The following is a 57,671-nucleotide window of genomic DNA, read 5'->3' as shown; positions in this document are numbered from 1 at the left end:
TACTGACTACGGCGCGTTCGTTGACCTTGGCGGTATTGATGGTCTTCTTCACATCACTGACATGGCTTGGAAACGTATCAAGCACCCTTCAGAAGTTGTTGAAGTTGGTCAAGAAGTTACTGTTAAAGTACTTAAATTCGACCGCGAACGTAACCGCGTATCTTTAGGCCTTAAACAATTAGGCGAAGATCCATGGTTAGCGATCATGAACCGTTACCCTAAAGGTTCTATCGTTAAAGCTCGTGTAACTAACTTAACTGACTACGGTTGCTTCGCTGAAATCGCTGAAGGCGTTGAAGGCTTAGTACACGTTTCAGAAATGGATCACACTAACAAAAACATCCACCCATCTAAAGTTGTTCAGATCGGTGACGAAGTTGACGTTATGGTTCTTGAAGTTGATGAAGAGCGTCGTCGTATTTCTCTTGGTATCAAACAAACTCGTGCTAACCCATGGGAAGAGTTTGCTAAAGAACACGACAAAGGTGAAAAAGTTTCAGGTACTATCAAGTCAATCACTGACTTCGGTATCTTCATCGGTTTACCAGGCGGTATCGATGGTCTAGTTCACTTGTCTGACATTTCTTGGAACGAACAAGGTGAAGAAGCTATCCGTCGTTACAAGAAAGGTGACACAGTTGAAGCGGTTATCCTTTCAGTAGACGCTGAAGGCAACCGTATCAGCCTTGGCATCAAACAAATGAACAGCGATCCGTTCAACGATTTCTTAGCTGCTAACGAACGCGGTGCGCTTGTTAAAGGTACTGTAACTGCAGTTGACGCTAAAGGCGCTACTGTTAAGTTAGCTGACGAAGTTGAAGCGACTCTTAAAGCATCTGAAATCAACCGCGACCGCGTTGAAGATGCAACTAAGTTCCTTGAAGTTGGTCAAGAAGTTGAAGCTAAAATCATCAACGTAGACCGCAAATCACGTTCTATCAACTTGTCTATCAAAGCGAAAGACGAAGCTGAAGAAAAAGAAGCAGTAGCTAACTTGAACAAGACAGCTACAGCAACTTCAGACAATGGTCCTAAGACTATTGGTGATTTGATCAAAGCTCAAATGAACCACTAAGTAAGTGTTTGAATTGTATTGTTAATGTAAATTAATTAATATATTTTACACAATTACTGTAACGGTAGCGTAGTAAGTGATTATTACGCTACCGTTTTGTATTTAAACAGGTTATTATCAGGAAACTGATCCTAGGTAGCTTGATAATTAAAGAGGTCGCAGATGACTACTGAAGCACTTAATAAGTCTGACTTAATAGAGCGTATTTCTCTTAAAAACCCACACTTAGCTGAACCCTTAGTGGAAGAGGCCGTTAAGATAATGATCGATCAAATGATCGAAGCTTTGTCTACAGACAACCGAATAGAAATCCGTGGTTTTGGTAGTTTTGCATTACATCACCGTGAACCACGTGTGGGTCGTAACCCAAAAACAGGTAAATCAGTTGAAGTTGCAGCAAAAGCTGTACCGCACTTTAAACCTGGTAAAGCTTTACGTGATGCGGTAAACGAATCTGCAAACTAATTCAAAACATTGTTAGGGGTGTTTATGCGTTACGTATTGGTCGTAATTCTACTGGTCCTATTTGGATACTCATTGGCTTTGGTTCTACAAAACGGAACTGAACTTTCGGTCGATTTGTTGTTTACACAAGTGCCTGCAATGCGTTTAGGGCTTTTATTGCTATTAACCTTGTCATTAGGTTTGGTGTTAGGTCTTTTATTGGCAGTGCAAGTATTTCGAGTATTTCAAAATAACTGGGAAATTAAACGTCTACGTAAAGATATTGACCGCCTACGTAAAGAGCAAATTCAAACTGCTCAACTGGCTGCTGCTGAAGCGGCTGCACATACGCGTCATGAAAAGACAGTTTTAGATATTGATGCAAATGAGCGTCCTTCTAACCCGTTATAATTGGGTTTTTGAAGTAAATGAACTACTTTTATGAGTAGATTTAAATTTTATATTTAACACTCTGGTGGATCATCGGAGTGTTTTTTTATGGGCTGAAAAAATAATACGCTTATCTCAAATAAAATAATGAGATAGCTCAATTCAAATTAATCATTTCAAATAACATGAGTTTTATGACTTTCTGATCAAGTTGAATACATCTATAATGCACTAATTTTGTCAAAATGAAGGGTAAGTCTCTTGAGTATCATCGTTGCACTAGATGCTAAAAGCCAATATGACGCACTTACAATTGCAGAGCAGTTAGATCCTGCATTATGTCGAGTTAAGGTTGGTAAAGAGTTATTTACCCATGAGGGTCCAAGTGTCGTTAAGGCCTTGCATGATAAAGGTTTTGAAGTATTTCTAGATCTAAAATTCCATGATATTCCAAACACCACAGCGCAAGCAGTTTGTGCAGCTGCGGATATGGGTGTGTGGATGGTCAACGTTCATGCATCAGGTGGTCGTAAAATGATGGAAACCTGTGTAGAGCGCCTAAAAGCAGGCAATTACAATACTCAGCTGATTGCTGTTACTGTTTTGACCTCGATGGGTCGTGAAGATCTTGCTGATTTAGGTTTAGATGTTGAACCCTTTGAACATGTGAAACGTCTTGCGACTTTAACGAAAGAAAGTGGTTTAGATGGTGTAGTGTGTTCGGCGCAAGAAGCGAAAATGTTACGTGAAACTTTGGGTGCAGAGTTTGCTTTAGTGACACCGGGTATCCGTCCTGCGGGTTCTGCTGCTGATGATCAAAAACGAATTGTGACACCTAAACAAGCCATGCTTGATGGTTCTACACATTTGGTGATTGGCCGTCCAATTACTAAATCGGAGAATATGCGTCAGACTTTAAAAGATATTTTGGCGACACTTTAATATTTACCCTCTCTCTAACTCTCTCCCAAAGGGAGAGAGAAAGTCCTCTCCCTTTGGGAGAGGATTTAGGTGAGGGGGTTAGATAGCCGCCAATATACTTACCAATATAGGTGCAAGTACAGAAAGGATAAAGCCGCTGACCATGGCATGTGGAATAAAATCATTACCACAAGCTTGTTTGACCATCGGTAGTGTGACGTCCATGGCTGTTGCGCCCGCAGATGAAATTGCAGAGCGTGGGTAACGCCAGCCAATAATATACATAAACACAATCGCAAAGATTTCTCTGAATAAATCATTCATCAACGCAATACTACCTAGATGCGCATTTTTTAATTCAGTTACGACGATACCTGTCATCGAATAGAAACCATAGCCTTGTGACAGCATAATCAAATCTTTCAAGCTGATTTGTGGCAATAGATAGGCAGCAGCAAAAGCGCCCAAAAGTGAACCGACGATACAACCGAGTGGAACAAGTAGAATTTTCCAATTTAACCAAGAGCGATCGAGCGGTGAGTAGGCGAGATCAAGCCCAATCAGAAACATGAAGACTAAAAGTAGATCCCAAGTACTCATATGTGGCTGAAGACTAAAATGTGCTGCCATTTCGGCAAAAGCATAACCTAAACCTAATGCAATAAAAGCATAGCTAATATTGATGAGCGAGCTTGTCACTAACTGCATGGACACTTTGCCATGACTGGGTTTATAGCCTAAAAGCTTAAATAAAATATAGCAGCAAATAAAAGCACCCACTGAGGTCAATAGTGCAATAAGTACTGATGAAGAAAGGATTTGCAGAGGTGCTGAAATAGTGTGTAATGTTTCAGAAAATTCGATCGCAATCGCAAATAACAAAATATAAGTAAAATACGGCAGCAGTTTAAAGGCGATTTTTTCAAGCCAAGTGGGTAGGCTACGTGCAAGAATAAAACCAAGCCCTAAACAGGTCAAGAGCTGGAAAATCAGCCAGAAAGATTGCATACAAAAATAGGCAGATAATGAATACCTGCCTATTATGACCTGTTATTGCTTAAGCTGCATGACTAGATTTTGTTTTACTGAGGAGTCGAAAATCGGCTGGATTTATTTTTCGAGTAGCGAGCCAATATTTCCATGTATAAGTTGGCCACAGTGCAAAATTTTTACCGCCATTTTGCTGATACCAACTCACGCAGCCTGATTGCCATACCGTACCATCAAGCATGTCTTGTACATGCGTGTTAAATTGATCTTGCACCTGATCTTTGACAGCGATGGCTTGAACATTAGATTTTGAAACCAATTGCATCATTTGTAAGATGTAATCGACTTGTGCCTCAATCATAAATACCACTGAATTATGGGCAAGTACGGTATTGGGGCCTAATAATTGGAACAGATTTGGAAAGCCTTTGGTGCAAATGCCATAAAAGCTTTCTGCGCCAGCTTGCCAAACTTGTTTGAGTTCTTGAGCATTTTCACCAATACATTCAAAGGACTTGAGATAAATACGTGGGTCAGTAATAAAGCCAGTCCCATAGATTAAGCAGTCAATTTCACGGGATTTTCTATCTTTGGTAATAATGGCATTTTCAGTGATTTCTTGTATTGCATCACTGACCAATTCCACATTCGGTCGATTAAACGTTGGAAAGTATTTATTAGAAATTAAAATGCGTTTACAGCCCATGATGTAGTTTGGGGTTAGTTTCTTGGCAAGTTCAGCATCTTTCACTTGATACTTAATATATAGTTCTGCCAGTTTTTGCGCATATTTCATGGTGGTTGGTTTAACAATTGGCACGACACGTGATTCATTGGTCCAATACAGGCGAGCGCGGTGAATTTTTCGAAACCAATCATATTTTTTAAATAATGATTTTTCTAAACCATGATAACTACGTTCATCTCGTGGAATGACCCAAGCTGCGGTACGTTGAAAAACATAAAGTTGCTGTGTTTGTGGTGCAATTTCTGGAATGTATTGGATGGCACTGCCGCCTGTACCAATAGATGCGACTTTTTTACCTTCTAATGGATATTGATGATCCCATTGCGAAGAATGGAACACTTTACCCTTAAATTTTTCAATGCCTGGAATATGTGGAATTTGTGGGACATGTAACGGGCCAGATGCAAAAATCACATATTGAGCGGTAATTTTAACGCCATCTTTGAGTTCTAAATGCCAGTCACAGGTTGATTCATTGTATTGGCTTGAAAGCACTTCACTGTTAAAGCGACAGAATTGTTTTAAATTATATTCACGGGTGACCTGTTGGATATAGTCAAATATTTCCGGCGCTTCGGCGTAACGCTTTGACCAATCTGTTTTGGGTGCAAAAGAAAGTGAATACATATGTGATTGCACATCGCAGGCAGCGCCAGGGTAGCGGTTTTCACGCCAGGTTCCACCAAAATCATTGGCTTTTTCGAGGATTAGAAAATTTTGATTACCTTGTTGTAAAAGTCGTATCGCCATAGCAATGCCACCAAAACCGCCGCCGATGATAGCGATTTGCGTATGAATTTCCGAATTGGCTTTTGGGGTTTGCACTGTTTTTGTTTGCGCTTCCTGCATCATTTTTTTAATTCCAAGCGAGATTACAAACTAAGCATACTTGAGTTCATAACCAGAACAATATGATTGAGGTGACAGAAAAATTGATCGAAACGGCAATGTTCATAATTGCAAATTTGTAGTAAAAAAGAAGAAATTTAATGTCATTTTACGATTTATGAAACGATCTATTCTAAGCCTGATGTATTTAGTACAAGGAATGCGTAAAGCAGGCGTAGATGTCGATCAACGTTTGCAAACTATTGGGCTGCGTGTCGATGCACTCGATCCTACTTCGGTGATCCATCCGAGTTTGGAGTGGGATGTACTGAAAGTCATTGGTAAAGATGTAGAACCTGAGCAAGGGTTATTTATTGGTCAGCATTATACATTGGCGGGTTATGGCCCGTTGCTGATGTTATTGGTCACCAGTGATACTTTACGCCAAGCTTTAAATCAGGGAATTCGCTTTCAACAGTTGACGCATCTAACTGGGCGTTTGAGTTTGCAAATCAGTCAGCATAAAGTGGCCTTATGTTATCAACCACAAGATGTGTATGCGACACTGGGTGCATTATTGGCGCATTCAGAGATTTCAGGAACTTATAAATTCATCCGTGATCTGTACAAAATGATGGGGCTATCTACGCCACAAGTTCAAATTGATTTGCCATTTGCTGAACCCAAAGATCCCGAAAAATTAAAAATGTTTACTGATTATTATGGCTCTCAAGTTCGCTTTGGTGCGCCATTTGCAGCATTTTGGTTTGATGAAGATGTTTTAGATATTCGTATTCCATCCGCCGATATTATTACTTTTCGATTATATGAGTCGAAATGTATCGCAGAGTTAGAACGTTTAAGTGCCGATGAAGATGCACCATCATTGGTTCAACGTGTGCAAGATTATTTGGAATTACAAAGTGGTGCGATGCCAAGTATGGCAGCAACTGCTCAAGCATTGAACTTGCCGGAAAGAACTTTACGTCATCAATTGCAACAGTTAAATACCAGTTATAAGCAAATTCGTGAAGATATTATTAAAGATAAAGCACTCCGTATGATTGAATATAATGAATATTCAATTGAAATGATTGCAGAATTGCTGGGTTATTCAGAACCTGCGGCGTTTAATCATGCGTTTAAACGTTGGTTTGGGCATAGTCCGAGACAATATAATAAATAGCCAATGCGCTTTACTGCCAAAGTGTTATATCTTCGAGTTTATTCTTCGTTATAATTCATTTAGCCCCAAAAAGTATTTAATGATATGTCAGATTTTCAGTCAACACACAACACCGCATTTACTCCGATTTCACCGGCTGAGCGTTATGCTCAAGCCTTAGCATCTGGTCAGTTTTTACCAGATCAGGAACAGGCGCAAGCAGTGCATGAGTTGGATCGAGTTTGGCAAGAATTAATCCAACGTTTTAAGGCTTCTAAAAAAGCGTTTCGTCGTTTCCGTCGTCAAACTGCACCTAAAGGGGTGTATATGTGGGGCGGTGTAGGGCGTGGTAAAACTTGGCTGATGGATCAGTTTTATGATTCTGTGCCATTTCGACGTAAAACACGTATGCATTTTCATCACTTTATGCAGTACGTACACCGTGAATTAAATAAGCTTTCAGGTCAGCGTAATCCACTCGACCTAGTTGCAGATCAAATTTATAAAGAAGCGGTTGTGATCTGCTTCGATGAATTCTTTGTATCCAATGTCACGGATGCGATGATTTTGAGCGATCTATTCCAAAAATTATTTACGCGTGGCATCACCCTTGTTGCAACATCTAACATTGCACCAGATGGTTTGTATAAAAACGGGATCCACCGTGACCGTTTTATCCCAACCATTGAAATGGTGAAAAAGAACTGTGTGATTTTAAATGTAGACTCAGGCGTAGATTATCGTTTACGTGTATTGAAACAAGCGCAGTTATTTAAGTCACCGTTAACACATGAACATAAGTTGTGGATGGCACAGCGTTTTACAGCATTAACGCAAACCCAAACGGTTTCACAAGAGCCAATTATTATTAATCAGCGTATTGTGGAAACCATTGGTCATACGGAAGATGTACTGTGGTGTGAATATTCTGAACTTTGCCTAAAACCACGTAGCCCAGCGGACTTTATTGAAATTGCCAATATTTATAATACGGTCTTGGTGAGTAATGTGCCGCACATGACGGATTATTTGTCTGAAGGGACACGTCGTTTTATCTACTTGGTTGATGAATTTTATGACCGTGGGGTGAAGTTGTTGCTTACTTCAGAAGATACGATTATTGAATTATATCAAGGTGAAAAATTGGCATTTGAAATTGAGCGTACACGTTCGCGCTTATTGGAAATGCAATCTGATGATTATCTACATACCTCTCACCGTCAAATCAATGCATCAGAATCTACGGCAGAAAATTAAGCGTTTCTGTTGGAATGAAAAAAGAACGTCTTGATGGCGTTCTTTTTTTTATTTTTAGTTTTAGATTACATATATAAATTAAGAAAAGCTGTGCAACGAAAAATAAAAATTAAAGAGATATCTCAAGATAAAAGCATCATTTAATAAGAAGAAGGGTTGTTTAATAATTCATTGATCAGAGCGTTAAATTTAAACTGATTGGTTGAAGTTGTAGCATCGACATTGGCAGCATTTCATGGCTTAATCGAGTGAGTTTGTTTGACGCTTAGGTCTATTTGTTCAGTTTTAGAACAAAATTCTGCACTTAAGTCTAATTTCGACATTTCAAAAACTTTATACACTGTAAAAAGGTATTCAGGCTGATGATGACGTCGTATTTCTGATCTTTATTATGTTGAATGATGAGGGTATTTCATTACATAGAAAATGATCATTATTTAGGAATGTGATAGTACTATTCAGCAAAGTATAAATGGGTATACTAGAATCTCTTGTTATAAAAAATAGCAATATCAGGAAAGACAATGACTGCACGTATTCAAAAAGGCAAGTTAGCGATTGCTAAAGAACTTTACGATTTCATCGAAAATGAAGCACTACCGGGTTCAGGTTTAGACAGTGAAACTTACTGGAAAAACTTTGAACAAGTCGTTGTCGATCTTAGCCCAAAGAACAAAGCACTATTGGCTAAGCGTGACGACATTCAAGCGAAAATTGATGAATGGCACCGCAACAACAAATTTGAACTCGAAGCTTACAAAGCTTTCCTTACTGAAATTGGCTACTTATTACCAGAAGTAGAAGATTTCCAAATCAGCACAGAAAATGTAGACGAAGAAATCGCATTATTGGCTGGTGCGCAATTAGTAGTGCCTGTACGTAATGCACGTTACTGCTTAAACGCTGCGAACGCACGTTGGGGTTCACTCTACGATGCTCTTTACGGTTTTGACGTGATCTCTGAAGAAGACGGCGCGGAAAAAGGTAAGGGCTATAACCCAGCTCGTGGCGCAAAAGTTATCGAATTTGCTAAAAACTTCTTAAATGAGACTTTCCCGCTAGCTAATGGTTCGCATGCAGATGCAACTAAATATGCGGTAGAAGGCAAAAAGTTAGTTGTAAGCCTAAAAGATGGCTCAACTGCAACTTTAGCGAAAGAAGCTCAGTTTGTTGGTTTTAATGGTGACGAAGCTGCACCAACTGAAATCGTACTTTTAAACAATGGTTTACATGTAATCATTGAAGTTGATGCGACGAGCCCAATTGGTTCAACAGATGCTGCTGGCGTGAAAGACTTAGTTCTTGAAGCTGCGGTAACGACAATTCAAGACTTGGAAGACTCAATTGCAGCAGTTGATGCTGAAGAGAAAGTTGAAGGCTACCGTAACTGGTTAGGCTTAATGAAAGGTACGCTTTCTGAATCTATCGAGAAAAATGGTAAAACCGTTACTCGTACATTAAATAAAGACCGTACGCACAAAAACTTGATCGGTGGTGAAACTACACTTCACGGTCGTTCATTGATGTTACTTCGTAACGTGGGTCATTTGATGACAAACCCTGCGATCCTTGTAGATGGTGCTGAAATCTACGAAGGTATTATGGATGCATTGATCACACCGTTATTGACGTTTGCAGACATTAAAGGCGAAAACGAAAACAAGAACTCTCGTAAAGGTTCTATGTACATCGTTAAGCCAAAAATGCACGGTCCAGAAGAAGTTGCATTTGCAGTTGAATTATTTGAGCGTGCTGAACAAGCGCTTGGTTTGCCTGCGAAGACTTTGAAAATCGGTATCATGGACGAAGAACGTCGTACCTCTGTGAACTTGAAAAACTGTATCGCGCAAGCGAAAGATCGCACGATTTTTATTAATACAGGTTTCATGGACCGTACGGGTGACGAAATTCATACGTTCATGGAAGCAGGTCCATTCGTTCGTAAAGGCGAAGTGAAGTCTCAAATCTGGTTCCCAGCGTATGAAAACCGTAACGTGATGATCGGTCTACAAGCAGGCTTACGTGGTAAAGCGCAAATCGGTAAAGGCATGTGGCCAAAACCAGATATGTTGCTTGATATGTACAAAACTAAGATTGAGCATCCAGAAGCTGGCGCAAGCTGTGCATGGGTTCCGTCTCCATCTGGCGCTGTAATTCACGCGATTCACTATCATCAGTGCAATGTTTCTGAACGTCAAAAAGAGTTGTTGAATACTCAACCGCTATCTTTAGATGACTTGTTAACACCGCCTTTAGCGACAGATACAAACTGGTCTGAAGAAGAGAAAACCAAAGAACTCGAAAATAACCTTCAAGGTATCTTGGGTTATGTGGTTCGTTGGGTTGATTTGGGTGTAGGTTGTTCAAAAGTTCTAGACATCAACAACGTTGGTTTGATGGAAGACCGTGCAACTTTACGTATTTCTTCTCAACACGTTGCGAACTGGTTACGTCACGGTATCGTAACTGCTGAGCAAGTTGAAGAAGTATTTAAGCGCATGGCGAAAGTTGTAGATGAGCAAAATGCTAACGATCCACTTTACACGCCAATGGCACCAAGCTTTGATGGCTATGCATATAAAGCTGCTTATGACTTGGTATTCAAAGGTGGCGAGCAGCCTTCTGGTTATACAGAGCCGCTTCTTCATGCTTACCGTTTAAAATTAAAAGGTTATACAGGTGACTAATCTGTAAATCAAAAAAAGCCTCTTCGGAGGCTTTTTTTATTGCTTGAGAAAGTTAGAATGTCGACATAAAAAATGAAAAGGAAAATCCATGTATTTATGGAATGTAAATCGGTTGGTGGATGATATAAGACTGAATAAAGTCTCAGAAACCCATTATAAAAACTACTATATTGCCAGTTCAATATTGATTTTCTTTAGCTACTTAGCACTGACCTTAACCCCAGAATCCAAACCTACAGAAGCTTGGGCTTCGTTTGTTTTACAAGTTGGTCTGCTGATTAGCTGGGTGAATGCCATATTTAAAGCCAATGGCGGCGAGCAAGGCCGAGATTTTTTAAAGCGCTTTATCGCATTGTATCTACCCGTGACCATTCAGAGTTTAGTCCTGTTTATCTTGATGGCTGTAGTTGTTGAAGGGCTGTTACCCATGTTGACCCTAAACATGGAGGAGGCTGCACTTGAGCAACTCACCACAGTTAAAGACCTGAGTTTTGAAGTTTTGGTTAGCTGTTATATTTATTGGCGAATCTATAAAGCGATGCAGCAGATTAATCATCCTGTTTAGGTTGTAGCGTTGTACAATAAATTATGGATAAAGTTTCTTCCTGTTTTTCTCATAGCTTTTCGATGCTGAAGCCTTTACATTGGAATGAATGATAAAAATGGGATGGAAACGATGTCAGCATATACCGCATTAGATTTGCAATATATTGGTGGACAGTGGCGAGCAGGGACTTCAACGCGTCACATCAAGAATATCAATCCCTTTAGCCAAGCAGAGATTTTTGAATTGCAGGCAGCCAGCAGTGTCGATGTAGACAGTGCTTATAGTGCGGCAGAAGCTGCCTTTAAATCAGAAGTGACCAAGCCCATTGAAGTACGTCAGCAAGTCATCACTAAATTAACTCAAACCATTCAGCAGCGCAGAGAAGAAATTATTCAATGGCTGATAGATGAATCTGGTAGTACACGTTTAAAAGCCAATATTGAAGTTGATGCAGCGCTCGGCATTATCCAAGAATCGTTGCGTTTTCCTGAAAAAATGCAAACTACGCAGCTAGAGAGTAAAGACCCGAGTCGAAAGAGTTTTGTATTGCGCAAACCTTTGGGTGTCATTGCGGTGATTAGCCCGTGGAATTTTCCATTTCATTTATCGATGCGTTCTGTGGTGACTGCGATTGCCTGCGGTAATAGTGTGGTGTTGAAGCCTGCAAGTGACACGCCAGTGACAGGTGGAACGTTGCTCGGAAAATTATTTGAAGAAGCGGGCTTGCCGCATGGCGTGTTAAATGTCGTTGCAGGCAGTGGCAGTGAAATTGGCGACTATTTTGTAGAGCATCCTGTGCCTAAAATGATTTCATTTACAGGTTCAACTGAAGTGGGTCAGCAGGTCGGGGTGAAAGCACTAGGAAGTTCACGGATTAAGCGTTTAGCGCTAGAACTTGGCGGTAATGCGCCTTTAGTGATTTTAGATGATGCCGATTTAGATTTAGCCGTTGAACTGACCGTGATGGGGCGTTTTTTGCATCAAGGACAAATCTGCATGAGTACCAATCGAGTGATTGTGGATGAATCCTTGCACGATGCTTATGTTGAAAAATTGATTCAGCGGGTAAAAAGTATTGTGGTCGGTGATCCAAATGCTGCTGAAACCCTGATAGGGCCTATTATCAATAAGTCGCAAATCGATAAATTAAAAACTATTATTCAAAATGCTATTCAGCAAGATGCAATTTTAGCCTATGCAGGCGGCATTGAAGGTCAATTGGTTGCACCGCATATTTTTACCCATGTGGATGCACACGCTGATATTGCATTGGAAGAAAGCTTTGGGCCAATCTTGCCGATTTTAAAAGCGCGAGATGAAGCACATGCACTAGAATTGGCGAATTCAACCCGATTTGGTTTATCGAGTGCGGTATGTACCTCAAATTTAGCACGCGGCGGAGAGTTTGCGGCCAAACTCGATATAGGCATGACGCATATCAATGGCATCAGTGTGGCGGATCATTCTAATGCACCCTTTGGTGGTGAACGTAATTCAGGCCTTGGTCGTTTTAACGGTGAGTGGATATTTGAGGAATTTACCCGCACCCATTGGCAAACGTTCCCTGCTTAAAATACTCAAAGTGAAGTCTATTTAATCTTGTGCAATAGACTTCACCGCAGCTAATGTTACGCAGGACATTTTTAGTTTATTTCCATGAAATATGCGGCAGAATATAGTCCCAAAAACGGCTCCAACGTGTTTTGTAATACAGAAAAGCGCCAAGATCTTGGCTTGAACAATTATCCTGATAGTGCATTTGCTGATTCATCAACAGCATGGGCTTACGTTGCAAAGCCGTCATGTACAGCTTGACCTGAACCTTATAATTGTAGATTGAATAATTAGAAGAAATAGTCTCGGTTTTCATTTTTTGGATATGGTGAATATAGACATCAAACTTCAAGCCATTTTTGTAATCCGTTGCCTCATGAATTGTTCGATCTTCGATTGGAATAAGCGGATTGTTATCACTAAACGCTAAGTATGCGTTATGTTTTTGGTTTCCTTGTTAATCATTAAACTGAAGAGCTGAATTTGCAGTGGTGAAATAGGGGAGCACATCCTGAGGGTTGATTTTAAACGTGCCTGTACAATCTGTCCTGACACGCCCTTCATCTGAGTTCACCGTAAACCAGCCAAATTGATCTTCTAATTCTGTCGTGTGGGCTTCATCTACGTCAGGAAGAATCACGCCAAATTGATCTCGTTGTCTTTGCTGATTTTGCATCAAGCGATAACTATTTTGAGCATGTTTTGCAAAACGGATTTCAGGAAACATTTCTGGAGATGTAATTTTAAAGTCAGAGACATTGATCATTTCACCATAGGGCAGGATGACTAATGAGAACTGCTGCTCTTGGGTGTTGGGAAGATTTTTGACCGTGACCCAATGATGTGTACTGATCATTTGCTGATTGCGAAAATGCTTATATTGAATGCGGTATTTGCCTGCAGGGATCTCGATTTCATTGATCAGGCTTTGTTTAAATGGATATTCATTGAGATAGAGCGCGTCGAGACTAAAAGGTAGAAATGAAACGGTATGTACAGAAACTTTTGCTGCTTTGCAGTTGGATATAGACTTAAACTGAGAATTAAAACGATAAAGCGACTTCGGTCTAGATTTTTCATTTATTATAAAGATTGAATTTTTGCGGATTATGGCAAATATGTGTGCCAATTTCAAACCGATTACCTTAGCGCAATTAAAGTCGCAAAACTTGCCTGAAATCAGTTTTGAATATCCTGAGGAAGTCTATCCAAATTATGATTTACCGCTGCTCTTTAAGTCTGAGCAAGGGCTAGAGTGGCGAAAAGTGGGTTTTGGCATGGTGCCTAAATGGGCCGAAGACAAATCTATTGCACTAAAAACCTATAATGCCCGAAATGAAACTTTGTATCAAAAGCCGTCTTTTATCAATGCGATCTCAAAATGTAAGTTTGGCGTAATTCCAGTGTCTGAATTTTATGAGTCAATGTATATCGATAATAAGCCGCAGCGTTGGAGTGTTAAGCGCAAAGATGGAGAAGCGTTTTATATCGCTGCCTTATATGACATTTGTCGGCAAGGTGACGAGATTGTACGTTCAAGTACCATGATTACGATGGACGCTATTCAGCATGAGATGATGAAACACTTTCATGAGCCGGGCAATGTAAAGCGCTCGGTCATTGTGATTCCGCATGCGCGATTAGAGGAATGGCTAAGTTGGAAATCACCCAACATCCAAAGTTTTGTACAAGGTTTTCCTGTTGATGAGTTTGAATGTGCACACGCACCCAAAATAAAAATCGAAAAAATCAGTCCCCAACTGAATATTTTCGATTGATATTTCGGTGATGCAGAATGCTTAGCGCGCTAAGTTTTTGAAAATATGCTTTAAGCTTTCCATAGTTTTTTCAATTTGTAGCGGTGTTAAGCCTTCAAAAGATTGCTCTAGAACGACATTCGTTAGATCGTTAATCTTCTGTGTCATTGCAGTGCCTTTATCGGTTAACACGACGCGGGTAATACGCGCATCATCTTCACAAGAATAGGTATCTACTAAGCCTTCATCTTTTAAACGATAAACGATCTTGGTTGTCGTCGACATTTTAGATACGACCATTTCAGATAAATCCGAAACACTCGCATGAGGTTTAGACTTGAGTGCGAGCAGGATACGACGACGTGAATTATCAACGCCATACTTTTTCAATGCATGGTCGACGTTTAAAACATATTGTGAATGCACCTGAGTAACCCAGTAGAAAGGAAAATTTTCTAAACTAAAGTCATCGGTGGATGGTAAAAATTTTGAATACTTTTTTGTCATAAAGGAGTCCCCTGAATATTTGTTTTAATTTTATTTAATGTTTTAACATTCTATTGAAAAATAGAGGGTAATAGCAAGAGTTCACAATAAAAAAATAGAAAGTAGAAGATATCTCATTTTTATATTATCTAAATAGATTATATTGATATTCTGTCTAAATGCTTAAAAGAAATTAAAACTAAGGTCAGTTATAGAGATAGTGTAGTGAAAATAAATAAGTTTTTAATTTTAATTGAATATTAATATTTTTTACCAAAAGGTAGAAATAAATAATTCATTAGATTTGTCATACAATCTCATACAACGTATTTAATTACATTTAATTAAAAGTCAGGTGAATTCATACTTTTTTTAAAGTGGAAGAGGAGATCACAAAAAGTAGGTTTTAACATCTAGATATGTATTTTATATCGCCCATTCGATTTGTAATACATTCAGGGTTTTTAACATTTTGTCAAATTGTTGATGCGAAAAAATATGCTTGAATACATTACAAATGCGCAAGATTATGCATAATGGAATGGTCTCTAGTTACACAGGTTAAATTTATGGATCCGTCGCCGTGCGTTGGTCTGATTGAAGATATTCTTACAATCCAGAATGAGGAAGAGAGCTAATGGAATTTTTGTTAGATCCCGGAATCTGGGTTGGTTTACTTACATTAATTATTTTAGAAATTGTACTAGGGATTGATAACCTAGTCTTTATTGCCATTTTGGCAGAAAAACTCCCTCCAGAACAACGTGATAAAGCCCGCGTACTTGGTCTTTCACTCGCATTATTTATGCGATTAGGATTGTTATTTGCAATCTCTTGGTTGGTCACATTAACAAAGCCCCTGATTACCGTTTTTGATTGGACATTCTCTGGTCGAGATCTCATATTATTGTTCGGTGGATTGTTCTTAGTCTATAAGGCGGTCACAGAGCTACATGAGAAATTAGAAGGAAAACCAGAAGTTCAAGTGACAACAAAAGTGGCATATGCCAGCTTTACAGCAGTTGTTGCGCAAATTGTTGTCTTAGATGCGGTTTTCTCTTTAGACTCTGTCATTACAGCGATCGGTATGGTCGACAACATTTATGTCATGATGGCTGCAATGATTGTGGCAATGGCAGTGATGTTACTTGCATCTAAACCGCTAACGGCTTTTGTAAACCGACATCCGACCGTCGTGATCCTATGTTTAAGCTTCTTATTGCTTATCGGTATTAGTTTGATAGCAGAAGGTTTTGGTTTCCATATTCCGAAAGGCTATATCTACTCAGGTATTGGTGTTGCGATTGTCATCGAAGCCTTTAACCAGTTTAGTCAACGCAATGCTCAAAAACATGAAGCGAAAATTCCATTACGTCATCGTACTGCGGACAGTATTTTAAAACTGATGGGTGGGCGCTTAGAATCCGATCAAGTTGGTAATCAGGCGCAAGAAACCTTTGCAGACGAAGAGCGTTACATGATTGGGGGGGTGTTGACGCTTGCAGAGCGTTCAGTTGCGTCGATCATGACTCCCCGTAATCAAATTTCTTGGGTGGATTTAAATGACACACCTGAACAAATTCGTGAGCAAGTCCTTTCAGTGCCGCACAGTTTATTCCCTGTGTGTCGTGGTAGCTTGGATAAAGTGATTAGTATTGTCCGCGCGAAAGAACTTATTGATGTTCTAGACAGTGAAGATGATCTAAAAGCATTGATTAAACGTCATCGTCCAATCTTTATTTTCCAAAAGATGAAGGTGATTGATGCGATTAATACCTTGCGTACCTCAAAAGGCTCTTTGGTGCTGGTTACGGATGAGTTTGGGGCGGTACAAGGTCTGATTTCACCACTCGATGTGTTTGAAGCGATTGCTGGTGAATTCCCTGATGCAGATGAACAACTTGATTTGATTAAAATCGATGATGAACATTGGAAAGCTTCAGGCATGCTCGATCTGTATCAGTTAGAACTTGAATTGGAAATGCTGGATTTGATCGAAGAAGATGATGGTTATATCAGTGTTTCAGGTCTTATTTTAGATCAGACCCACGGCAATGTAGAAGTCGGGACTGTGGTTGATTTTAAAGGCATCCAATTTAAAGTTACGGCAATGGATGAAAACCGCATTAAAACGGTTGATATCTATTACCAAGCTTAATGCTTAAATTTTAAAAATAACTCAAAGACAGCTTTTCGAAGCTGTCTTTTTTGTATGACTAGAAAGTATAAGAAATCCTATCCAAGGAGGCTGTAATTCACTATGTTAAAACGTATTATATTTACATGATGTAACAGTCAAAAAACGCTGCAACTTTTGGGCTTTTAGAGGGCTAAAACGATTCAAAAGTAAGAAATATTGATAGGGTTGATTTTAAAAAAGCATGAGGTTAAATAGCGATTCATTTTTAACTTGGGGCTTTAATCATCATTGATGATCTATGAATAATTTTATTTCATTTAAATACCGCTTCGGAAAACTTTATAACTAGGGACTTTGAAGAAATTCAAAGTTAATCCATTAAAAAAATGGGTGTTGGTATGGCGATCACTGAGAATATCATTGATTTTTGCAAACTCACGATTGAAGAAAAACATGAGTTGTTTCAACGGCTCTGGGAGTTTGATCAATGTATTTTTCCAACTTCTAGGATTGAGCAACTTTATCAATACATGCATGACCCAGATATTGTTGCCTTACCAATCATTCAGTATTTTGAGCAGGAAAAACTGATTGGGCAAAACATTGTGCGTATATTAAAAATTATGCATAACAATCGGCCGATTTTTATTTTTAATTCACGGGCAGGGGTATTGGTTGATTATCGTCGGAAAAACCTGACCTTAAACTCGGCGATTAAAGTGGCGATGCAACATCAGATACGATTTCCAGCGATTCCGATGTGGTTTGTGGCTACATTGGCACAACCAAAGGTATATACATTATTTGCCTCGCGCTCTGTTAAGTTTTATCCAAGGCATGGTGTCCCGATGCCCACCGAGTATGTGGATGTTTTAAATAGTTATAAAATCCGTCAGCATGATGTGCAGCATCGGGCTGAGGATATTTTTGTTCATCGTTGTGATTTACCGAAGGTGACGCCTGAGCAATTGGTTCGGCTACGGAAAAAATCTGATGAACATGTTCAATTTTTTATGCAGCACGTGCCAGATTATTTTGATGGCATGGGGTTAATGTGTATTTGTAAATTAAATGTTTCAACTATTTTTGAAGCAAGTATGAATCTGGCAGTTGGGCGGGCAGTTTAATGACGGACATGGATGTGTTATGCGACAAATGACGATATATCGATTATTCGGTTTCGGCGCGGCAATCTTTTTAACGGCTTGTCAGCCAGCAGAGCAAAAAGTACAGGAGCAATCGCAGAAATGTGTTGCCCCCGAAAAACTGGTCAAACAAATTTATGATCAAGAGTTGAAATTGCATGCTTTGAGTAAAGATCAACTTACTGCCTATTTTGAGCCATCGTTAGCGGAACGTATGCAAGCAGAAATTAACTGTAAGCAGTCGCAACAAGCGTGTAATGTGGATTTTGATATTTTCACGGATAGCCAAGATCCGCAGCAAGATTCGAAAAAAGGTGTTCAGCCTAAACTGAGTTTTGATGAAAATAAAAACGTCGTTCGTGCTGAGTTTAAAATTGGTGATGAAGCCAAAGTCTTAAATTATGAAATGAGTGATGGCGACTGTTCAAAAATCAAAAATATTGTTTATGCGGGGGACTATGACCTCGACATGATTTTGAGTAATCCAACAGAAATGATCGAAGATTCAGAAATGTTTGATTCCAATGCTGCAAGTGACAGTACGGCACAGTAAGTTTTTTGACGCGTTCTAATTATAAAAAACAGCATGAAACCCTGAACAGCTTGAGTCCTTTACTCAAGCTGTTTTTGTTTTTTTTCAAGCTATCGTAGCTTCATAGTGCATAAATTTGTATGTTAGCGAGTTGATTGAAATCATCTTCATTGAGATTATAAATTTCATCTAAAAATGCAACATTAAAACTGCCGACACTTGAGCTAATTTCATAGGCTTTTTGACCCGCAATCGCAAAGTGCAAATGTGCTGCGATCGTGCCAGCAGTTAGCGTTTCACTTACGGCGCAATACGCCGCTGTTAACGCACCTAAAGCGCAGCCTGAAGCCGTTACTTTGGGTTGTAAGTAAGACCCACCATTAATCTGTATCACTGCATTCATTTCTTTCGATAAGATGAAATCTGATTCGCCTGAAATTGCCACACATTCACAGTGTTCTAATAAGGGCACAGCATTTAAATAAATCTCGGCACTATTGAGCGTGCTATCGACACCGCGTGACTCACCTTGATTACCTGCAAGACCACTGATTTCTGATGCATTGCCACGGATAATACTTGGCTTGTACTGGAGTAATTGGTCAACCATTTCAGATCGCCACGGCAAAACGGGGCCATAACCGACAGGGTCAAGCACCCAAGGTTTATTTAAATTTTGTGCTGTTTGTGCAGCAATTTGCATGGCCTGCATTTGTTCAGACGTTGGCGTGCCTAAATTGATATTCAATGCACTGGCAATCGAGGCAAAGCTTTCAGCTTCAAAGGGATTGTCAATCATTGCAGGAGAAGCACCCGCAGCCAAAAGGACATTGGCCACATAATTGCTCGCAACTGCATTGGTGATGATATGCACCAAAGGTTGTTTGGATTGAAGTTCAATCCACGCATTGATGACGCTTTGTAAAAGCGGGCTATTTAAGTCAGTTAATTCACTGTTCATGGTCGTTTCAAAATTTTCAGATTGATTCATCGTTTTCTCCCTTAGCGGGTGAAGTAATGGTCTTGATGTTTACAATTACGGCAGAACAGGGTCACATAATCTGCGGCATCATAATCGACAGAGAGCTCTTGTGAACCACAGTACATGCAGCGCTTTGTGGAATAAAAATTTAAGCGAGGTTCGATTTTTTTCCAAGCATGGCGTATCGGTTGCACAAAGATACTTTCATCGAGTCCTAAAAAGTTAAAGAGCAAAATTTCACTCATTTTACTAAAGGGGAGTTGTGGCGGACGAGGTAGAGTAAAGGTTTCCCATTTTTCCTGTAAGCCACGTTCACGATATTGCTGTAAGGTCTTTTTTAACAGATTTGTATTAATGAAATTTTCATTACGCACTTGCAGAGCTTTTTGTTTATGTAGGTATTCGAGTGCTGACTGAATCATATAGTAAATCTGCCCAACCGCTAGATGGTCGAGTAGGCGATAACAGAACACTTGAAAGCTTTTATTCCCTGCAATTTGAATGCCCCATGTCTTACAGTAAAACTGCATGAATTGGACAATTTCTTGAAAAATTAGGAGATACAAACACTCTTTCACTTCGTCAGCACTTTTAAACGGAACACCCAAGGCTAAATTTTCATAAAACCAATGGCGAAGTTGCTGCGCGACACTAAAAAGACTGGGCTCCGAATATCCATCCAGACGGACATTGATATAATACTGTTCAGCTTGCAATGCATCATCTTTTACAATCAAAATTTGCTCATGTACGAGATGCTTTTTGAGCGACTGTTGAAAGAGATAATTCGGGCTGATGTTGTGATATTTAATAGCATCCCAGTCGATAAATTCTTGATGCGCCGTATGTTCTTGGACGTGATTATCCAATAAAGCCAGCAAAAAAAGTTTCTGTAAAAAACTCAGTTCACTTAATTCTCGTTCAACGATATCTTTATTTTTAAGTTTACGCTGTTCTTGTAAGCGGGTTTCTTTGAGTAGTTTTTTTCGTGCGGCCTGACAGTTTTCACAATGACAGTTGTATTGTTGTTCTGGAAATATTTGATGATGACAGTGGCTACACTGATAAAAATTAAATTCTTGCTCATCTAATTTTTCAGCATCTACCCAATACATAGATGCACGACACAACGGGCATTGCGTACTTTCATCCATTTGTTTGCGTAGAATATTGAACATGTTGCCAGCGTTTCTTGAAAGGTTAAATTGATTATACACATCTCTGTTTAAAGACGGGTTTGCAATTTCAGTTACAGCAGCTCAGGCGAGAAGTCGACAAATAAAAAAAGCTGCATAGTGATGATGCAGCTTTTAGTTAGAATGGATTATTAATAGGCGGCTGGGCATGGGATCGATTCGTCCTCCTCTCCAAGTTGTTTGGCTTGTATTAAAGCTTGCACTTTTTTAGACGCCACTTTTTTAGTGCCTAATGCACTATATGAGTTAAGTAATGAACTGACCTCAAAGGCTTTGAGTGGAATCCCTTCGCAAGTCATAAACATTGCAATTACTTGATGGTCGATATTTGCAGCATCAAGCGCTTGCAGGGTCTTCATATTTTCAATACGGATGATGTGTTCTTTAATAAACATAATGCACCTCTTTTTGTTTTAGCCTGATGATTTTGCTTTTGGCAATTAAGTAGATGCAAAACGCATGCTCAAATGTTTTGAGTAGACATTTTAAAGCAGATAAACGGCATATTGTTTTATTAAGATATTGAAAATAAATTATTAATTTAAAAGTAACAAAATAATATTGATGCGTATTACTATCTCAGATGAATTCTAAAACTGCTTAAACTGTTGAAAAAGAAACATCTTGGTGCAAGGTCTAAACAGAAGTATGCAATCAAATCTAAATCAGAATATTGATATGATTCGAGAGTTAAGGTGCTTTTTTGGAAGGAATCAGCTAAGCGATTGGATTTGAAAAGTATATTTGTATATATAGAGCTTATAATTCTAATGATCTGGGCTTCTCGAAATGAAACCAAGCGGAATCTACTGAAATTGATACATAGTATGATTCAGCTGGATTTCTAAAGGTTTTGATCTTTTTTTATCCTTTCTTTGTATGGAATACATATGTCAGACGCACTTAAAAACAGCAATATCACCCGTATGCAATTATATAAGCAGTCACAGGGTACGGTTGGTGCGCTGATTATTGGGCATGATCAAACACTGGAAAAGACGATCGAGTTACTTGGCCTGGCGCAGCAACATCAAGTATCTAAAATTTATGTGGCGGGTGCGACGGCAGAAATTCAGCAATTCCTCACTTCAAAAGTCACGGCATTTCAATTTTACTTTGCTGCAGACTATGACAGCGCACTCGATTTAATTTTTGCAAATCAATAATCCTCTAAGTCTTAAGCAGGTAAGTTTGAGCGCAATAATTTGAACGTACAGATGGATTAAGCACCTGTACTTTCTCTGTCTAGTATATAGGCGCTTTATTTATTTTAGGTAGATAAAAAATTTGCACATTGTCATAGCTGTACTCAACTCAGGCATTTATTTTGCTTAAACATGGCGAAAATATGTGCCAGCCTTTAAATTATTCTATAAAGATGATTGAAAACAACATGCGCTGAGCCCATATATAAATCATTGTAAATGCGAAGACAGCTTATGCATCTTGTCGTATGATCAAGTCATTCACAATGTGTTCAAAAAGCTGATGAAGCAATAACTAAGGAATAGGACGAGATATGAATATTGCGGCAAATCCAGTGGTCGAAGCAGACCAAACTGTTTATTTAAAAGATTATCAAAAACCATCATTTGTCGTAGATAGTATCGATCTTGATATTCAAGTCTTTGATAAGCATACCAATGTCAATGCAAAATTAGTGATGCAGCGTCAAACGGCTGGAGATTTGGTGTTATTGGGTCGTGATTTGGAACTCAAATCAATTCGCTTAAATGGTCAAGTTTTGCCAGCAGATGCCTATGTTGTAGATGCAGAACAACTGGTAATTTCAAATGCACCTGACCAAGCTTTCATTGAAACCGAAGTCGTGATTCATCCTGAAAGCAATACTCAACTCGAAGGTTTATACCAAGCGGCAGGCGATTTATTCGTTACCCAAAACGAGCCTGAAGGCTTCCGTAAAATGACCTATTATCCTGACCGTCCTGATGTGCTATCGGTATTTACCACACGTGTTGAAGCGGATAAAAAATTCCCTGTATTACTTGCCAATGGTAATTTGATTGAAGCGGGTGAAACCGATGAAGGTCGTCATTATACCGTTTGGCAAGATCCAACCAAAAAACCATCGTATCTATTTGCTTGTGTGATTGGTGATTTGGCAGTACTCAAAGACTCATACGTGACGTCTGAAGGTCGTAATGTTGCTTTAGAAATCTATGCAGAAGAAAAAGACATTCCAAAATGTCATATTGCCATGGAAGCTTTAAAGCACTCAATGCGTTGGGACGAAGAACATTATGGTCGTCCTTATGATTTAGACAATTATATGATCGTGGCAACCAGTGCATTTAACATGGGTGCAATGGAAAACAAAGGTTTGAATATTTTCAACACCTCTTGTGTGCTTGCTGATGAAGAATACACCACAGATGCAGCGATCATGCGTGTTCAGTCTGTGATTGCACATGAATACTTCCATAACTGGACAGGTAACCGTATTACATGTCGTGATTGGTTCCAACTTTGTTTAAAAGAAGGTTTGACGGTATTCCGTGATCAGTCGTTCTCAGAAGATTTACAATCTGCTGCGGTACAACGAATCGATGATGTTGCAGTATTAAAATCACATCAGTTCCCAGAAGATTCAGGCCCGCTTTCACATCCACCGCGTCCAGATCATTTTGTTGAAATTAATAACTTTTATACCGCAACAGTGTATGAAAAAGGTGCGGAAATCAACCGCATGATGGCAACACTCCTGGGCAAAGAAAAATTCCGCGCAGGTACAGACGAATATTTCAAACGCCATGATGGTCAAGCCGTGACTGTTGAAGATTGGGTAGCAGCACTGACAGCGGGTTCAGGTGTAGATTTGTCGAGTTTTTTGATTTGGTATAACCAACCGGGTACACCAAAACTTGAAGCAAAAGGTGAGTACGATGCTGCAAATCAAACTTATACTTTAAGCTTCAAACAAAGCTTAAAAGCTCATCCGAAATATCCAAATTTAAAAGCTGTGCCTATTCCTGTGGCTTTGGCATTGTTTGATGCGACGAGTGGTGAACAGTTAGTTCTCAGCTCAGATGCATTGGTTGAAAATGGCATCAAAGATGGCGTGTATTTATTTGATACCGATACTGCAACCATTACATTTAGCGGTGTAAAAACCCAGCCTGTTGTGTCTTTACTGCGTAATTTCTCTGCACCCGTTAATCTTGAATTTAACTATTCAGATAAAGAGCTTGCTTTCCTGATGCAGTACGAGCCGAATGGTTTTAACCAATGGCAAGCTAGCCAAACCTTGTTAGAACGCATTTTGTTAAATGGCCATGATGCCGACATCTATGTTCAAGCCATTCAAAATACATTACCGGCATTGGTTGAGCGTGATCCATTACTTGCTTCACGTTTATTCGATGTACCGACAGAGGGTTATTTAGGTAGCCGTATTGATACCGACTACAGTCCTGCTAAAGTGCAGGAACAGCGTGAAGCACTGTTAAGTCGTGTGGCACGTGAGTTAGGTTCATTCTTTAAAGAGACTTATGCAACTTTAGACCCAGATGCGCAGAAAGAGTTTTCACAAGCTATGGGTGTTCGTGCATTGAAAAACATTATGTTGAGCATGATGGCACGTCAAGGCGATGCATCTGTATTTGAATTGGCTTATGAACAATTCAGCTCAACAGGCAATATGTCTGAACGTCTTGGTGCTTTAAAAGTATTGGTTTGGAATGATGCACCACAAGCACAGCAAGCTTTAGAAACCTTTTATACACGCTTTAAAAATGAAGCTTTGTCGATGGACCAATGGTTTATGTTGCAAGCGGCACATCCGAAAGCAACTGCGGAAACCATTAAGGCACTGACTGCTCATCCTGATTATGACTTGAAAGTACCGAACCGTATTCGTGCGGTTACTGGTGGCTTAAATAGCAATCCTGTCAACACTTGGAGCTTTGGTGTGCAGCATATTGTTGAATTAGCAAAATTCCTCGATGAGAAAAATCCAATTGTCGGTTCACGGTTACTGCAAATTTTGTCCCGTTGGTACACGTTGGCAGAGCCGCAGCGTAGTGAAGTCAAAGCCGAACTTGAAGCGCTTAAACCTGTCGTGAAATCGAAGAATGTATCAGAAACCTTAAATAGCATGTTAAGTGTTTAATCATTCAACCTCTCTGTACGATTGATTTGAGTTAAATCACTCCTACTAAAATGAGCCTGTTGTCATGGGTATGGCAGCAGGCTTTTTTATATCCAGTCTTTTAATCCAATCTTTAGCTAGGATTGAAAATCAATCATGTTTAGAAGACATAAACTGAATGATATTCTCTAATTATTTATTTAAATTACATAATATTTGCAATACAAATCACATAATGGCGTTACAATGATGTGAGTTTATCGTATTTATCACTGTATGCGGTAAGTCATCCAAGTTTTTGAATGTTTAGATTTTTTATCTATTTCATTATGCAATATTTTTGAGGCGAGTCATGTTAGTTAAGGTTGATGATGGTTTTTATTTAAACTCACATCATATTATTGCAATTCGGATTAATAGAGATTTGCTTGATACCTTTGTTGTTTCTGTAGAATACACACCGAACAGTGTGCAAAATACGGGTGTATTTGAAAAAAAATTCAATGCGCGCCGCGATGCAGAACAATACTTACAGACTCTGAATCAAATCATTGGTAAATCGTAAAAGCTAAAGTGCATATCGTGGATATTGTCTAGATTGAAAGCGACATGATATGAATCAGACTTAGATTGACGTCTAGCAAAAGGGATGAAGCGCATCCCTTTTTTTGTGCTTATTTGAGCGAAACTAATGCGAAGAATTGAAAATTAATAATTCTATTGATACGACTCGATTTGCACGTCGGATATTTTCCTGACATGCTGTAGCCATCCAAAATGAGTTAAAACTATATGCGAATCAGTATTGTGGGTGCAGGTCGTGTTGCACACCATTTGCTCAATGTACTTCATCCACAACATCACATTGTGCAAGTTTATGCGCGAAATCTTGATAAGGCAGAAAAACTTGCAGCAACTGTAGGTGCAGAAGCTATTCATAACCCAGCTAAGTTGAATGCTGAGATTGATCTTTTGATCATTGCGGTGAGCGACCAGTCGATTGCAACCGTTATTCAGCAAGTTACAGCCTATCTGCCACAGGTTTTGATCGTGCATACTTCAGGTAGCACCAATATCACGGTACTGACCCAGCAGCATTTGCGAGCAGGGGTGTTTTATCCTTTACAAACCTTTAGTTTAGATCGAGATGTGGACTGGACGTCTACACCGATCTTTGTAGAAGCCGCGGATTCTAAAGATTTGAGGACACTAACAGATTTAGCAAACAGCATGAGTCAAAGGGTTTATCAATATGATTCGGCACAACGTTTAAGTCTGCATCTTGCTGCGGTGTTCGCATGTAATTTTAGTAATTATTGTTATGACATGGCAAAGCAGGTTGTCGATGCAAAATACGTCGATTTTAGCTTGCTTTATCCATTGATTTTAGAGACAGCCAATAAAGCGACTCAGGCTGAACCGCGTAACATGCAAACAGGCCCTGCAATGCGTGGGGATCAAAATATCATGCAGATGCATGCCAATATGCTTGGGCAAGCGGATCAAGTCGATCTGAAAGCGGTCTATGAAATGCTGAGTCAGCAGATTTTTGAGCATCATCAGAAATAAACAATCTATAAAGAACAATGAATATTTATTAGCATAGAAATACATGTCAATCAGGATGTTACATGGCAAAAGATTTTAATAACCCGCAAGTGGTCGAAAGTTATGATGCGCATATTCGAAAATTAATTCCCGGCTATGAACTTGTCCATCAGCAGATTCAGGCGGTGTTGAATTGCTATGTCACTGAAGATGCCCATGTACTGATCATTGGATGTGGGACGGGCTATGAACTGGGGTATCTCATGGCCTTGAATCCAACATGGTCATTTACCGTTACAGAATTGTCTGAAAATATGCTGAATCAAACACGGCAACGAGTTGAAGCCGCTGGACAGTTGCATCGCGTCAATTTTGTTTTGGGCAGTCATACCACTTTTGAGCAGATGAGTTGTTTTGATGCAGTTCTGAGTATTTTGGTGACGCATTTCATTCCGTTGCCAGAGAAAACGGTCTTTTTAGTAAAAGCATTTGAACTTCTTAAACCTCAGGGCATTTTTTTAAGTTTTGACTTGATGCAAGCTAATTCGAATTTTGAGCAACGTGTACTGCCTGAGTTTTGCCAAATGCAAGGTTTATCTGCTGCGCAAGCGACAAAAATGATGCAGCGTTTAGAGGATGACTTTGAACTGATTAGCCAGCAGCACTATCAAAGCTTACTGACGGAAATAGGCTTTGATCAAATTTATTGTTTCAGTCAAATCTTTAGCTATGCGGCTTACAGTGCATTTAAAACGGCTATGGATTAAAAGAATAAAGACCAAGTTTGAGTGTATTAAGTTTATCGATCATTTTCACCGATATAGTTACTACGTTGCATGAGTGACGCTTGCATCATAATTTTGATCAATAGTCTCATTTTTTCTTGCTCGGTATCGCGCTCATTATTTTAAGAAAGAAACTTTTCAGTCAGCGTTAAATCACTTATTGTGCATTTATAAAAAGAATCAATTGGATGAAAATAATGTCAAAAATGGAATTTGATTACATTGTGATTGGTGGCGGAAGTGCGGGGTGCGTACTGGCTGCACGCCTCAGTGAAGATCCGAATATATCTGTGTGCTTGTTAGAAGCAGGTGGGCAAGGTGATCAGTGGACGGTCAATATTCCAGCTGCATGCGTGGTGAGCTTGCCGACCAAGATCAATAATTGGGGCTTTGAAACTGTGCCGCAAGCTGGCTTGAATGGTCGTAAAGGCTATCAACCGCGTGGAAAATGCCTTGGCGGTTCATCCAGTATTAATGCCATGATTTATATTCGTGGACATAAAAATGATTATGATCAATGGGCAGCACAGGGCAATACTGGCTGGTCATATGATGAGGTCTTGCCATATTTTATTCGCTCAGAAAATAACAACCGAATACACAATGAATTCCACGGAAATGACGGCCCTCTATCCGTCACAGATGTACAAAGTGACAATATTTTCCATCAACGCTATACCGAAGCGGCTCGTGCACAAGGCCATAAAGTCCTCGATGATTTTAATGGTGCAGAACAAGAAGGCTTAGGGGTTTATCAAGTTACGCATATCAATGGAGAGCGTTGTAGTGTGGCGCGTGCGTACTTATTTCCACATTTAGATCGGCCAAATTTAACCGTATTGACCAAAGCAACAACGCATAAAATTACCATAGAGCATCAAGTTGCGACTGGTGTAGAAGTACAACATGCAGGGCAAATGAAACACCTAAAAGCCAGACGTGAAGTCTTGCTCAGTGCCGGAGCGATGCAGTCACCGCAGATTTTAATGTTGTCTGGAGTGGGAGATCAGGCCGAGCTACAAGCGCATGGCATTGAATTGAAGCACCATTTACCGGGTGTAGGAAAGAACTTCCACGATCATCCCGATTTCATTTTTGGTTATAAAGTCAAAGAATATCAAGGCACATTTGGGGTGTCCTTACCAGGCTCAATTGATATGTTTAAGCAGATCAGTCGCTATCGTAAGGAGCGACGGGGCATGATTGCTTCAAATTTTGCAGAATGTGGTGGTTTTCTAAAGTCTTCACCCGATTTAGCGATACCAAATTTGCAATTACACTTTGTCGTCGCGTTAGTAGATGATCATGCACGGAAATTTCACGCAAGCCATGGTTTGTCTTGTCATGTGTGTCTGCTCAATCCAAGAAGTCGCGGTACGATCAAATTGAGTGGTTCCAGTGTCAATGATCCATTATTGATTGATCCAAACTTTTTAGGGGATGAACAGGATTTAGAAGATTTGGTACAAGGCTTTAAGTTGACGCAGCAATTAATGATGTCGCCGTCTTTATCGATTCATTATCAGCAAGATTTATTTACCTCACTGGTCAAAACCGATGATGACATACGTGCAATCTACGTCAGCGTGTGGATACGGTTTATCACCCTGTCGGCAGTTGTAAGATGGGCGTAGATGAGATGTCTGTGGTTGACCCTGAATTGAAAGTCTACGGGATTCAAAACCTTCGTGTAGTCGATGCTTCTATTATGCCTTCTGTGGTGAATGGCAATACCAATGCGCCGACAGTGATGATTGCTGAAAAAGCCGTGGATATGATTCGACAAAGTCAGCTCCAAGCGCAAGTAGCCTAGTGGTTATTTGTTTTTATGTGATTTGAAACAACACAGAGAAATCTCAGATCAAAAATAGCAATAAAAAAACCACCGCTAACGGTGGTTTTTTGCTTCATTCAAAATTTAATTTACTTTTTTGAAGATGAAGTCATTAATTTTATGGCCTGCTTCAATTCCGCGACGTTCAAACTTAGTTTGTGGACGCCAGTCTGGACGAGGGTAGCTATTGCCTTTACCTGCAAGGTTTTCAAGACGTGGACGTTCTTCAAGCACTTCGATCATCCATTCAGCATACGGTTCCCAGTCAGTTGCTGAGTGGAATGTGCCGCCGATTTCTAATTTTTCTTCAACCAATGGCATACGGTCATGAGATACAAAACGACGTTTGAAATGACGTTTCTTCTGCCATGGATCTGGGAAGTATAATTGCACAGTATTAATACTGTTGTCTGGCATTTCACGTAGCACTTGGATGGCATCGGCATCCAATACTCGTAGGTTAGTTAAACCTGCAAGACCGGCTTCATACACACATTGAGCGATACCCGGAACATGCACTTCAATGCCGACAAAGTTGCGTTCTGGATTTGCTTTTGCCATTAGTACCAAAGAGCGGCCCATACCAAAACCGATTTCTACAGTTAGTGGGCGTTCAGGGTGTTCAAAATGCTGACGCAAATCACCAACAGGGTATTCCAAAATTAGATGACCATATTGTTCCAGCGCAGTACGTTGCGAAGTATTAAGTGGCGCAGAGCGGCGCATAAACGTCACGATTTCACGGTGTTCGTTTAGGTTATCCAGATCTACTGCGTGCTGGTCTAATTGATCGTTCGACATAACTTTGGCAAATGTAAAAAATTCGAATGCGGTATTTTAAGTCCTGAGATGCACAAGTCAAATTTTTTACCGTGAATAAATCCGCTTTTTGCTCAATCTCACCGACTGAAGCCGTGCTGAGCATTTGCAATGAGCAGTCAAATGCTCAGCTCAAAAGTGATGAAATAACATTAAGCTAGGCGTTTTTATCGTCAAGATCTTCATTATCAGCACCGTCAAGCTTAAACGGCAAAATGGCCTCAAGCACGGTACAACCCGGCTGTGACTGTATTTTAAATTCACCACCAATACGATGGATTCGCGTTTGCATACTGTGAAGGCCGACATGTAGGCCTTGCTCAACTTCGTCAGGGTTGAAGCCGATACCGTTATCTTCAATACGTAAGATCAGTTGAGTCTCTGTTTCGCACAAACTGAATTGAACTTTGCTTGCCTGACTGTGCTTTAAAATATTGGTTAGGGTTTCTTCAGCGACACGAGTCAAATTGAGACATTGGGTCGCAGTGGGTGAGTGAATCCATTCGGCAGCAAATTTCCAGCTTGAGCTCATGTCTAATTCTTCAAAGAGCTGTACAAAGCGATGGCGAATCGGCGCCGCCCATTCGATCGGGGTGTCTGGAACTTTCGTCCCTATACTTGAACCTGAATCGATGACTTGTCTTAAATCATTACGGAATAGTTTAAGCATCGACATGATTTGTGGTTTTTCAATTTTGTCATTTTGTTCTAACAATAAAATTGAACGGACAATTGATCCGCCTAAACCATCATGTAAGTCATGAGATAAATGAATTCGTTCTTGAAGTCGTGCATTTTCAAGCGCGAGTTGATGTTGTTGACCAAGTGAGGTCGCGAGTTTCAGTTCAGCTCGTTGTACATTTTCAGTTAAGGTCTTATTAAAACGTTCAATTTGACGGGTGTGTCGAGCTAAACGCAAAGCCAGTACGCCACCCAAAACGAGGGTCGTTAGTGGGCCAGTATATGGTGAGAGCGCATGGCCTTCCATGGTCATCATAAAGTGCGCATCATGTACCGCAATCGGTAAATAAATCAGATACAGCGTTGCAAGCAAATAGGTTTCGGCCATTTTGGCTTTATACGCCAAGTACGGATAGCTAATACATTTGGCCACAAAGACTAAAACAAAGAAGCTAAAACAAATTTGGATGACGGTTTTTAAATAAGCCTCTGGCGCAAAACCGATACAGAGCGCTGCGATAGTCGCAAGGCTTAATAATAGTTTTTGAATTCTCGGGAAGGGATGGTTTGCAAAATACCACGCACCAATACAGCCAAATACCGTATAAAAACAGAAAATAATATTTTGTAGGCGGTCGACCTGTACGGTGGTTAGAAATGCAATTGGCCCATTAAAAATGATACACAGGCTATAAAATACCCAAGCCATGCCTGTAATGGTTAACCATAAGTAAGCTCTTTCATTACGATTGGCGAGCCATGCTAAAAAAAAGAACACAGCCACGACGAAATTAATCATCGTATTCAGTTCGACTAATTGTCGTTGTTCGAGTAACCAAATTTTAAAGGTGTCGTAGACTTGCTGGTATTCCCCAATTTGAACTGAACTGAGTCCTGATTTTTGGGTCACCGAACCATACACTTGTACCCAAATGGTATTTACACCTTGCTTTAAACTCGAGCTAGGCAAGTTCAATAGTCTTGGTTGGTGTTGGCTTCGTGAAAAATGTTCTGCTGAAATATAGTCTTGCCAAAGTAGGGCATCGTTGATGTAAACCCGTCCACTTTGGGTAATGCCTTGTATGGCGATAGCAATGGGCTGATTTAACTGATGGAGGTCACAGTTCAACTTAAATTGGATTTTGTACCAAGCGATACCATGATAATCCGGCCAACGCTTATTCCAAGTGTCTGGAAGCTTTTGCAGATTTTGCCAACCTGTACGTGGGCGCTCTTGCTCGACAGCGCTTTTAGCTGTGGCAATATGGGTGATTTCAACAGGACAATGACTGCTTGAGATCTGTGGGGTGGCATTGGCAAAACTGGGTATAGCGATACAACATAGCAGGCAAAATAGACTCGCTAAGACCAGCAGCCGATTTGCTTGAATGCAGTGTCGTGACCAAAACCAAACCATCAAAATTCCCCCAATTTTGTGTATCCACAATTTAAAAAAATATATAGAAAGTCACATCAAATCTTTGTTTTATTATTGATAGTTATAATTTTATGAGATGAATTATACAGTTAAATCGAATGAATGGTGAATTTTTCTCTTTTTATAGGCTTAGTATTATATGTAATGTCATTACACATCAGAGCTTCGATCTTTGAAACCCTTTGCTATATACATCCTGCATAGGGTTTCAATAGGTCACACTTTATTGAAAATTGATTTGATTCAAAGTGAATATTCAAAAATCCATTAGTCACTGACACGGTCAAGTAAAGTGCTACTTGCTTCATTTAAGCCAAAGACCTCTACTTGAATGTGTTTTGACTCAAATTTTTGCACGACATTTTTTAAAATATTGACTGAGGTAATATCCCAAATATGGGCATGGCTCAGATCAATTCGTACATGACTAACAATCTCCTGAAAATCAAAAAATTGATAAAAACTCTCAGAGCTACTAAAGAAAATTTGCCCATAGACCGTGTAACTACGGACGTTGTCTTTAAGTTCTGATATGACTTTTACCGAACTTTCTAATTGATTGATAATAAACAACGCAGAGAGGAGCACACCAACCAATACGCCAAGCGCCAAGTTATGTGTTGCAAGCACCACGATCACCACAGTAATCATCACGACATTAAAAGACATCGGATGCTTTGAAAATTGCTTGACTGAATTCCATTGGAAAGTGGTGAACGATACCATGACCATAATCGCGACTAAGGCCGCCATTGGGACATAGGCCAACCAGTCTTTTAGGAACACCACTAAGCACAACAAAAATACACCTGCAACCAAAGTGGAGAGACGAGTTCGCGCGCCAGAGCTAACATTAATAATCGACTGACCAATCATGGCGCAACCTGCCATGCCGCCCATAAAGCCACTGACAATATTGGCAATCCCTTGACCACGACATTCCTGATGACGATCTCCTTCGGTTCCAGTGACTTCATTGATCACTGTCGTGGTCATCATGGTTTCTAATAGGCCAACTGTTGCTAGGGTGATGGAATAAGGGAAAATAATCGTGAAGGTTTCAAGATTGAAAGGAATTTCAGGAATCAAGAAAATAGGTAGAGTCTCTGGAAACTTACCCAAATCACTCACAGTACGCAGGTCTGCACCTAAAAATAATGCCAAGCCACTGAGGACAATAATGCAAATCAGCGGTGATGGAATAGCTTTGCCAATTTTTGGTAGATATGGAAACAGATAAATAATCGCAAGCCCTAAAAGCATAAACACATAGCCCAAACTATCCATCTTTGACATTTCAGGTAGCTGTGCGACAAAAATTAAAATCGCGAGAGCATTTAAAAAACCATACACCACTGACTGCGAGACGAAGCGCATAAGTTTTGCGACTTTAAAATAGCCAGCAATAATTTGAATCACACCAGTTAAAACCGTGGCAGCCAAAAGGTATTGCAAACCATGATCTTTGACCAATGTGATCATAAGTAAGGCCATAGCACCCGTAGCAGCAGAAATCATTGCTGTACGACCACCAAAAAAGGCAATGGTGACGGCAATACAAAACGAAGCGTACAAACCAACCTGAGGGTCAACCCCAGCAATAGCTGAAAAGGCGATCGATTCTGGAATTAGCGCCAGTCCAACCACCAAGCCTGCGAGCACATCGGTACGAATATTGGAAAACCATTGTTTTTTTTTAAGTTGTAACACGGTAACTTTTCATCAAATCTTAAACGCGGCTATGTTAAAACAACTGAGTATAAAAATGCATAACAGATTGACTTGAAATCTTCTTGATAATGGACAATAGTCAATGAGTATATGTGTTTCAGCATTTACGCTTTTTTGCAATTTACAGGTTTGATCACTTGAAAGTTTGACAGAAGAGATTTAAAACATTGAATAGTACATAACAAGGATCAGATATGAAGCTTTATTATTCTCCAGGTGCATGTTCATTAGCATCACATATAATTTTAAATGAAATTAATGTCGATTTTGATTTGGTCCGTGTTGACCTAAAAAACCATAAAACAGAAAAAGGGGTGGATTATTACGAGATCAACCCAAAAGGTTATGTACCTGCATTAGAAATTAACCCAGGTTTGATCCTGACCGAGAACGTGGCCATTTTACCGTTCCTTGCACAGCATGATCCAAAACAAGACTTAATTCCGCCATCAGGTTTAGGTCGTGCCAAAGTTTTAGAATGGCTTGGCTATTTGAACTCAGAATTACATGATGCTTATGCCGTATTCTTTGGTGCTCCACTAGATGCAGACGCTAAAGAAAAAGCCTATGCAGAAATTGATCGTTTATTGACATATATCGATAAAGCGATTGGTGAATCGGATAACGATTATTTAGTCGATGATAACTTCGGCCCAGCGGATGCCTATCTCTTTGTACTGACAAATTGGTCAAATGGCATCGGACATGATTTAACGCCATATAAAAATATCATTGCATTACGAAACAAAGTTGCAGAGCGCCAATCAGTTCAAATTGCGATGCGTGATGAAGGATTGATTCCTTAAGTTGTGTATTCAAATTGAATTAAAAAAACCGCCGAAATTGGCGGTTTTTTATTGCTCAGGTTTAGCTTAATACTCGAACTGTGTATAGAAATCATCAAAGTTAATATTTTTAAGCGTCAGTTGCTGTGGTGCTTTGAAGGTTGACCATTTGGTCTGAGTTTTGGCATCTTCAAACATATTGCCGCCTACAATTTCCTTACGTTTTAAGGTCGAAAAATTATAGCTTTTCGATGTTTCTTCACCAGAAGCTCGGTGAAAGCTATTGTAGTCAAAACCAATCAGGTCAAAGCGTTGATTTTGCCAACGGAAGGTATAACTATGTCGGGGCCATTCCCAGCCACCACAAGCCATAAAATAACTAAAATGAACGAGTAAATTGCCTTTACTGATTTGGATGTCTTCTGCTTCAGCAAGTGGATCAAGTAAGCATGAATTGGGCTGCTGAGCGACTGGGATACTGTTGTTTTCAACGATACGTTGATATCCCTTTGCGGTTTTAAAAAATACGATGAGTTGTCGTGGATGGTTATGAACGACTTTGCCATCGTCATCATAGGTCACCACATCGACTTTTTGTTTTTCCACGATCATCGCAATATCTGGCATTTGATCTTTGTTTAGGTCGCCAGTCGTAGCCATCAAAATCTCCCAACCTTGAGGCGCGAGTGATTTGGCTGTGCTGGGCACTTGGGCAGACAGCCAACTAGATGCGACACAAAGACTCAAAGTACAAAATATATGGGATATTTTCATTGTTATCAGGTTTTCAAAATCAAAAAAAGGACTCAATAGAGTCCTCTTTTATACCGTGAATGAGTTCTTATTTAAAGAAGTATCCAGTTTCAGGTGAACTGGCATTTGCCATGCGTTTACGCGGCATACGTCCTGCTAGGAATGCTTCACGACCTGCTTCAACTGCTTTTTTCATCGCTGAAGCCATCAGAACAGGGTTTTGTGCAGCTGCAATTGCTGTATTCATTAATACGCCATCACAGCCCAATTCCATCGCTATCGCTGCATCACTTGCTGTACCTACACCCGCATCGACCAAGACAGGCACTTTGGCATTGTCTTTAATGATCGAAATAGTATGTGGGTTGAGAATGCCTAAACCTGAGCCAATGAGACTACCTAAAGGCATAATCGCTACACAGCCCATGCTTTCCAGTTCTTGTGCCACAATCGGGTCATCTGAGGTATAAACCATGATTTCAAAGCCATCGTCAATCAATGTACGTGCAGCTTTTAAAGTCTCGGTAATATTTGGATATAAGGTTTTCTCATCGCCTAAAACCTCAAGTTTAACCAAATTGTGACCATCTAATAGTTCACGCGCCAACATGCAAGTACGGACCGCACTGTTCGCATCGAAACAACCTGCTGTATTTGGCAAAATCGTATATTTTTCAGGTGGAATTACAGAAAGCAAGTTCGGCTGGTCTGGATGCTGACCAATATTCACACGGCGAATGGCAACGGTCACAATTTCAGCACCACTGGCTTGAATGGCCTGGTCAGTTTCCGTTAAGTCCTTGTACTTACCTGTACCAACTAAAAGTCGTGAATTAAATGTACGTGAACCAATGATTAGGGGTGTATCTTCCATGGGAGCTCCATTTTAGCCGCCACCTACGGCATGAATAATTTCAATATGATCTTGCTCTGCAATTGGGGTTTGTTCCAATTTACTTTTCGAGATGATCATTTCATTTTTTTCAACAGCGAAGCGTTTGCCTTCCAGTTGTAATTGTTGAACCAATTGCAAGAGGTTGACACATTCGGTTTGTGTAGCTTCGCCGTTTAAATAGATTTGCATTTGTGGATTCCGTTCTTGCTGCCTTACCTATTGAATAAGGCCAAAATCTGTTGTTAATTATTTTGCGTATTTAAATGCATTCCAGGCCAATATGAGCCATCCAGCAATCATCAACGCTCCACCAATTGGGGTAATGGCACCGAGACCGCGTGGTAAGCCTAGAGCCATCACATATAAAGAACCACAGAAGAAGAAAATACCAACTTGTATAAGGAGGAAACTAGCTTTTATTGGAAGTTGGGGAATGACTTTAGATAAGATCGCGAGGGCAAGTAAGCCCAGTGCATGATAAAAGAAATAGTCCGTTGCAGTTTGCCACCAAGCCAATTGGGCTTCAGTCGCGCGCGCTTTTAATCCGTGTGCACCAAAGGCACCAAGCATCACAGCAAAAGCTAAGTTAAGTGCGGAAATGGCAATCCACATGTGCATTCACCTTAACAAAATTTGCGCATAACCATAGCATATTTAGTACCTTGGGTTAAAGCAAAAATGCCCAAAGTTTTTGTGTTGCAGTTTGTCATTCGACAATATTCAGGCATAAAAAAAAGAGCATCGAAATGCTCTTTTTTAGTATGACTGGGAAAAGCCTTCAACTTAGTTTGAAGACATTGCGACTTTAATTTTTTCCATCGCATTTTTTTCCAACTGACGAATACGTTCAGCAGATACATTATATTCCGCCGCCAATTCATGCAGTGTCGACTTTTCGTCATCTAACCAGCGACGTTGTAAGATGTTACGTGAACGATCATCCAGCTGATCCATGGCTTCATGTAAAGCTGAAGTACTTTGTTCTTCGTAGTCTTCATCTTCCGCTAAACGCGCAGGGTCGTAACGGTTATCTTCGAGATAAAGGGCAGGAGCAACATGAGTCGAACCTTCATCGTCATCATCACCTTGAGCTTCAAATGCAGCATCATAAGCGGTTAAACGGCCTTCCATTTCCAAGACTTGTTCGGGTGTCACATTTAAGTCATTGGCAATTGACTGTGCTTCAGCCAAAGTTAATTTTTTAGACGACTTTTTTAAGCTACGTAAATTAAAGAATAATTTACGCTGTGCTTTAGTGGTCGCAATTTTGACAATACGCCAGTTACGAATCACATATTCATGAATTTCTGCTTTAATCCAATGCACAGCAAAAGATACGAGACGTACGCCCATATTTGGGTCAAAACGTTTTACCGCTTTCATTAAGCCCAAGTTACCTTCTTGAATCAGGTCACCTTGTGGCAAGCCGTAGCCTGCATAGCTACGTGCGATATGCACAACAAAACGAAGATGCGACATCACCAGCATTTTAGCTGCGTCTAAATCTTGGTCGTAATAATAACGCTCGGCCAGCTCTTTTTCTTGTTCGGCCGATAAAATTGGAATCTGATTAACAGTACTAATATAAGCACCAAGATTCACCCCAGGTGCCGATAATGACAGGGGCATCAATTGATTGCTGCTGTCACTCATGTTTTCTCCTTGAGAACTAAAAATGGGTAAGCCCAATAACTAAGATTCATCTTAATCCAATATTTCCGTAAATTATGGAAAATTGGGTATAGAAATGTAAACTTTTATTCAATTATGAAGCAATTTAGTTTAACTGAATCTTTTTAAGATTCAATTAAGTAATGAAACTCAGAATCTGAAATTTTGCGCATTTCACAGTTTAACTGATGTATTTGACAGTATCGTGATACATCTTGTTGGCTGTGCGGATCGGATGACTTTAACAATAAAGATTGGTCTGGACTTTTCTTTAAAGCTTTTTTCAGCATCAATAGCGGCATCGGGCAGGGTTTACCCATTGCATCTATAGTTAAAAGCGAATTTTGGCTGTCACTCACGAAGCAGATCCAACATGTTTACATTTCAATGGAAATATTAGCAAATACAGTGCCAAATCCCAACCTAAAATAGGCAAAAATCCTTTGTGATTTATAACTCAAACGATGTGAAAAAATAAGAATATTCAAAAGGAAAATAGATCAAAAAAATCTATTATTTGCGGTAAACCCGTGTTAAGCTCGTTGCGTTATTAAGATTTTTGTTGTCTGTGAAGCCTCTTAACTCTTGATATATTTGGATGTAACCGGGATTTTGTTGATAGTTTTACAGAATGATTACAAGCTTAGAAATAAAAATATTTTTTAACCTTGTTTGGTCTGCTGTTTGCAACACCGGGTGGTCCTTCTTTTTTAAATACGATAAGGATTAACTTATGACAGCTCGTGAACAAGGCGTTGTTAAATGGTTCAACGACACTAAAGGCTTTGGCTTTATTCAACGTAACGGCGGCGACGACGTATTCGTTCATTTCCGCGCAATTATGGGCGAAGGCCACCGTTCACTTCGTGACGGTCAACGCGTAGAATTCAGCGTTGTTAAAGGTCAAAAAGGCTTCCAAGCTGAAGAAGTACAACCTTTAGACTAATCGTCTGAATGTACTCAAAAACGCTCCAATGTAAATTGGGGCGTTTTTTGTTTATAATGCTTCAGCAATTTTGTGATTATTCAATTAGGGCACATCTATATGTCATCAGGTTTTGAAACCTTAAATTTACATCCGAACCTTAAAAAAGCCATTGATGCTTTAGGTTTTAAGGATATGACGCCTATTCAGCAAAAGGTTTTAAAATTTACATTGGCTGGACATGACGCTATTGGTCGTGCTCAAACTGGTACTGGTAAGACTGCGGCTTTCTTGGTCAGTGTGATCAATGACTTGTTGAATAATCCAATTAAAGAACAGCGTTATCGTGGTGAACCGCGTGCATTGATTCTTGCACCAACGCGCGAACTTGCTTTGCAAATTGAAAGTGATGCAAAAGAATTAGTGAAATACACTGATCTCAATGTCATGACTTTGCTCGGTGGGGTAGATTTTGATAAGCAAAAAAATCTATTAAATCGTAATTTTGTCGACATTATGGTGGCGACACCGGGTCGCTTAATTGACTTTGTTGAACAAAAAGAAGTTTGGCTCGATCAAATAGAATTTTTAGTGATCGATGAAGCTGACCGTCTTTTAGATATGGGCTTTATTCCTTCAGTGAAACGTATCGTGCGCTTTTCACCACGTAAAGAACAACGCCAAACGCTAATGTTCTCTGCGACGTTTAGTTATGATGTTTTAAATTTGGCACAGCAATGGTTGTTTGAACCAGTAACTGTTGAAATTGAACCTGAGAAAAAAACTAATGCAGATGTAGAGCAACGTGTCTACATGGTGGCGAAGTCTGATAAATATAAATTGCTGGAAGACATCTTACGTGATGAACCAATTGAAAAAGTTATGATCTTTGCCAATCGTCGTGATCAAGTGCGTAAACTTTATGATCACCTCAAAAAAGATGGTTATAAAGTGGTGATGTTGTCAGGTGAAATCGCTCAAGATAAACGTTTGAAAATGCTTGATCAGTTCAAAAATGGTCAACATAACATCATGATTGCAACAGACGTTGCGGGTCGTGGTATCCATGTTGATGGCGTTTCGCATGTGGTGAACTTTACACTTCCTGAACAGTCGGATGATTATGTACACCGTATCGGTCGTACAGGTCGTGCGGGTACTCGTGGTGTGAGTATCAGTTTCTTGTCTGAAGATGATGCTTTTTCATTACCTGAAATTGAAAAAGCCATTGGTCAAAAATTACCTTTAACCCGTTTAGACGGTTATTGCTAATTTTTGCTTCAAAAAAAGCCTGCAGATTTGCAGGCTTTTTTTATTTCATCTCGACTATTTCATAACAATTATTTCATGACGATAATTTCATTTTGAGTTAATGACAAAACGACATCACAGACTAACGTTTTAGTTGGCACGGCAACTAAAGGTCAGTACAGTTTGGTAATCATCATCTTTGCTGATACTGCTGCTATTTCCTGTAATGGTGCCAAGTACGCCAGCCGCAGCCTGAATCATTTGACCTGTCTTTTCATCGACCACGCCTTTTAAAACACCGTTGTATTCTTGCTTTTCATCCACGACAACAGGGGTCGCATTTTTACCACAGGTACTATTTGCTGCTGCAATTGCATTATTTTTTGCCGCTAAACTGGTTTTACCTACGGCAGTCACTTCATATTGATTATTCGGTTTTTGAATCGCTAAAGATTTTGTTGGCGTAGATGTACATGCAGCTAAAAGCACAGTTGCGCTTAGCGTGCTAACAATGGCAACAGTTTTGTTGAATTTTTTCATGCGGTGCCCCGAGTTAGAAACAATTTGATTTATTTGAACATAAAATTTCTTATAGAACAGGGAACTGCTGTACAAGTTATGCGGTTTTTTTATAGTAAATCTGTGAATAAAGCTGACTTAACAAATAAGCACCGAGTCTGATGTAAACATTCTAGAGTAAGTTATTGAGAATATGCTAATCTTGAGCAAACGTTTTAAAGTACAGTGTATAGATGTCAATTCTAAAATCAGCAGTTGATACAGTTCATCAAAATATTCATCAGCGTCAGTCGATTGGTCATTTAATTGAACCTGCGCCGAATGCTGAGCAATTGGAAAATGCGTTTCAAGCCGCTTTAACGGCGCCAGATCATCATCGTCTTAAGCCTACGCGTTTCGTGATTATTCCTGAAACTGAACGTGAAGCATTTGGTGAATTACTTTCACATGCCTTAGCTGATACTGGACAAACAGAAGAAGCGCAGTTGGAACGTGTGAAATACCATCCATTTCGTGCGCCACTATTGGTTTTGGCTTTAACTCAATTACAAGATCATCCCAAAGTTCCGCATTTCGAACAAATCTTAAGTTCAGGCGCAGCAGTACAAAACTTTTTGCTCTCTTTACAAGTACAGGGCTTTTCAACCATGTGGCGTAGTGGGGCGGTGGTTGAATCTAAATTGTTTAAACAAGCCTTAGGCTTAACGGAAAATGATTTGATTTCAGGCATTATTTATATCGGTACAGCAGTGAAAGCAATTCCACCGCGTGCTGAAATACAGTCTGCTGACTTTGTAAGCCATTGGCATAAAGCAAACCAATAAAAGTGAAAAATAGTTCGATTGAACAAGATCGATCAGTAAAGAAATTAGGATAAAAGAACAATGTCAGAACTTGATTTTGCAAGTCTTGTTAGCCCTGTGTCAGTTGACCAAAAAACTGCACTGCGTGTTACGGTATTGGGTGGCGGGAGTTTTGGTACTGCGATGGCCAATACCGCAGTACGTAATGGCTGTGACACCATGATATGGATTCGTGATGAGGCGGCGGCTGCGGATATCAATGCAACACATATCAATAAACGTTACTTGCCAGATTTTCAATTAGAAGCTGGGTTGCTCGCTGTTTCAGATTTAGAAAAAGCAGTATGTAATCGTGACATTATTTTAGTGGCTATTCCGAGCCATTCTTTCCGTAGTGTTTTACAGCAGATCAAACCTTTTATCACGTCACAAGCAGTGGTGTCTTTGACCAAAGGTATTGAAGCCAATACCTTTAGTTTTATGAGCGATATTATTCGTGAAGAACTTCCTGAAGTCCCTTATGGTGTGCTTTCAGGGCCAAACTTGGCGAAGGAAATTGTTGCGGGACAACCTGCGGGGACTGTGATTGCAAGCCAATCTGAACTGGTTCGTTATGCAGTTCAACAAGCGCTACACAGTGCTTTGTTCCGTGTGTTTGCAAGTGATGATGTGCATGGTGTGGAATTGGGCGGTGCACTGAAAAATATCTATGCAGTCGCGATGGGTTTAGCTGCAGCTTATGGTGTCGGTGAAAATACCAAGAGTATGATTTTGACACGTGCTTTGGCAGAAATGAGCCGCTTTGCAGTGAAATTAGGCGCAAACCCATTAACATTCCTAGGTTTATCTGGTGTCGGTGATTTATTTGCAACTTGTAGTAGTCCGCTCAGTCGTAATTACCAAGTCGGTTTTGCACTCGGCAGTGGTAAAAGCTTAGAACAAGCGACCAAAGAACTAGGACAAACTGCGGAAGGGATTAATACTATTGTGCAAGTACGCGCACGCTCTGAAGAGCTCGGTGTATATATGCCAATTACCAGTGCATTGTATGAAGTGATTTTTGAAGGTGCGCCGGCCCTGAACATTGCATTGTCATTGATGAAAAATGGACATCGCAGTGACGTTGAATTTGTCTTGCCACATCAGCAAGTTTAAGTTTGCTGATTAATATGCAATACACATAGCTTTGTCATACTGGCTGTATATAATGTGCGGAATAGAATAAGGAAATTTTATGCAACTGACATTGGTTAGGCATGGCGAAGCTGCTCCACCTGTAATGGGGAATGATGAAAAGCGTCCATTAACAGCGCGTGGACAAACTCAAGCAGCAGAAACTGCAGCATATTTGAAAGATTTAATTCAACCAGACGTTTTTGTGGTGAGTCCGTTATTGCGTGCGCAGCAAACACTTTCATTTTTGCAAAAACATTTTCCACATGTGCCAGTGGTTATTTGTAATACCATCAAACCGGAAGATGATGCCAAAGTTGCAGTGGAGTGGTTGTCACATTTACCGTATGAGTCTATTGTGGTGGTGTGCCATATGAACGTTGTGGCACATATGGCCAGTGTTTTGGTCTCAGAATATTTTAATCCCTATGCTTTGGCAGAAGCGCGTATTTATGAACAAGCGGTCATTGCTCCAGGGTTATCAACACAAATTAAAACGTTTATACCATCAACATAAAAACCAATTAAAACGGCAGAAAAATTAATGTTGTATTTATGGATGCCCGAAGCCAATGGGGTTTGGCAATGGTCAGAAGGAGATTTCTGGAAGCAGTCATCGACACTTGAACAGTTGATTCAGGAAATTCAGCCACATGCGGGAAAGGAAGCGGTTGTTTTCTTTCCAAGTCGTGATGTACAAATCATTCAGCAAAATTTTCCAAAAAACCAATATAAAAAACTTGGCCCAGACGGCGTAAAATATTTACTTGAGGAATATGTCATTTTGCCTTTGGATGCAATGAAAGTATTGCATCATTTTCAAAGTCCGGATGAATTAACGGTCATGGGGATTGCGCATAGTACAGTTGAAACGATGCAGCATGCTTTGACGCTAATTCCTGTAAAAGTCATTTCGTTATTACCTGACTTTTTGGTCTTGCCAAGCCCAGAAGCTGGGCAACATGTTTTGGCAAATGTCAGCGGTCATTTATTGGTCCGAAATGGTGAATATGTCGGGCAATCCGTTGATGATTTGGCTTTGTACTTAGATTATCAAATTGGTCAGCCGAACTATAAGATTTCAAATCTAAGTTCAGATCAGACGCATAGTCTTGAAGCTGCCGTAACGCATAATCACATTGAATCTTTTCATTATGAATTACCCAAAATAAAAAAACCGAAACAACATCCACTCAATGTTTTGCCGAAAGCCAAAACCAATACGGGTGTAAGCGGTTATTGGAAAGCTTGTGCAGCTGTTTTGGTCGCGGCTGTAATTACACAGTTTAGCTATGATGCAGTTCGCTGGTATCAATACAAAAAAGTGGCCAACATCACTGCGGCACAAGCGATTAATCAGTTTAAATATTGGTTTGGTCAAAGCTATCCTGTGACCGAACAAACGCTGAAAAGCCAGTTCGAATCACAATTGCGTCAGAGTCAAACGGGCAATGCACTGGCTTTGTCTTTACTGAGCCGTGTCGGGCCAGTTTTAATGCAAAACCAAATTTCTGCAAATCGTGTCAGCTATGAAGCCTCGATGTTGAATATGGAGCTAAAAGCTAATTCGGCAGAAGTACTACAAACCCTAACCAATCAATTAAAACAACAAGGTTTTAAAGTCGAATTAGGGAATATTCAACCAAGTGCCAACGGCGCGATTGGATTGGTGAAAATACAATAATGATAAAAATGGAAAACCTACAGCAACGTATAGATGGGCAAATTGAGCGCATCACTGATTATTTAGACCAACTGTCAACACGTGAACGAGTCATGGTAATTTTTACCACGATTTTTGTTGTAGTGGCAGCGATTGGTTCGGCACTGTTTTATATGAACAAAGCTGCAAATTTTCAACAAAAGCGCGTGAATGAACTTAAAGATACAGTTGTTTGGATGCAAAGTAATGCCGTCACGATGAAACCAGCAGGTGATACACAACTGAGCGCGTTGGAAAAAGTTCAGCGTGTATCGCAACAACAGGGTTTATCCGTAGCATCTCAACAAGTCGGTGAGCAAATACAGATTGCAGTGATGCATGAAAATTATGCAATTCTGGCCAATTTTTTGACTCAATTGGTTCAAATGGGCTTAAGTATTGAAAAGATGGAATTAAGTTCTGAAGTGGGACAGGTCAAATTAACAGCGAGTGTACAATAATCGGTAAAAATAAAGATCTGCTAAGCATGGTGTTTTCTTTGTGCTGTGCCTATAATATGCCGACTTAAAAAGCAGTAGACTTTTATAGATATGTTGTATTCTCTAGCCCGCCCTTTGTTGTTTACTTTAGCACCAGAGCGTGCACATGAGCTGACATTATCGCTGTTGAAATCTTCTCACAAGATGGGAATGATGCGTCAAAACGTGGCGTCTAAACCAGTGACATGTATGGGAATCGAATTTCCGAATCCCGTTGGTTTAGCAGCCGGTCTTGATAAAAACGGTGCTTATATCGATGCGCTGGCGAGCCAGGGCTTCGGCTTTATTGAAATTGGTACAATTACACCCCTTCCACAATCAGGTAACCCTGAACCTCGTTTATTTCGTTTACCGAAAGCAAAAGCCATTATTAACCGTATGGGTTTTAACAACGATGGCGTGGATCAGTTGATCGAAAATGTCAAAGCTGCAAAATTTAAGGGTGTACTTGGGATCAATATCGGTAAAAATGCAGTCACACCTGTTGAAAAAGCAGTTGACGATTATCTGATTTGTCTAGAAAAAGTTTATAACTACGCTTCTTATATTACGGTTAATATTTCATCTCCTAACACAAAAAATCTTCGCAGCTTACAAAGCGGTGATGCTTTGACTGAACTGTTAGAGACACTCAAGAAACGTCAACTCGAGTTGGCGGATGAAAATCAACATTATGTACCCTTAGTACTTAAAGTTGCACCAGATCTAGAACCTGAAGACATTAATTTTATTGCACAACAATTGTTAAAATTTAAAATTGATGGTCTGATTGTCACCAATACGACTTTGTCACGTGAAGGTGTTGAAGGCCTTCCATTTGGTGATGAAGCAGGTGGTCTATCCGGTGCGCCAGTCTTTGAAAAAAGTACGGCATGTTTGGCGGCTTTTGCTAAAGTATTAAACGGTCAAATTCCATTGATCGGTGTAGGTGGTATTTTGTCGGGCGCGGATGCTGTTGCGAAACAAAAAGCAGGAGCAAGCCTTGTACAAGTGTATAGTGGCCTCATATATACAGGTCCGACACTTGTAAAAGACTGCGTAGACGCATTGTAAATATCATGAATACCATTGATATCTTTATACTGATTATTTTGCTCATTGGAGGGCTTAACGGTTTGCGTCAAGGATTTGTAAAAGCCTTTGCGAACTTCATTGGATGGATTCTTGCACTTGTCATTGCGGCAAAGTATGCAACCGTCCTTGCACCTTCGATGACATCTTTAAGTACAGATCCAGTGGTACAGAAGATTGCCGCGTTCGCATTTATTGTATTGTTGATTGTAGTCATGACTTGGGTCGCTACATGGTTATTGAACAGTATTTTGAAAACATTAAAACTCGGTCCTTTAAATCGACTAGCAGGTGGTGTTTTTGGAAGCTTAAAAGGATTGTTGGTGGTGCTGATCACTATGCAGGGGCTAGGTCCTTGGGTAGAAAGTTCACCACATTGGAAACAATCTAAAATGGTTCAGTCATTATTGCCATATGCGCCTTGGGCAACTGAATTGTCCAAAGATGCTGCAAATCAAGCACTTCATCATATTCAGTCTGAAGATGCTCAGAAATCTTCAGACCTACCATCTGAGTCGCAGAACAAGCACGGACGTTCTGGATCGGGTGAGTCAACAAATAATCCTTTTTATTAACCCTAGCTTGTCTGCGAGGTTGCTATGTGTGGAGTAGTTGGTATAGCTGGTAAATCACCTGTTAACCAAATGTTGTTTGATGCGTTAACGATGTTACAACATCGTGGACAGGATGCAGCCGGGATCGTAACTTGTCAGGATGGTCGTTTATTCCTGCGTAAAGATACGGGTATGGTGCGTGATGTGTTCCACACACGTCATATGCGTGCATTACAGGGTAATTATGGTATTGGCCATGTTCGTTACCCAACTGCTGGTTCTTCAAGCAGTGCTGAAGCTCAGCCATTCTATGTAAACTCACCTTATGGCATCACGCTTGCACATAATGGTAACTTAACCAATGCTGCTGAAATTCATGATGACTTGTTCAAGACTGACTTACGTCATATGAACACCGATTCAGACTCAGAAGTATTATTAAACGTATTTGCTCACGAATTGCAAAAACGCGCAAAACTTACACCAAGTGCTGAAGATGTATTCCACGTGGTATCACGTGTGCATGAACGTTGCAAAGGTGGTTATGCGGTTGTTGCTATGATCACCGGTCAGGGCCTTGTAGGTTTCCGTGATCCAAATGGTATTCGTCCATTGATCTACGGTTCGCGTGAAACTGAAAATGGTATGGAATATATCATTGCGTCTGAATCTGTCGCAATTACAGCGCTTGGCTTTAAAGTTGAGCGCGATATTGCACCGGGTGAAGCAATTTATATTACTGCTGATGGCGTGATGTCGACCAAGCAGTGTGCAGTAGCCCCTGAATATCGTCCTTGTATCTTTGAATACGTTTATTTTGCGCGTCCTGATGCAACCATTGACGGTATTTCAGTTTACAAAGCACGGTTGAAAATGGGCGAAAAACTTGCTCAGAAAATTCTGCGTGAATGGGGTGATGAGCACGATATCGATGTCGTGATCCCAATTCCTGATACTTCACGTACTTCGGCGCTCGAGCTTGCAAATACCTTAGGTGTGAAATTCCGTGAAGGCTTTATGAAAAACCGTTATATCGGTCGTACCTTCATTATGCCGGGTCAGCAACTTCGTAAGAAATCTGTGCGTCAAAAGCTTAACCCTGTAGAGCTAGAGTTCCAAGGCAAAAACGTACTATTGGTCGATGACTCGATTGTTCGTGGTACGACTTGTAACGAAATCATTCAAATGGCGCGTGATGCGGGTGCGAAAAAAGTATTTTTTGCGTCTGCTGCACCGATGGTGAAATATCCAAACGTGTACGGTATCGATATGCCAGCCAAATCTGAACTGATTGCGTCTGAACGTAGTGTAGAAGAAATTCGTGAAATTATTGGTGCTGATCGCTTGATTTTCCAAGACTTGGAAGATCTAAAATCTGCTGTACGCACCAAGAAAGTCCCTGAGTTACAAGACTTTGATTGCTCGGTATTTGATGGTAAATATGTGGCAGGCGGTATTGATGCTGAATATTTGGCAGCATTAGAGCGTAAGCGTAATGACTCTGCAAAAAATGAAAAGCCAGCTTATATTGATGTCAATATTGATGCAGCTTCTGTGGATTTAACAGGTGTTCGCGAAGAATAATCTGCTGAAAACACACTGAAAAAGCGGGAATTTCCCGCTTTTTTCATTTATGATGAGCAAACAAAAGACAATGTAGCTTAAGGGTATTACATTGAGACGTGTGGGTTATGATTTTATAAAAAACAAAAATATGTTTTGGCCTGTCACCATGTGTATGGCGGCAGTGTTTTTGACCGTCGCAATTATTAATGTAATTGTCGGTTTAATTGTGGATTATTATGATTCCACTCAGTCTATCTATTGGCATGTCCTTAGCCCATTTTTAGTGGCGGCTGTGCTGCTGATTATGTTGGTTTCAGTTCTCTATGATTTTTACACCTTTCGCTTAGGTGGTTATTCACTTGCCAAACAGTTAGGTGCGCGTCGTCTGAGTCTGATAGAAAGTATTCCAGAAGAAAGTGTTGCACTGCGTATGACTGAGCAGCTGGCAGATACCTTTCTAATCGATACTCCCGCACTTTATGTCCTACCTGATGAAGTGGGCGTGAATGCGCTCACCGCTGGTTTTAGCCCTCGAGATACATCGATCATTTTAACTTGGGGTGCCTTACAAACCTTAGATGAGATGGAAATGTATGGTTTGCTGAGCCATGAATTTAATAAAATCTTGTCGGGCGAAGCTGCAGAAAATACCCGTTTGAAAATCTTATATAGCGGGTTGACGACCTTTAGTCAGTGGGGCAGTAAAATTGCAAAACGTGGCTTCTATAAAAATGGACAAGCACGGGACAATAAGTTTGAAACCCTCTTTGTAGCGATTGGCGCGGTCATTTGGTTGATCGGAAGCTTAGGTGTTTTGATTTCCCGCTTTATTAAATATATCTCTTTGGGTTCTCGAACCTATCGTAATGACCAGAAAACCAAACGTCTGATTCAAAATGATGCCAATATTCAAACCTTATTAAGGATTTATGTGCATCATTCAGGTTCGCAAATTCATAGTGAATATGCGGAATCGATTTCTCATATGTGTTTTGCAAACTCACTCAGTCCGCAAAACTGGATGAATATTCACCCAAGTATTGAACAGCGTATTTTTGAATTAAATCCGGCGCTCATTCATGACCTGCAACTAGAAAATTTAAAAAAACTGCGAAACCAGCCGCTATTTTATTTATTCCGTTCACTAGAAGAAGCTAGTCCAGATGTTGCAACACCATGGAACTCGCCACAACCATTACCTTTACTGCGCTTGTCACCGATTAGTTTTGCGATACGAGATGCAATTAAACCGTTGAACCCTGAGATTCGTGAAAATTGGCAGCGGCCTGAATTGATCCAACGTGCCTTGCAAACAGCAACGGGTTCGCGTGAGGTGATGGTTGCGATTTTAATGATTCGTCAGTATCGAGAGTTTATTCCGACTGAAGCTGAAGTGAGTCGTGCGATTGTAGATGCCTTATTGAATCTTGATGGTCGTGTGCATATCTCCATTTTTCATGAGGCATGTAAAAATATTGGCACTATGCCTGCAACAATTTCACGGCAGTTCTTAACCAAGCTTGCCAAGATTATTCAAGAAGATGGTGAAATTGGATTACTCGACGCCTTACTACTTGAAACAGTGAAATATGAGTTGAATCTGTTGCCTGCACATACACCTACGTCTTTAGAAGATGTAAAACCGAGTATTGTGCGTTTGATTGATGCCTTGTTGCATGTGCAACAAATTAACAGTGACAACCAACTCGAAGTGCGTGAAAAAATCCTCAATCGAATCTTAACGAAAGAAGAACTTGAGTTCTATCGCGATATATCTGATGAGCCAATTGATTTGGCTGAAATCCTAAATGATATTTCTGGGCTGCTGCTGCGTGAGCGGTTAAGCATTCTTGGGGTTGCTGAAATATGTTTATGGAATGATCGAATTATCACGCAAGATGAGTTGGATGTTTTGCAACTATTATATTGGCGTATTGGATTTGAATCAGCTGAGATAGTTGAACTAATGCAAAAGAAAAATAGTTTGATGATCGTATAATTATTTATAGCGGCTTGATTTATGAATAAATTGTTTAATTTTAAGTCAAAATTAGTCTGAGCAATTCTAAAGAATCTTTAAAGAAATAGTATGATCTAATTGATTTATAAAAGTTCAGCAAAACAGAGTGAATCCCGTTAGAATATCAAGCCTTGAATAGGTGAAAATGAAAGCATGATTGGGCATCAGCGAAGCATAATGGCGGCAATGGGAATTGATGTATGGATTCCTCAGGCGGCACCGTGTCAGCAATTTAGCTCAAATATCTGGCGAGATCAGGCGGCTCCTGAAATAGTCTCTGAAATTCTACTCAAAAATGAGCCTCAGCCAACGCCTGTTTCATCACAGACTGAGCTTAAAAACAACGTTGATGTTGTTGTAAATCAACCTGTAGAAGCACCTAAGGATGAACCAAAGGTTTTTGAACATGTTGAAGTTCGTCCGATTGTTCAAATCCCTTCGTTTAACTTAGAAGCCATCTGTTTAATGCACTGTGTCATTGTCATTGATGCCACCGAATTAACTGCAGAGCAGCAAGTTTTGTGGAGCAATATTCAGCGCGCAGTCAGTGCCGATTTCTTTGCTTTACAGTGGCCATTTGGTTGGGTGAATTTGCAAGATGGTCGTGGTGCAGCATCTTATGTGCAGGGCTTTATTGATGCGATGAGCTTGGATAAAAATGTTATTTGCTTAGGCGATATTCCGCATTTAGAGCATGCGAAGGTGTATCCATTGGCATCTTTACAGCAAATGATTGAACAGCCTTTATTGAAAAAACGCTTATGGCAATTTATGCAAAATAAGGCAGGACAAAATACTTAAATTACGTAAATGGAAAATTTATGCAAAAAAAAGTAGTGGTTTTTAGTCAAATAGATCAAGAAATAATTCAACGTTTAGAACAGCAATTTAAAGTTTTCCAAATTAGCCCTAAATTGGGTGATGTGAATCAGCAAATTCTTGAGCATTCAAAAGATGCTGACGCCATGATCGGTGCGGGACGTTTGTTGAATGCTTCGAATTTAGAGCATGCATCACAATTAAAAGTCATCTCAAGTGTAAGTGTCGGTTATGATAACTATGATCTTACATTTTTAAACCAAAAAAATATATGGTTGAGCCATACTCCGCATGTATTGACGGAAACTACAGCAGATTTAGCCTTTACCTTGCTGATGAGTGCAGCACGGAAAGTGCCTGTATTGGATCAATGGACCAAACAAGGGCAGTGGAAGCGTACAGTGGGCCCTGAGCAATTTGGCATGGATGTCTTTGCTAAAACCATCGGAATTATTGGCTTAGGACATATTGGAGCAGCGATTGGGCGTCGTGCTCGCTACGGCTTTAATATGAATGTACTCTATCATAATCGCCGGGAAAAAATTGAATTGGCTGAATCTTTATCAGCGCAATATTGCGATTTGGATGATTTGTTGCAACGTGCTGACTTTGTGGTCGTTGCAGTGGATTTAAATGCAGAATCGAAAGCTTTAATTGGTGAGCGTGAGTTGGCCTTGATGCAATCACATGCGGTATTGGTCAATATTTCACGGGGTTCAGTGATTGATGAAGCCGCATTAATCGATGCATTAAGTCGTGGTCAAATATTTGCAGCAGGCTTAGATGTGTATGAGCAAGAGCCACTTCAAGAATCCCCTTTATTTACATTAGCCAATGTCGTGACATTGCCCCATGTGGGTTCAGCAACAGCGGCAACCCGTAAACGTATGGCAGAGTTGGCTTATCAAAATTTAGTGGATGTTTTGGTACATGAGCGCGCGCCGCGCTATGTGGTCAATCCAAAATTTGAATAAACAATCACAACAGTTTTCTCCATAATTCACCAAAATTCAATGCTATATTCGATGAAGTACGAATATGAAATTTAGAGAATAGACTTTGAAAAAGATTTTACTGGCATGTGGTCTCGGGCTTTGTTCGACATTGGCGCAGACGCAGTCCGTAGATTTTAGTTCATCCCCACAATTTTCTGTGCCTGAAATAGGTAGTGGCGTCGGCTTGTTGGATCAACAAAAAGAGCGTGCCATTGGCGAGAAGGTGTATCGTGAGGTGTATCGTCAACTTCCTGTGACTGAAAATCCGTGGATGGAAGATCGTCTTTTATCTGTCTTTACGCATATTTTGAGCCAAACCCAACTCAACCAACCGGTCGGTTTGTTATTAATTAATGATCCACAAATTAACGCTTTTGCTGTGCCGGGAGGTTTATTTGCATTAAATGCTGGATTAATTAATTCAGCTCGCAACATGGATGAAGTGGCAGGGGTGATGGCGCATGAAATTGCACATGTCTCACAACGTCATTACAGTCGTTCACAAGAAGCTTTTAAAGGGCAAGGTTTATTGTCACTAGCCGGTATTTTGGTCGGAGCCTTGGTGGCCTCACAGGCAGATGGTGATGTCGGTGCGGCTGTAATGATGGGTTCACAAGCCGCTTTGATGGATAAACAGCTAACCTATAGCCGCAATCAAGAACGTGAAGCAGACCGCATCGGGATGCAGTATATGTACCGTGCAGGATACAATCCGCAAAGCATGGCTGACTTTTTTGAAGTGATGCATCGCTCTACGAGTCGAGTGAGCTTTCTGCCTGATTTTTGGTTGACACATCCTTTAACCACGGAACGTATGAGCGAGGCGCGCTTACGTGCCAATCAGTTGCCTCAAGTTAAAACTAGTTTGGTTGATCAAGATTTTGAAATTCTGCGCTGGTATAGTCGAGTACTCTCAGGTCAGGCAACTGAATTGCAATTAAATACAATGGTGGCACAAAAGAATTATGCAGCTGAGTTGGCTTTGGTGAGCTTGCATATTAAACAAGGTGACTTTAGTGCTGCTCAAAAGTTATTAAATGAAGCAGCAAAACAAAATGCATCGCATGCACTTTTTACTATTTTGCAGACCGATGTGCTGTTGGGCCAAAATAAAGCAGCCGATGCCGTGAACGCTGTGAAAAGTTCGGCAATCATCATGCCTGAAAATCGTGCATTAAATTATAAATATGCAGAGGCTTTGATTCGAAACAAAGAATATGCGCAAGCACAACTGATTCTACAGCGATTTTTACAAGCGAACCCACGTGACTTGAGTGGTTGGCGACTGATGTTGCAAATGGCTGATGCAGACAAAGACGCAAGCTTCCGTTCTATTAATGTGCTGCGCTATCGAGCTGAAGTAGAGTATTGGGGCGGGGATGAAGAACGTGCGATTAAATCTTTGCTACAGGCGCAGCGCATCACCAAAGACTCGAAAAGTCTTTCTGCAAAAATCAAGCAGCGTGTAGACGAAATGCAAAATGAACGGAAATTAAAAATATAAAGATTTCAACTGTGATGCACTTATCTATGTCGATTATAAAGTGCAAATTGTAGTTTTAGTGGCTTAGATTAATCAGTGTAAACTAGCTGGATGTAAAAAGTTTATGATTAAGAACTTACAAATGAAAAATATGATTTTGGCGGCCTGTCTGTTGGGCTTAGCAACGAATATTGCAGCAGCTAGCGCAGAACAATATGTGATTGCTGTGAATGATATTAACGAAAAATATAAAACTGATGTACGCCAATTTTTTAGTCAGTTAGACCCGCAGCAACAGGGATTTAAAGCAGACCAGCAAGTGAAATACTGCGGTATTGTTCAGACTTATGTGAATGATCTTTATCGTGCTGCAGACGAAAATCGTGCATTTTTAGATCGTGAGTACCGTAATATGAATAAGCAGGATGTGATTCAGCAGGTGATCGCATCAAAAGAGATGCAATTATTAAAAAAATATAATGTGCAGTGTGCCCTAAATTAAAATTGGTTTTACAAACATTTTAAATCATTGCGAGAAACTGAAAAAAATGAAATTCGATGATTTTGATATAAGTCATGGCAGAATCACGCTTCAGTTGATTCAGCGTCACGATGCAAAAGCACTTTATGAAGCGATCTGTCAAAGTATAGAGACCTTACGAATGTTTCCTGCAAGTTTGGCTTGGTCCTTACAAGAACCTAATTTAGATGCTTCATTGGCATTTTGTGATTCGAGAGTGTTGGCTGCGTTAAATCAGGAAAATTTTGTTTATGTGATTCGTGAGCAACAGTCGCATAACTTTCTAGGTGTCATGGATATTCATCAAATCAATTGGATGGAAAACCAAGCTAACGTTGGGTTTTGGGGAAATGTTGAATTTAAAGGGCAGGGTTTGATGACAGAAGCTTTGCAGTTATTTGTGGATCAATTATTAAATGGTCTAGGATTTCAGCAATTAAACGCTTTTGTAGATGTGGAAAACAAGCGAGCGCGACGTCTATGTGAACGAGCAAATTTTAAATTGATTGAAATCGAACAAGCTGCAATTCAAAATCCAGTAGACGGAAGTTGGCGAGATATTTGTAAGTATGAAATCGTTAAATAAGAAAGATAATTATAAATGATGAATGAATTTGAATTATTTTTGAATTTGGATAATTTGGCTATTTAAGTCATCAGCGTACTTAAATAGACCAAATCAAACAATATAGATGAAAGATTAAGAGAGTTTCGCTTTAATTTTAGCTGAAACTTGTGCAGGATCGGCACGTCCGGCTATGAGCGGACGTAGAGAGTTCATCACCTTACCCATATCTTTCATGCTAGTAGCTTCTTGCGCAGTAATTGTTTGCGCAATGATGGAATCAAGTTCTTCCTCAGTCATAGCTTCTGGTAGAAATTGAGATAACACCTCAATCTCGGCTTGTTCCTTACTAGCTAAATCATCTCGATTTGCACCTAAAAAGGCTTTAACCGATTCTTTGCGTTGTTTGATTTGCTTTTCAATGACCGCAAGAACTTGCTTATCGTCAAGCTCTATGCGCTCATCGACTTCGATTTGCTTGATTGCTGCCTGTAGACTACGTATTACCGTTAACTTGTCCATTTCTTTAGCACGCATAGCGGCTTTTAAAACTTCAGTTATTTGGTTTTTTAAAGTAGTCATTTATCTTGTCCAGGTTAGTCAATCAATCAATCACAAATTAATCTTAGTAAAGGCGAGTAGTACGTACTGATTCGCGAGCCAATTTCTTTTGGTAGCGTTTAACAGCAGCAGCTTTTTTACGTTTACGTTCTTGAGTTGGTTTTTCGTAGAATTCACGTTTACGAACGTCAGCAAGAACACCCGCTTTTTCGCATGAACGTTTGAAACGACGGATAGCTACGTCTACTGGTTCGCCTTCTTTCAATTTAACTTGTGGCATGAAGAATCCTCATTAAGTTATGGATAAGATCTCGGGTCGAATTACCCTTGATCACAAGTGAAGGTCAGTATTTTACTCATTTACATCTCATATCACAAGTCTATAATAGGTTTCGCAATATTTTGAAATGGGCAAAAGGCAGTTTAATGATCGTTTTAGGCTTGGAAACTTCGTGTGATGAAACAGGACTCGCACTCTACGATAGTGAGCAAGGATTACGCGGACAAGTATTGTATAGCCAAATCAAACTGCATGCAGAATATGGTGGTGTGGTACCTGAATTAGCTTCACGTGACCATGTGCGTAAGTTAATTCCGTTATTAAAACAATTGCTTGAAGAAAGTCAGATGGATAAATCTGAAATTGATGCCATCGCATATACTCGCGGGCCGGGCTTGATGGGTGCATTAATGACAGGCGCATTGTTTGGTCGTACGTTGGCATTTGCACTGAATAAACCTGCAATTGGTGTACATCATATGGAAGGTCATATGTTGGCGCCTTTGTTGTCTAAAACTCCACCAGAATTTCCATTTGTGGCACTTTTAGTCTCTGGCGGACATACTCAATTGATGGCTGCTTATGGAATTGGTCAATATGAATTATTGGGTGAGTCGATTGATGATGCAGCAGGTGAGGCATTCGATAAAGTCGCTAAAATGATGGGGCTACCATACCCAGGTGGTCCAAATATTTCGAAATTGGCGATGAATGGCGACATCAATGCCTTTGAATTTCCACGCCCAATGCTACACCAAGGTTTAGATTTTTCATTTAGTGGTTTAAAAACTGCCGTTTCAGTTCAATTGAAAAAAGTTGAAGGCGAAGGTCGTGAGGCGGATATCGCTGCATCTTTCCAAGAAGCGTTAGTTGATACTTTGGTGAAAAAATCAGTGAAGGCCTTAAAACAAACTGGTTTAAAACGTTTAGTCATTGCTGGTGGTGTAAGTGCGAACAAACGTTTACGTGAGCGCTTAGAAGCTGACTTGGCAAAAATCCGTGCAAATGTGTTTTATGCAGAACCTGCGCTTTGTACAGATAATGGTGCAATGATTGCGTTTGCTGGTTATCAGCGTTTAAAAGCAGGGCAACATGATGGTTTGTCTGTTACGACGACACCGCGTTGGCCGATGACGGAATTAAGTAATCCAAACGAAGCGTGAAAATCGTTTAAAAAGGAGGCTAAATTAGCCTCTTTTTTTTGGGGAAATGAAAAAAAATTATAGTGAATGTTATGTTCATCTATCTGAGTCTTTTGTTATGCTAAGTTTTCAACTTAACTAAAAAAATTAAAGATGAATAAATTATTAGCACTAGGATTTATGGTTATTTCTTTGTCTGCTTGTAGTACGAAACAAGAAACAGCAACTGAGCTAAAGAGTACTTTTAAGAACTCTTTTGAATGTCAGACATTGTTAAAGGAAATTGTAAATCAGCATTTTAATTTACGTGGTATTCCAACAAGTGCATTGAAATTTACTGTATCAGCAAAATCTGAAAATGAAGAACAAATTCAAATAGATGCCTTGAAAAATGACGTATCAGAAGCAACCTCAATAGGGAAATTCAAAGTCTTAAAAAATGAAAAGCAAATTTTTGATTCAACTTTTGAAGATACAAATATGATTAAAGTTAATTTAAAGGAAAATATAAGTGTAATTGATATATGTTTTTCACAAGCATAGCGCAATTATAAACTCAAAATATTAGGCATCAGAACCTTATATGTGAATCGCTCAACTCAATTTAGCGAAATAATGAATGTTCAGAATTGTGGTCACGCGATTTATTCACTAAAAAAGTTAAAATATAGTTCGATAAACTTAAAAGCAGCCAATGATGACATAGCTGCTTTTAGCTGAAATTGTCTGACTGACTTTGTAGAATTTCTATTTTCAGATGGCTTTGTTGCATAAAGGCTTTAAAGATAGAGTTTCCCTAAGTAACTCAAATTTAAGTGACAACTTGGGTATGAGGGCGACCTAATTCTGTGAATTTGTTCAAAACTGCTACACGTGCATGAATCTCATTCACCTGACTAGGAAAACTCCTTGCTGTTAATTTATCGCCCAATAATTTGATGCAATGCATCTTGGTTTCAACCAAACTTCGATGATGGTAGCCTGACCATTTTTTCCATAGCGTCCTACCTAGATGTTTAACAGTACGAAGTAATTCATTTCGCTCTAGCGAGCTGGTCTTTTTATCTTTCCATGGCTTCGCATTTTTTCTAGGTGGAATCACCGCATGTGCATCTCGATCTGAAATGACTTGTCGGCAGAGCTTTGTGTCATATGCGCCATCAGTATAGACCGAATCAATTCGTTCATCCAAGGGAATTTGAGAAAGTAAATCATCGAGTACTTGCGAATCGCTCACATTATTTGTAGTAAGCTGTACTGCACGTATTTGAAGGGTTTCAGCATCTATAGCAATATGAAGCTTGCGCCATTGACGACGATATTCAGGTCC

Annotated in this window: 58 protein-coding genes and 1 pseudogene (1 of these 59 running past the window's edge); 38 read left to right on the top strand and 21 right to left on the bottom strand. The window is 39.9% G+C overall.

Annotated features, from left to right (window positions below; translation table 11 throughout):
• From rpsA to pyrF, 4 genes are all read left to right on the top strand, one after another.
• Window positions 1-1,075, top strand: partial view of a 30S ribosomal protein S1 gene (rpsA, locus tag FTU38_RS04430; protein ID WP_078188933.1) — the 3' portion only. 605 nt of this gene lie to the left of the window's left edge; 1,075 of the gene's 1,680 nt are visible here — the last part of the coding sequence; the start codon falls outside the window, past its left edge; it ends in the stop codon at window positions 1,073-1,075.
• A 162-nt stretch (window positions 1,076-1,237) separates the two neighbouring features.
• The gene (locus FTU38_RS04425; RefSeq protein WP_067767464.1) at window positions 1,238-1,540 is read left to right on the top strand and encodes an integration host factor subunit beta; all 303 of its coding nucleotides are present in this window, start codon (window positions 1,238-1,240) and stop codon (window positions 1,538-1,540) included.
• Between the two features lie 24 nt (window positions 1,541-1,564).
• Complete coding sequence (locus tag FTU38_RS04420; RefSeq protein WP_078188931.1) at window positions 1,565-1,930, top strand: lipopolysaccharide assembly protein LapA domain-containing protein; 366 nt, start codon at window positions 1,565-1,567, stop codon at window positions 1,928-1,930.
• A 240-nt stretch (window positions 1,931-2,170) separates the two neighbouring features.
• Entirely contained in the window at window positions 2,171-2,851 is a 681-nt protein-coding gene (gene pyrF / locus FTU38_RS04415) for an orotidine-5'-phosphate decarboxylase (protein ID WP_180010309.1), read from the top strand.
• Between the two features lie 78 nt (window positions 2,852-2,929).
• Here the strand turns inward: pyrF and FTU38_RS04410 are convergent, their stop codons facing one another.
• Window positions 2,930-3,838: a lysine exporter LysO family protein gene (locus FTU38_RS04410; RefSeq protein WP_180110645.1), complete on the bottom strand. Its 909-nt coding sequence runs from the start codon at window positions 3,836-3,838 to the stop codon at window positions 2,930-2,932.
• 49 nt (window positions 3,839-3,887) lie between these two features.
• The gene (locus FTU38_RS04405; RefSeq protein ID WP_180110659.1) at window positions 3,888-5,417 is read right to left on the bottom strand and encodes an NAD(P)/FAD-dependent oxidoreductase; all 1,530 of its coding nucleotides are present in this window, start codon (window positions 5,415-5,417) and stop codon (window positions 3,888-3,890) included.
• 157 nt (window positions 5,418-5,574) lie between these two features.
• Between FTU38_RS04405 and FTU38_RS04400 the strand changes: the two genes are divergently transcribed.
• The 5 genes from FTU38_RS04400 to FTU38_RS04380 all read left to right on the top strand — a co-directional run bounded on the left by FTU38_RS04400 (window position 5,575) and on the right by FTU38_RS04380 (window position 12,624).
• Window positions 5,575-6,582 (top strand): AraC family transcriptional regulator, encoded by a 1,008-nt coding sequence (locus tag FTU38_RS04400; RefSeq protein WP_180007330.1) that lies wholly within the window; start codon window positions 5,575-5,577, stop codon window positions 6,580-6,582.
• Window positions 6,583-6,666: 84 nt separating this feature from the next.
• Window positions 6,667-7,818, top strand: a complete 1,152-nt coding sequence (gene zapE / locus FTU38_RS04395) for a cell division protein ZapE (RefSeq protein WP_180110644.1) — start codon at window positions 6,667-6,669, stop codon at window positions 7,816-7,818.
• Between the two features lie 524 nt (window positions 7,819-8,342).
• Window positions 8,343-10,505, top strand: coding sequence for a malate synthase G (locus FTU38_RS04390; protein WP_180010311.1), 2,163 nt, complete (start codon window positions 8,343-8,345; stop codon window positions 10,503-10,505).
• A gap of 88 nt (window positions 10,506-10,593) precedes the next feature.
• Window positions 10,594-11,070, top strand: coding sequence for a hypothetical protein (locus FTU38_RS04385; protein WP_180110643.1), 477 nt, complete (start codon window positions 10,594-10,596; stop codon window positions 11,068-11,070).
• Window positions 11,071-11,181: 111 nt separating this feature from the next.
• Window positions 11,182-12,624 carry an aldehyde dehydrogenase family protein gene (locus FTU38_RS04380; RefSeq protein ID WP_180110642.1) on the top strand — a complete coding sequence of 481 codons (1,443 nt, stop codon included), beginning with the start codon at window positions 11,182-11,184 and terminating at the stop codon, window positions 12,622-12,624.
• A gap of 76 nt (window positions 12,625-12,700) precedes the next feature.
• Here FTU38_RS04380 and FTU38_RS04375 read toward each other — a convergent pair whose 3' ends face one another.
• A complete protein-coding gene (locus FTU38_RS04375) occupies window positions 12,701-12,856 on the bottom strand; it encodes a hypothetical protein (protein WP_180110641.1) in 156 nt (51 codons plus the stop codon).
• 207 nt (window positions 12,857-13,063) lie between these two features.
• Window positions 13,064-13,741, bottom strand: a complete 678-nt coding sequence (locus tag FTU38_RS04370) for a hypothetical protein (protein ID WP_180110640.1) — start codon at window positions 13,739-13,741, stop codon at window positions 13,064-13,066.
• Here FTU38_RS04370 and FTU38_RS04365 point away from each other — a divergent pair.
• On the top strand, window positions 13,725-14,384 hold the full coding sequence (locus tag FTU38_RS04365) for an SOS response-associated peptidase family protein (protein WP_180110639.1): 660 nt from the start codon (window positions 13,725-13,727) through the stop codon (window positions 14,382-14,384). The genes FTU38_RS04370 and FTU38_RS04365 overlap by 17 nt on opposite strands.
• A 21-nt stretch (window positions 14,385-14,405) precedes the next feature.
• Here FTU38_RS04365 and FTU38_RS04360 read toward each other — a convergent pair whose 3' ends face one another.
• The gene (locus FTU38_RS04360) at window positions 14,406-14,870 is read right to left on the bottom strand and encodes a MarR family winged helix-turn-helix transcriptional regulator (RefSeq protein WP_078193646.1); all 465 of its coding nucleotides are present in this window, start codon (window positions 14,868-14,870) and stop codon (window positions 14,406-14,408) included.
• 616 nt (window positions 14,871-15,486) lie between these two features.
• On the opposite strand from FTU38_RS04360, the gene FTU38_RS04355 reads away from it, so the two are divergent.
• From FTU38_RS04355 to FTU38_RS04345, 3 genes are all read left to right on the top strand, one after another.
• Entirely contained in the window at window positions 15,487-17,007 is a 1,521-nt protein-coding gene (locus FTU38_RS04355; protein WP_180110638.1) for a transporter associated domain-containing protein, read from the top strand.
• Window positions 17,008-17,387: 380 nt separating this feature from the next.
• A complete protein-coding gene (locus FTU38_RS04350) occupies window positions 17,388-18,116 on the top strand; it encodes a hypothetical protein (RefSeq protein ID WP_180077666.1) in 729 nt (242 codons plus the stop codon).
• Window positions 18,117-18,135: 19 nt separating this feature from the next.
• Window positions 18,136-18,687 (top strand): hypothetical protein, encoded by a 552-nt coding sequence (locus FTU38_RS04345; protein ID WP_180022470.1) that lies wholly within the window; start codon window positions 18,136-18,138, stop codon window positions 18,685-18,687.
• Window positions 18,688-18,787: 100 nt separating this feature from the next.
• On the opposite strand, the gene thiM is transcribed toward FTU38_RS04345, so the two are convergent.
• The 3 genes from thiM to FTU38_RS04330 form a co-directional block, all read right to left on the bottom strand.
• Window positions 18,788-19,657, bottom strand: coding sequence for a hydroxyethylthiazole kinase (thiM, locus tag FTU38_RS04340; RefSeq protein WP_180110637.1), 870 nt, complete (start codon window positions 19,655-19,657; stop codon window positions 18,788-18,790).
• A gap of 11 nt (window positions 19,658-19,668) precedes the next feature.
• Window positions 19,669-20,826 carry a hypothetical protein gene (locus FTU38_RS04335; protein ID WP_180110636.1) on the bottom strand — a complete coding sequence of 386 codons (1,158 nt, stop codon included), beginning with the start codon at window positions 20,824-20,826 and terminating at the stop codon, window positions 19,669-19,671.
• 149 nt (window positions 20,827-20,975) lie between these two features.
• Window positions 20,976-21,239, bottom strand: coding sequence for a hypothetical protein (locus FTU38_RS04330; protein WP_078193641.1), 264 nt, complete (start codon window positions 21,237-21,239; stop codon window positions 20,976-20,978).
• Window positions 21,240-21,734: 495 nt separating this feature from the next.
• Here FTU38_RS04330 and FTU38_RS04325 point away from each other — a divergent pair, with 495 nt between their 5' ends.
• From FTU38_RS04325 to FTU38_RS04300, 6 genes and pseudogenes are all read left to right on the top strand, one after another.
• Window positions 21,735-22,010 (top strand): hypothetical protein, encoded by a 276-nt coding sequence (locus tag FTU38_RS04325; RefSeq protein WP_180110635.1) that lies wholly within the window; start codon window positions 21,735-21,737, stop codon window positions 22,008-22,010.
• A gap of 353 nt (window positions 22,011-22,363) precedes the next feature.
• Window positions 22,364-24,973, top strand: a complete 2,610-nt coding sequence (gene pepN, locus FTU38_RS04320; protein ID WP_180110634.1) for an aminopeptidase N — start codon at window positions 22,364-22,366, stop codon at window positions 24,971-24,973.
• Window positions 24,974-25,304: 331 nt separating this feature from the next.
• Complete coding sequence (locus FTU38_RS04315; protein ID WP_180003031.1) at window positions 25,305-25,517, top strand: hypothetical protein; 213 nt, start codon at window positions 25,305-25,307, stop codon at window positions 25,515-25,517.
• A 227-nt stretch (window positions 25,518-25,744) separates the two neighbouring features.
• Window positions 25,745-26,521 (top strand): Rossmann-like and DUF2520 domain-containing protein, encoded by a 777-nt coding sequence (locus FTU38_RS04310; RefSeq protein ID WP_180110633.1) that lies wholly within the window; start codon window positions 25,745-25,747, stop codon window positions 26,519-26,521.
• A gap of 62 nt (window positions 26,522-26,583) precedes the next feature.
• Complete coding sequence (locus FTU38_RS04305) at window positions 26,584-27,267, top strand: class I SAM-dependent methyltransferase (RefSeq protein WP_180110632.1); 684 nt, start codon at window positions 26,584-26,586, stop codon at window positions 27,265-27,267.
• Window positions 27,268-27,482: 215 nt separating this feature from the next.
• Window positions 27,483-29,098 (top strand): annotated as a pseudogene (locus FTU38_RS04300) (GMC family oxidoreductase).
• Between the two features lie 105 nt (window positions 29,099-29,203).
• Here FTU38_RS04300 and trmB read toward each other — a convergent pair.
• From trmB to FTU38_RS04285, 3 genes are all read right to left on the bottom strand, one after another.
• The gene (trmB, locus tag FTU38_RS04295) at window positions 29,204-29,920 is read right to left on the bottom strand and encodes a tRNA (guanosine(46)-N7)-methyltransferase TrmB (protein ID WP_078188891.1); all 717 of its coding nucleotides are present in this window, start codon (window positions 29,918-29,920) and stop codon (window positions 29,204-29,206) included.
• A 175-nt stretch (window positions 29,921-30,095) separates the two neighbouring features.
• Window positions 30,096-32,036 carry a sensor histidine kinase gene (locus FTU38_RS04290; protein ID WP_180110631.1) on the bottom strand — a complete coding sequence of 647 codons (1,941 nt, stop codon included), beginning with the start codon at window positions 32,034-32,036 and terminating at the stop codon, window positions 30,096-30,098.
• A 288-nt stretch (window positions 32,037-32,324) separates the two neighbouring features.
• The gene (locus FTU38_RS04285; RefSeq protein ID WP_180110630.1) at window positions 32,325-33,767 is read right to left on the bottom strand and encodes a SulP family inorganic anion transporter; all 1,443 of its coding nucleotides are present in this window, start codon (window positions 33,765-33,767) and stop codon (window positions 32,325-32,327) included.
• Window positions 33,768-33,982: 215 nt separating this feature from the next.
• Between FTU38_RS04285 and FTU38_RS04280 the strand changes: the two genes are divergently transcribed.
• A complete protein-coding gene (locus FTU38_RS04280) occupies window positions 33,983-34,594 on the top strand; it encodes a glutathione binding-like protein (RefSeq protein ID WP_078188886.1) in 612 nt (203 codons plus the stop codon).
• Between the two features lie 66 nt (window positions 34,595-34,660).
• On the opposite strand, the gene FTU38_RS04275 is transcribed toward FTU38_RS04280, so the two are convergent.
• The 6 genes from FTU38_RS04275 to FTU38_RS04250 form a co-directional block, all read right to left on the bottom strand.
• A complete protein-coding gene (locus tag FTU38_RS04275; protein ID WP_180041314.1) occupies window positions 34,661-35,233 on the bottom strand; it encodes a hypothetical protein in 573 nt (190 codons plus the stop codon).
• A gap of 181 nt (window positions 35,234-35,414) precedes the next feature.
• Complete coding sequence (locus FTU38_RS04270) at window positions 35,415-36,200, bottom strand: thiazole synthase (protein WP_180041316.1); 786 nt, start codon at window positions 36,198-36,200, stop codon at window positions 35,415-35,417.
• 12 nt (window positions 36,201-36,212) lie between these two features.
• On the bottom strand, window positions 36,213-36,410 hold the full coding sequence (gene thiS / locus FTU38_RS04265; RefSeq protein ID WP_111885686.1) for a sulfur carrier protein ThiS: 198 nt from the start codon (window positions 36,408-36,410) through the stop codon (window positions 36,213-36,215).
• A 57-nt stretch (window positions 36,411-36,467) separates the two neighbouring features.
• A complete protein-coding gene (locus FTU38_RS04260; RefSeq protein ID WP_180010328.1) occupies window positions 36,468-36,833 on the bottom strand; it encodes a DUF423 domain-containing protein in 366 nt (121 codons plus the stop codon).
• A 171-nt stretch (window positions 36,834-37,004) separates the two neighbouring features.
• The gene (rpoH, locus tag FTU38_RS04255) at window positions 37,005-37,874 is read right to left on the bottom strand and encodes an RNA polymerase sigma factor RpoH (RefSeq protein WP_078188879.1); all 870 of its coding nucleotides are present in this window, start codon (window positions 37,872-37,874) and stop codon (window positions 37,005-37,007) included.
• A 143-nt stretch (window positions 37,875-38,017) separates the two neighbouring features.
• On the bottom strand, window positions 38,018-38,212 hold the full coding sequence (locus FTU38_RS04250; RefSeq protein ID WP_078189214.1) for a sulfurtransferase TusA family protein: 195 nt from the start codon (window positions 38,210-38,212) through the stop codon (window positions 38,018-38,020).
• A 413-nt stretch (window positions 38,213-38,625) separates the two neighbouring features.
• On the opposite strand from FTU38_RS04250, the gene FTU38_RS04245 reads away from it, so the two are divergent.
• A complete protein-coding gene (locus FTU38_RS04245) occupies window positions 38,626-38,838 on the top strand; it encodes a cold-shock protein (RefSeq protein WP_005014923.1) in 213 nt (70 codons plus the stop codon).
• Between the two features lie 99 nt (window positions 38,839-38,937).
• Window positions 38,938-40,089, top strand: coding sequence for an ATP-dependent RNA helicase RhlB (gene rhlB / locus FTU38_RS04240; RefSeq protein WP_180003018.1), 1,152 nt, complete (start codon window positions 38,938-38,940; stop codon window positions 40,087-40,089).
• 129 nt (window positions 40,090-40,218) lie between these two features.
• On the opposite strand, the gene FTU38_RS04235 is transcribed toward rhlB, so the two are convergent.
• A complete protein-coding gene (locus FTU38_RS04235; protein ID WP_180110628.1) occupies window positions 40,219-40,608 on the bottom strand; it encodes a hypothetical protein in 390 nt (129 codons plus the stop codon).
• A gap of 212 nt (window positions 40,609-40,820) precedes the next feature.
• Here FTU38_RS04235 and FTU38_RS04230 point away from each other — a divergent pair, with 212 nt between their 5' ends.
• The 14 genes from FTU38_RS04230 to FTU38_RS04165 all read left to right on the top strand — a co-directional run bounded on the left by FTU38_RS04230 (window position 40,821) and on the right by FTU38_RS04165 (window position 54,379).
• Window positions 40,821-41,411, top strand: coding sequence for a nitroreductase family protein (locus FTU38_RS04230; RefSeq protein WP_218954047.1), 591 nt, complete (start codon window positions 40,821-40,823; stop codon window positions 41,409-41,411).
• A gap of 60 nt (window positions 41,412-41,471) precedes the next feature.
• The gene (locus tag FTU38_RS04225; RefSeq protein WP_180041318.1) at window positions 41,472-42,545 is read left to right on the top strand and encodes an NAD(P)H-dependent glycerol-3-phosphate dehydrogenase; all 1,074 of its coding nucleotides are present in this window, start codon (window positions 41,472-41,474) and stop codon (window positions 42,543-42,545) included.
• 79 nt (window positions 42,546-42,624) lie between these two features.
• Window positions 42,625-43,080, top strand: coding sequence for a histidine phosphatase family protein (locus tag FTU38_RS04220; RefSeq protein WP_180110627.1), 456 nt, complete (start codon window positions 42,625-42,627; stop codon window positions 43,078-43,080).
• 27 nt (window positions 43,081-43,107) lie between these two features.
• Window positions 43,108-44,247, top strand: a complete 1,140-nt coding sequence (gene gspL / locus FTU38_RS04215) for a type II secretion system protein GspL (protein ID WP_180110626.1) — start codon at window positions 43,108-43,110, stop codon at window positions 44,245-44,247.
• A complete protein-coding gene (gene gspM, locus FTU38_RS04210) occupies window positions 44,247-44,726 on the top strand; it encodes a type II secretion system protein GspM (RefSeq protein ID WP_180110625.1) in 480 nt (159 codons plus the stop codon). Before gspL ends, gspM begins: the two co-directional genes overlap by 1 nt.
• Window positions 44,727-44,816: 90 nt before the next feature.
• Window positions 44,817-45,818: a quinone-dependent dihydroorotate dehydrogenase gene (locus FTU38_RS04205; RefSeq protein WP_078188867.1), complete on the top strand. Its 1,002-nt coding sequence runs from the start codon at window positions 44,817-44,819 to the stop codon at window positions 45,816-45,818.
• A gap of 5 nt (window positions 45,819-45,823) precedes the next feature.
• A complete protein-coding gene (locus FTU38_RS04200; protein WP_078188866.1) occupies window positions 45,824-46,411 on the top strand; it encodes a CvpA family protein in 588 nt (195 codons plus the stop codon).
• 24 nt (window positions 46,412-46,435) lie between these two features.
• Window positions 46,436-47,974, top strand: a complete 1,539-nt coding sequence (gene purF / locus FTU38_RS04195; protein ID WP_078193623.1) for an amidophosphoribosyltransferase — start codon at window positions 46,436-46,438, stop codon at window positions 47,972-47,974.
• A gap of 91 nt (window positions 47,975-48,065) precedes the next feature.
• Window positions 48,066-49,955, top strand: a complete 1,890-nt coding sequence (locus FTU38_RS04190; protein ID WP_180007308.1) for a M48 family metalloprotease — start codon at window positions 48,066-48,068, stop codon at window positions 49,953-49,955.
• A 174-nt stretch (window positions 49,956-50,129) separates the two neighbouring features.
• Window positions 50,130-50,777: a hypothetical protein gene (locus FTU38_RS04185; RefSeq protein WP_180007307.1), complete on the top strand. Its 648-nt coding sequence runs from the start codon at window positions 50,130-50,132 to the stop codon at window positions 50,775-50,777.
• A 20-nt stretch (window positions 50,778-50,797) separates the two neighbouring features.
• Window positions 50,798-51,769, top strand: coding sequence for a D-glycerate dehydrogenase (locus FTU38_RS04180; RefSeq protein WP_180010335.1), 972 nt, complete (start codon window positions 50,798-50,800; stop codon window positions 51,767-51,769).
• Between the two features lie 85 nt (window positions 51,770-51,854).
• Window positions 51,855-53,294, top strand: a complete 1,440-nt coding sequence (locus FTU38_RS04175; RefSeq protein ID WP_180110624.1) for a M48 family metalloprotease — start codon at window positions 51,855-51,857, stop codon at window positions 53,292-53,294.
• Window positions 53,295-53,415: 121 nt separating this feature from the next.
• On the top strand, window positions 53,416-53,775 hold the full coding sequence (locus FTU38_RS04170; protein WP_111885700.1) for a hypothetical protein: 360 nt from the start codon (window positions 53,416-53,418) through the stop codon (window positions 53,773-53,775).
• A gap of 46 nt (window positions 53,776-53,821) precedes the next feature.
• The gene (locus FTU38_RS04165; protein ID WP_180110623.1) at window positions 53,822-54,379 is read left to right on the top strand and encodes a GNAT family N-acetyltransferase; all 558 of its coding nucleotides are present in this window, start codon (window positions 53,822-53,824) and stop codon (window positions 54,377-54,379) included.
• A 114-nt stretch (window positions 54,380-54,493) separates the two neighbouring features.
• Here the strand turns inward: FTU38_RS04165 and FTU38_RS04160 are convergent, their stop codons facing one another.
• On the bottom strand, window positions 54,494-54,940 hold the full coding sequence (locus FTU38_RS04160; RefSeq protein WP_078193617.1) for a GatB/YqeY domain-containing protein: 447 nt from the start codon (window positions 54,938-54,940) through the stop codon (window positions 54,494-54,496).
• Between the two features lie 43 nt (window positions 54,941-54,983).
• On the bottom strand, window positions 54,984-55,199 hold the full coding sequence (rpsU, locus tag FTU38_RS04155; RefSeq protein ID WP_001136722.1) for a 30S ribosomal protein S21: 216 nt from the start codon (window positions 55,197-55,199) through the stop codon (window positions 54,984-54,986).
• Window positions 55,200-55,345: 146 nt separating this feature from the next.
• On the opposite strand from rpsU, the gene tsaD reads away from it, so the two are divergent.
• Together tsaD and FTU38_RS04145 are read left to right on the top strand one after the other, a co-directional pair.
• On the top strand, window positions 55,346-56,362 hold the full coding sequence (tsaD, locus tag FTU38_RS04150; protein WP_180110622.1) for a tRNA (adenosine(37)-N6)-threonylcarbamoyltransferase complex transferase subunit TsaD: 1,017 nt from the start codon (window positions 55,346-55,348) through the stop codon (window positions 56,360-56,362).
• Window positions 56,363-56,494: 132 nt separating this feature from the next.
• Window positions 56,495-56,884 carry a hypothetical protein gene (locus FTU38_RS04145; protein ID WP_180110621.1) on the top strand — a complete coding sequence of 130 codons (390 nt, stop codon included), beginning with the start codon at window positions 56,495-56,497 and terminating at the stop codon, window positions 56,882-56,884.
• Window positions 56,885-57,152: 268 nt separating this feature from the next.
• On the opposite strand, the gene FTU38_RS04140 is transcribed toward FTU38_RS04145, so the two are convergent.
• A partial coding sequence (locus FTU38_RS04140) for an IS5 family transposase (RefSeq protein WP_180110620.1) occupies window positions 57,153-57,671 on the bottom strand: 519 nt, incomplete at its 5' end.

Source organism: Acinetobacter sp. YH12098 (assembly GCF_013419235.1).
Lineage (GTDB): Bacteria > Pseudomonadota > Gammaproteobacteria > Pseudomonadales > Moraxellaceae > Acinetobacter > Acinetobacter amyesii.
The sequence above is the reverse complement of the archived record's forward strand: the minus strand, read 5'-3'. Positions and strand labels throughout refer to the sequence as shown.

Coding starts and splice junctions, on each gene's coding strand:
- FTU38_RS04425 (WP_067767464.1), top strand. CDS start 1,238: ATGACTACTGAAGCACTTAATAAGTCTGACTTAATAGAGCGTATTTCT.
- FTU38_RS04420 (WP_078188931.1), top strand. CDS start 1,565: ATGCGTTACGTATTGGTCGTAATTCTACTGGTCCTATTTGGATACTCA.
- FTU38_RS04410 (WP_180110645.1), bottom strand. CDS start 3,838: ATGCAATCTTTCTGGCTGATTTTCCAGCTCTTGACCTGTTTAGGGCTT.
- FTU38_RS04405 (WP_180110659.1), bottom strand. CDS start 5,417: ATGCAGGAAGCGCAAACAAAAACAGTGCAAACCCCAAAAGCCAATTCG.
- FTU38_RS04400 (WP_180007330.1), top strand. CDS start 5,575: ATGAAACGATCTATTCTAAGCCTGATGTATTTAGTACAAGGAATGCGT.
- zapE (WP_180110644.1), top strand. CDS start 6,667: ATGTCAGATTTTCAGTCAACACACAACACCGCATTTACTCCGATTTCA.
- FTU38_RS04390 (WP_180010311.1), top strand. CDS start 8,343: ATGACTGCACGTATTCAAAAAGGCAAGTTAGCGATTGCTAAAGAACTT.
- FTU38_RS04385 (WP_180110643.1), top strand. CDS start 10,594: ATGTATTTATGGAATGTAAATCGGTTGGTGGATGATATAAGACTGAAT.
- FTU38_RS04380 (WP_180110642.1), top strand. CDS start 11,182: ATGTCAGCATATACCGCATTAGATTTGCAATATATTGGTGGACAGTGG.
- FTU38_RS04375 (WP_180110641.1), bottom strand. CDS start 12,856: ATGACGGCTTTGCAACGTAAGCCCATGCTGTTGATGAATCAGCAAATG.
- FTU38_RS04365 (WP_180110639.1), top strand. CDS start 13,725: ATGTGTGCCAATTTCAAACCGATTACCTTAGCGCAATTAAAGTCGCAA.
- FTU38_RS04360 (WP_078193646.1), bottom strand. CDS start 14,870: ATGACAAAAAAGTATTCAAAATTTTTACCATCCACCGATGACTTTAGT.
- FTU38_RS04355 (WP_180110638.1), top strand. CDS start 15,487: ATGGAATTTTTGTTAGATCCCGGAATCTGGGTTGGTTTACTTACATTA.
- FTU38_RS04350 (WP_180077666.1), top strand. CDS start 17,388: ATGGCGATCACTGAGAATATCATTGATTTTTGCAAACTCACGATTGAA.
- FTU38_RS04345 (WP_180022470.1), top strand. CDS start 18,136: ATGCGACAAATGACGATATATCGATTATTCGGTTTCGGCGCGGCAATC.
- thiM (WP_180110637.1), bottom strand. CDS start 19,657: ATGAATCAATCTGAAAATTTTGAAACGACCATGAACAGTGAATTAACT.
- FTU38_RS04335 (WP_180110636.1), bottom strand. CDS start 20,826: ATGTTCAATATTCTACGCAAACAAATGGATGAAAGTACGCAATGCCCG.
- FTU38_RS04330 (WP_078193641.1), bottom strand. CDS start 21,239: ATGTTTATTAAAGAACACATCATCCGTATTGAAAATATGAAGACCCTG.
- FTU38_RS04325 (WP_180110635.1), top strand. CDS start 21,735: ATGTCAGACGCACTTAAAAACAGCAATATCACCCGTATGCAATTATAT.
- pepN (WP_180110634.1), top strand. CDS start 22,364: ATGAATATTGCGGCAAATCCAGTGGTCGAAGCAGACCAAACTGTTTAT.
- FTU38_RS04315 (WP_180003031.1), top strand. CDS start 25,305: ATGTTAGTTAAGGTTGATGATGGTTTTTATTTAAACTCACATCATATT.
- FTU38_RS04310 (WP_180110633.1), top strand. CDS start 25,745: ATGCGAATCAGTATTGTGGGTGCAGGTCGTGTTGCACACCATTTGCTC.
- FTU38_RS04305 (WP_180110632.1), top strand. CDS start 26,584: ATGGCAAAAGATTTTAATAACCCGCAAGTGGTCGAAAGTTATGATGCG.
- trmB (WP_078188891.1), bottom strand. CDS start 29,920: ATGTCGAACGATCAATTAGACCAGCACGCAGTAGATCTGGATAACCTA.
- FTU38_RS04290 (WP_180110631.1), bottom strand. CDS start 32,036: ATGGTTTGGTTTTGGTCACGACACTGCATTCAAGCAAATCGGCTGCTG.
- FTU38_RS04280 (WP_078188886.1), top strand. CDS start 33,983: ATGAAGCTTTATTATTCTCCAGGTGCATGTTCATTAGCATCACATATA.
- FTU38_RS04275 (WP_180041314.1), bottom strand. CDS start 35,233: ATGGCTACGACTGGCGACCTAAACAAAGATCAAATGCCAGATATTGCG.
- FTU38_RS04270 (WP_180041316.1), bottom strand. CDS start 36,200: ATGGAAGATACACCCCTAATCATTGGTTCACGTACATTTAATTCACGA.
- thiS (WP_111885686.1), bottom strand. CDS start 36,410: ATGCAAATCTATTTAAACGGCGAAGCTACACAAACCGAATGTGTCAAC.
- FTU38_RS04260 (WP_180010328.1), bottom strand. CDS start 36,833: ATGTGGATTGCCATTTCCGCACTTAACTTAGCTTTTGCTGTGATGCTT.
- rpoH (WP_078188879.1), bottom strand. CDS start 37,874: ATGAGTGACAGCAGCAATCAATTGATGCCCCTGTCATTATCGGCACCT.
- FTU38_RS04250 (WP_078189214.1), bottom strand. CDS start 38,212: ATGGGTAAACCCTGCCCGATGCCGCTATTGATGCTGAAAAAAGCTTTA.
- FTU38_RS04245 (WP_005014923.1), top strand. CDS start 38,626: ATGACAGCTCGTGAACAAGGCGTTGTTAAATGGTTCAACGACACTAAA.
- rhlB (WP_180003018.1), top strand. CDS start 38,938: ATGTCATCAGGTTTTGAAACCTTAAATTTACATCCGAACCTTAAAAAA.
- FTU38_RS04235 (WP_180110628.1), bottom strand. CDS start 40,608: ATGAAAAAATTCAACAAAACTGTTGCCATTGTTAGCACGCTAAGCGCA.
- FTU38_RS04230 (WP_218954047.1), top strand. CDS start 40,821: ATGTCAATTCTAAAATCAGCAGTTGATACAGTTCATCAAAATATTCAT.
- FTU38_RS04225 (WP_180041318.1), top strand. CDS start 41,472: ATGTCAGAACTTGATTTTGCAAGTCTTGTTAGCCCTGTGTCAGTTGAC.
- FTU38_RS04220 (WP_180110627.1), top strand. CDS start 42,625: ATGCAACTGACATTGGTTAGGCATGGCGAAGCTGCTCCACCTGTAATG.
- gspL (WP_180110626.1), top strand. CDS start 43,108: ATGTTGTATTTATGGATGCCCGAAGCCAATGGGGTTTGGCAATGGTCA.
- gspM (WP_180110625.1), top strand. CDS start 44,247: ATGATAAAAATGGAAAACCTACAGCAACGTATAGATGGGCAAATTGAG.
- FTU38_RS04205 (WP_078188867.1), top strand. CDS start 44,817: ATGTTGTATTCTCTAGCCCGCCCTTTGTTGTTTACTTTAGCACCAGAG.
- FTU38_RS04200 (WP_078188866.1), top strand. CDS start 45,824: ATGAATACCATTGATATCTTTATACTGATTATTTTGCTCATTGGAGGG.
- purF (WP_078193623.1), top strand. CDS start 46,436: ATGTGTGGAGTAGTTGGTATAGCTGGTAAATCACCTGTTAACCAAATG.
- FTU38_RS04185 (WP_180007307.1), top strand. CDS start 50,130: ATGATTGGGCATCAGCGAAGCATAATGGCGGCAATGGGAATTGATGTA.
- FTU38_RS04180 (WP_180010335.1), top strand. CDS start 50,798: ATGCAAAAAAAAGTAGTGGTTTTTAGTCAAATAGATCAAGAAATAATT.
- FTU38_RS04170 (WP_111885700.1), top strand. CDS start 53,416: ATGAAAAATATGATTTTGGCGGCCTGTCTGTTGGGCTTAGCAACGAAT.
- FTU38_RS04165 (WP_180110623.1), top strand. CDS start 53,822: ATGAAATTCGATGATTTTGATATAAGTCATGGCAGAATCACGCTTCAG.
- FTU38_RS04160 (WP_078193617.1), bottom strand. CDS start 54,940: ATGACTACTTTAAAAAACCAAATAACTGAAGTTTTAAAAGCCGCTATG.
- rpsU (WP_001136722.1), bottom strand. CDS start 55,199: ATGCCACAAGTTAAATTGAAAGAAGGCGAACCAGTAGACGTAGCTATC.
- tsaD (WP_180110622.1), top strand. CDS start 55,346: ATGATCGTTTTAGGCTTGGAAACTTCGTGTGATGAAACAGGACTCGCA.
- FTU38_RS04145 (WP_180110621.1), top strand. CDS start 56,495: ATGAATAAATTATTAGCACTAGGATTTATGGTTATTTCTTTGTCTGCT.